Annotated in this window: 52 protein-coding genes and 1 pseudogene (1 of these 53 running past the window's edge); 14 read left to right on the forward strand and 39 right to left on the reverse strand. The window is 26.5% G+C overall.

The window, feature by feature from the left end; all coding sequences use genetic code 11:
• Window positions 1-176: 176 nt before the first annotated feature.
• The 3 genes from ABCM86_RS09530 to proB all read right to left on the reverse strand — a co-directional run bounded on the left by ABCM86_RS09530 (window position 177) and on the right by proB (window position 3,358).
• Window positions 177-971 carry a formate/nitrite transporter family protein gene (locus tag ABCM86_RS09530; RefSeq protein WP_295733050.1) on the reverse strand — a complete coding sequence of 265 codons (795 nt, stop codon included), beginning with the start codon at window positions 969-971 and terminating at the stop codon, window positions 177-179.
• A gap of 317 nt (window positions 972-1,288) precedes the next feature.
• Complete coding sequence (locus tag ABCM86_RS09535) at window positions 1,289-2,533, reverse strand: glutamate-5-semialdehyde dehydrogenase (RefSeq protein WP_195929823.1); 1,245 nt, start codon at window positions 2,531-2,533, stop codon at window positions 1,289-1,291.
• Window positions 2,534-2,548: 15 nt separating this feature from the next.
• Window positions 2,549-3,358, reverse strand: a complete 810-nt coding sequence (gene proB / locus ABCM86_RS09540; RefSeq protein ID WP_195929824.1) for a glutamate 5-kinase — start codon at window positions 3,356-3,358, stop codon at window positions 2,549-2,551.
• 211 nt (window positions 3,359-3,569) lie between these two features.
• On the opposite strand from proB, the gene ABCM86_RS09545 reads away from it, so the two are divergent.
• Window positions 3,570-3,932, forward strand: a complete 363-nt coding sequence (locus ABCM86_RS09545) for a DUF6483 family protein (protein WP_195929825.1) — start codon at window positions 3,570-3,572, stop codon at window positions 3,930-3,932.
• A 78-nt stretch (window positions 3,933-4,010) separates the two neighbouring features.
• Here ABCM86_RS09545 and ABCM86_RS09550 read toward each other — a convergent pair whose 3' ends face one another.
• On the reverse strand, window positions 4,011-6,233 hold the full coding sequence (locus ABCM86_RS09550; RefSeq protein ID WP_195929826.1) for a Piwi domain-containing protein: 2,223 nt from the start codon (window positions 6,231-6,233) through the stop codon (window positions 4,011-4,013).
• A gap of 324 nt (window positions 6,234-6,557) precedes the next feature.
• On the opposite strand from ABCM86_RS09550, the gene ABCM86_RS09555 reads away from it, so the two are divergent.
• Window positions 6,558-6,956, forward strand: coding sequence for a DUF3592 domain-containing protein (locus ABCM86_RS09555; protein WP_195929827.1), 399 nt, complete (start codon window positions 6,558-6,560; stop codon window positions 6,954-6,956).
• Between the two features lie 193 nt (window positions 6,957-7,149).
• Here the strand turns inward: ABCM86_RS09555 and ABCM86_RS09560 are convergent, their stop codons facing one another.
• The 7 genes from ABCM86_RS09560 to ABCM86_RS09590 all read right to left on the reverse strand — a co-directional run bounded on the left by ABCM86_RS09560 (window position 7,150) and on the right by ABCM86_RS09590 (window position 15,346).
• Window positions 7,150-9,285: a sensor histidine kinase gene (locus ABCM86_RS09560; RefSeq protein ID WP_195929828.1), complete on the reverse strand. Its 2,136-nt coding sequence runs from the start codon at window positions 9,283-9,285 to the stop codon at window positions 7,150-7,152.
• Window positions 9,286-9,295: 10 nt separating this feature from the next.
• Complete coding sequence (locus tag ABCM86_RS09565) at window positions 9,296-9,994, reverse strand: response regulator transcription factor (RefSeq protein WP_195929829.1); 699 nt, start codon at window positions 9,992-9,994, stop codon at window positions 9,296-9,298.
• A 219-nt stretch (window positions 9,995-10,213) separates the two neighbouring features.
• Window positions 10,214-10,831 carry a hypothetical protein gene (locus tag ABCM86_RS09570; protein WP_195929830.1) on the reverse strand — a complete coding sequence of 206 codons (618 nt, stop codon included), beginning with the start codon at window positions 10,829-10,831 and terminating at the stop codon, window positions 10,214-10,216.
• Between the two features lie 190 nt (window positions 10,832-11,021).
• Window positions 11,022-11,339 (reverse strand): thioredoxin domain-containing protein, encoded by a 318-nt coding sequence (locus tag ABCM86_RS09575; RefSeq protein ID WP_195929831.1) that lies wholly within the window; start codon window positions 11,337-11,339, stop codon window positions 11,022-11,024.
• Window positions 11,340-11,360: 21 nt separating this feature from the next.
• Entirely contained in the window at window positions 11,361-12,293 is a 933-nt protein-coding gene (trxB, locus tag ABCM86_RS09580) for a thioredoxin-disulfide reductase (protein ID WP_195929832.1), read from the reverse strand.
• Between the two features lie 18 nt (window positions 12,294-12,311).
• Entirely contained in the window at window positions 12,312-14,015 is a 1,704-nt protein-coding gene (locus ABCM86_RS09585; protein ID WP_195929833.1) for a M3 family oligoendopeptidase, read from the reverse strand.
• A 74-nt stretch (window positions 14,016-14,089) separates the two neighbouring features.
• Window positions 14,090-15,346: a pentapeptide repeat-containing protein gene (locus ABCM86_RS09590; RefSeq protein WP_343003914.1), complete on the reverse strand. Its 1,257-nt coding sequence runs from the start codon at window positions 15,344-15,346 to the stop codon at window positions 14,090-14,092.
• A gap of 268 nt (window positions 15,347-15,614) precedes the next feature.
• Between ABCM86_RS09590 and ABCM86_RS09595 the strand changes: the two genes are divergently transcribed.
• Together ABCM86_RS09595 and ABCM86_RS09600 are read left to right on the forward strand one after the other, a co-directional pair.
• Window positions 15,615-16,049 (forward strand): hypothetical protein, encoded by a 435-nt coding sequence (locus ABCM86_RS09595; RefSeq protein ID WP_195929835.1) that lies wholly within the window; start codon window positions 15,615-15,617, stop codon window positions 16,047-16,049.
• 51 nt (window positions 16,050-16,100) lie between these two features.
• Window positions 16,101-16,415, forward strand: coding sequence for a DUF1540 domain-containing protein (locus ABCM86_RS09600; protein ID WP_343003915.1), 315 nt, complete (start codon window positions 16,101-16,103; stop codon window positions 16,413-16,415).
• A gap of 87 nt (window positions 16,416-16,502) precedes the next feature.
• On the opposite strand, the gene ABCM86_RS09605 is transcribed toward ABCM86_RS09600, so the two are convergent.
• The 6 genes from ABCM86_RS09605 to ABCM86_RS09630 all read right to left on the reverse strand — a co-directional run bounded on the left by ABCM86_RS09605 (window position 16,503) and on the right by ABCM86_RS09630 (window position 25,276).
• Complete coding sequence (locus ABCM86_RS09605) at window positions 16,503-17,213, reverse strand: hypothetical protein (RefSeq protein ID WP_343003916.1); 711 nt, start codon at window positions 17,211-17,213, stop codon at window positions 16,503-16,505.
• 88 nt (window positions 17,214-17,301) lie between these two features.
• Window positions 17,302-17,715, reverse strand: a complete 414-nt coding sequence (locus tag ABCM86_RS09610) for a DUF3785 domain-containing protein (RefSeq protein ID WP_295676511.1) — start codon at window positions 17,713-17,715, stop codon at window positions 17,302-17,304.
• A 15-nt stretch (window positions 17,716-17,730) separates the two neighbouring features.
• The gene (locus ABCM86_RS09615; protein WP_295676509.1) at window positions 17,731-18,678 is read right to left on the reverse strand and encodes a biosynthetic peptidoglycan transglycosylase; all 948 of its coding nucleotides are present in this window, start codon (window positions 18,676-18,678) and stop codon (window positions 17,731-17,733) included.
• 166 nt (window positions 18,679-18,844) lie between these two features.
• The gene (locus ABCM86_RS09620; protein ID WP_195929839.1) at window positions 18,845-19,318 is read right to left on the reverse strand and encodes a hypothetical protein; all 474 of its coding nucleotides are present in this window, start codon (window positions 19,316-19,318) and stop codon (window positions 18,845-18,847) included.
• 404 nt (window positions 19,319-19,722) lie between these two features.
• Window positions 19,723-24,279: a hypothetical protein gene (locus tag ABCM86_RS09625; RefSeq protein ID WP_343003917.1), complete on the reverse strand. Its 4,557-nt coding sequence runs from the start codon at window positions 24,277-24,279 to the stop codon at window positions 19,723-19,725.
• A 10-nt stretch (window positions 24,280-24,289) separates the two neighbouring features.
• Complete coding sequence (locus tag ABCM86_RS09630) at window positions 24,290-25,276, reverse strand: hypothetical protein (protein ID WP_295676506.1); 987 nt, start codon at window positions 25,274-25,276, stop codon at window positions 24,290-24,292.
• 256 nt (window positions 25,277-25,532) lie between these two features.
• On the opposite strand from ABCM86_RS09630, the gene ABCM86_RS09635 reads away from it, so the two are divergent.
• Entirely contained in the window at window positions 25,533-25,970 is a 438-nt protein-coding gene (locus tag ABCM86_RS09635; RefSeq protein WP_295761371.1) for an HD domain-containing protein, read from the forward strand.
• A 133-nt stretch (window positions 25,971-26,103) separates the two neighbouring features.
• Entirely contained in the window at window positions 26,104-26,427 is a 324-nt protein-coding gene (locus ABCM86_RS09640; RefSeq protein WP_295761374.1) for a hypothetical protein, read from the forward strand.
• A 96-nt stretch (window positions 26,428-26,523) separates the two neighbouring features.
• Here ABCM86_RS09640 and ABCM86_RS09645 read toward each other — a convergent pair whose 3' ends face one another.
• Window positions 26,524-27,492 carry an alpha/beta hydrolase gene (locus tag ABCM86_RS09645; RefSeq protein WP_343003919.1) on the reverse strand — a complete coding sequence of 323 codons (969 nt, stop codon included), beginning with the start codon at window positions 27,490-27,492 and terminating at the stop codon, window positions 26,524-26,526.
• A gap of 232 nt (window positions 27,493-27,724) precedes the next feature.
• Between ABCM86_RS09645 and ABCM86_RS09650 the strand changes: the two genes are divergently transcribed.
• Entirely contained in the window at window positions 27,725-28,387 is a 663-nt protein-coding gene (locus ABCM86_RS09650; RefSeq protein WP_295761381.1) for a hypothetical protein, read from the forward strand.
• Window positions 28,388-28,535: 148 nt separating this feature from the next.
• Here ABCM86_RS09650 and ABCM86_RS09655 read toward each other — a convergent pair whose 3' ends face one another.
• The 3 genes from ABCM86_RS09655 to ABCM86_RS09665 all read right to left on the reverse strand — a co-directional run bounded on the left by ABCM86_RS09655 (window position 28,536) and on the right by ABCM86_RS09665 (window position 30,208).
• Complete coding sequence (locus ABCM86_RS09655; RefSeq protein ID WP_295574003.1) at window positions 28,536-29,066, reverse strand: glutathione peroxidase; 531 nt, start codon at window positions 29,064-29,066, stop codon at window positions 28,536-28,538.
• A gap of 136 nt (window positions 29,067-29,202) precedes the next feature.
• A complete protein-coding gene (locus tag ABCM86_RS09660; RefSeq protein WP_343003920.1) occupies window positions 29,203-29,679 on the reverse strand; it encodes a glutathione peroxidase in 477 nt (158 codons plus the stop codon).
• A 91-nt stretch (window positions 29,680-29,770) separates the two neighbouring features.
• Window positions 29,771-30,208: a MarR family transcriptional regulator gene (locus tag ABCM86_RS09665; protein ID WP_343003921.1), complete on the reverse strand. Its 438-nt coding sequence runs from the start codon at window positions 30,206-30,208 to the stop codon at window positions 29,771-29,773.
• A gap of 262 nt (window positions 30,209-30,470) precedes the next feature.
• Between ABCM86_RS09665 and ABCM86_RS09670 the strand changes: the two genes are divergently transcribed.
• Window positions 30,471-31,055 carry a methyltransferase domain-containing protein gene (locus ABCM86_RS09670; protein WP_343003922.1) on the forward strand — a complete coding sequence of 195 codons (585 nt, stop codon included), beginning with the start codon at window positions 30,471-30,473 and terminating at the stop codon, window positions 31,053-31,055.
• 278 nt (window positions 31,056-31,333) lie between these two features.
• Entirely contained in the window at window positions 31,334-33,238 is a 1,905-nt protein-coding gene (locus ABCM86_RS09675; protein WP_343003924.1) for an endonuclease MutS2, read from the forward strand.
• A 43-nt stretch (window positions 33,239-33,281) separates the two neighbouring features.
• Here ABCM86_RS09675 and ABCM86_RS09680 read toward each other — a convergent pair whose 3' ends face one another.
• The 7 genes from ABCM86_RS09680 to ABCM86_RS09710 all read right to left on the reverse strand — a co-directional run bounded on the left by ABCM86_RS09680 (window position 33,282) and on the right by ABCM86_RS09710 (window position 40,141).
• Window positions 33,282-34,283 (reverse strand): serine/threonine-protein kinase, encoded by a 1,002-nt coding sequence (locus tag ABCM86_RS09680; RefSeq protein ID WP_295733019.1) that lies wholly within the window; start codon window positions 34,281-34,283, stop codon window positions 33,282-33,284.
• Window positions 34,274-34,597, reverse strand: coding sequence for a hypothetical protein (locus ABCM86_RS09685; RefSeq protein ID WP_195931098.1), 324 nt, complete (start codon window positions 34,595-34,597; stop codon window positions 34,274-34,276). Before ABCM86_RS09685 ends, ABCM86_RS09680 begins: the two co-directional genes overlap by 10 nt.
• A gap of 116 nt (window positions 34,598-34,713) precedes the next feature.
• Complete coding sequence (locus ABCM86_RS09690) at window positions 34,714-35,685, reverse strand: S8 family peptidase (protein ID WP_195931097.1); 972 nt, start codon at window positions 35,683-35,685, stop codon at window positions 34,714-34,716.
• Window positions 35,686-35,915: 230 nt separating this feature from the next.
• Window positions 35,916-36,440, reverse strand: coding sequence for a 3'-5' exonuclease (locus tag ABCM86_RS09695; RefSeq protein WP_195931096.1), 525 nt, complete (start codon window positions 36,438-36,440; stop codon window positions 35,916-35,918).
• An 11-nt stretch (window positions 36,441-36,451) separates the two neighbouring features.
• On the reverse strand, window positions 36,452-37,822 hold the full coding sequence (locus ABCM86_RS09700; RefSeq protein WP_295733017.1) for an aldehyde dehydrogenase: 1,371 nt from the start codon (window positions 37,820-37,822) through the stop codon (window positions 36,452-36,454).
• Window positions 37,823-37,971: 149 nt separating this feature from the next.
• Window positions 37,972-39,003, reverse strand: coding sequence for a 3'-5' exonuclease (locus ABCM86_RS09705; RefSeq protein ID WP_195931094.1), 1,032 nt, complete (start codon window positions 39,001-39,003; stop codon window positions 37,972-37,974).
• A 274-nt stretch (window positions 39,004-39,277) separates the two neighbouring features.
• Window positions 39,278-40,141, reverse strand: a complete 864-nt coding sequence (locus tag ABCM86_RS09710; protein WP_295733015.1) for an ATP-binding protein — start codon at window positions 40,139-40,141, stop codon at window positions 39,278-39,280.
• A 238-nt stretch (window positions 40,142-40,379) separates the two neighbouring features.
• Between ABCM86_RS09710 and ABCM86_RS09715 the strand changes: the two genes are divergently transcribed.
• Genes ABCM86_RS09715 through ABCM86_RS09725 form a run of 3 tightly spaced genes read left to right on the forward strand, consistent with a single transcriptional unit; the run spans window position 40,380 to window position 41,448 of the window.
• Window positions 40,380-40,586: a spore coat associated protein CotJA gene (locus ABCM86_RS09715; RefSeq protein WP_195929322.1), complete on the forward strand. Its 207-nt coding sequence runs from the start codon at window positions 40,380-40,382 to the stop codon at window positions 40,584-40,586.
• A complete protein-coding gene (locus ABCM86_RS09720; RefSeq protein ID WP_195929323.1) occupies window positions 40,586-40,855 on the forward strand; it encodes a spore coat protein CotJB in 270 nt (89 codons plus the stop codon). The genes ABCM86_RS09715 and ABCM86_RS09720 overlap by 1 nt, the downstream gene beginning before the upstream one ends.
• Before the next feature lie 20 nt (window positions 40,856-40,875).
• Window positions 40,876-41,448: a manganese catalase family protein gene (locus ABCM86_RS09725; RefSeq protein ID WP_295573984.1), complete on the forward strand. Its 573-nt coding sequence runs from the start codon at window positions 40,876-40,878 to the stop codon at window positions 41,446-41,448.
• Window positions 41,449-41,645: 197 nt separating this feature from the next.
• Here the strand turns inward: ABCM86_RS09725 and ABCM86_RS09730 are convergent, their stop codons facing one another.
• Both ABCM86_RS09730 and ABCM86_RS09735 read right to left on the reverse strand, forming a co-directional pair.
• On the reverse strand, window positions 41,646-42,053 hold the full coding sequence (locus ABCM86_RS09730) for a hypothetical protein (protein ID WP_195930258.1): 408 nt from the start codon (window positions 42,051-42,053) through the stop codon (window positions 41,646-41,648).
• Between the two features lie 139 nt (window positions 42,054-42,192).
• Entirely contained in the window at window positions 42,193-43,107 is a 915-nt protein-coding gene (locus ABCM86_RS09735; protein WP_343003925.1) for an SH3 domain-containing protein, read from the reverse strand.
• A gap of 476 nt (window positions 43,108-43,583) precedes the next feature.
• Here ABCM86_RS09735 and ABCM86_RS09740 point away from each other — a divergent pair, with 476 nt between their 5' ends.
• On the forward strand, window positions 43,584-43,787 hold the full coding sequence (locus ABCM86_RS09740) for a DUF3955 domain-containing protein (RefSeq protein WP_195930256.1): 204 nt from the start codon (window positions 43,584-43,586) through the stop codon (window positions 43,785-43,787).
• 64 nt (window positions 43,788-43,851) lie between these two features.
• Here the strand turns inward: ABCM86_RS09740 and ABCM86_RS09745 are convergent, their stop codons facing one another.
• Window positions 43,852-44,286, reverse strand: a complete 435-nt coding sequence (locus ABCM86_RS09745) for a dUTP diphosphatase (RefSeq protein ID WP_295677123.1) — start codon at window positions 44,284-44,286, stop codon at window positions 43,852-43,854.
• 178 nt (window positions 44,287-44,464) lie between these two features.
• Between ABCM86_RS09745 and ABCM86_RS09750 the strand changes: the two genes are divergently transcribed.
• Window positions 44,465-46,651 (forward strand): DNA topoisomerase, encoded by a 2,187-nt coding sequence (locus ABCM86_RS09750; RefSeq protein WP_343003926.1) that lies wholly within the window; start codon window positions 44,465-44,467, stop codon window positions 46,649-46,651.
• A gap of 42 nt (window positions 46,652-46,693) precedes the next feature.
• On the opposite strand, the gene ABCM86_RS09755 is transcribed toward ABCM86_RS09750, so the two are convergent.
• From ABCM86_RS09755 to glyS, 8 genes and pseudogenes are all read right to left on the reverse strand, one after another.
• A complete protein-coding gene (locus ABCM86_RS09755; protein ID WP_288712139.1) occupies window positions 46,694-47,077 on the reverse strand; it encodes a MerR family transcriptional regulator in 384 nt (127 codons plus the stop codon).
• A 65-nt stretch (window positions 47,078-47,142) separates the two neighbouring features.
• Window positions 47,143-48,179, reverse strand: a pseudogene (locus ABCM86_RS09760) (LarC family nickel insertion protein).
• Window positions 48,180-48,447: 268 nt separating this feature from the next.
• On the reverse strand, window positions 48,448-49,623 hold the full coding sequence (locus ABCM86_RS09765; RefSeq protein ID WP_295761402.1) for an aminotransferase class V-fold PLP-dependent enzyme: 1,176 nt from the start codon (window positions 49,621-49,623) through the stop codon (window positions 48,448-48,450).
• 199 nt (window positions 49,624-49,822) lie between these two features.
• Window positions 49,823-50,674 (reverse strand): DUF4085 family protein, encoded by an 852-nt coding sequence (locus tag ABCM86_RS09770; RefSeq protein WP_195930251.1) that lies wholly within the window; start codon window positions 50,672-50,674, stop codon window positions 49,823-49,825.
• A 251-nt stretch (window positions 50,675-50,925) separates the two neighbouring features.
• On the reverse strand, window positions 50,926-53,556 hold the full coding sequence (gene ppdK, locus ABCM86_RS09775) for a pyruvate, phosphate dikinase (RefSeq protein WP_195930250.1): 2,631 nt from the start codon (window positions 53,554-53,556) through the stop codon (window positions 50,926-50,928).
• 108 nt (window positions 53,557-53,664) lie between these two features.
• Window positions 53,665-54,507, reverse strand: a complete 843-nt coding sequence (locus ABCM86_RS09780) for a pyruvate, water dikinase regulatory protein (protein ID WP_195930249.1) — start codon at window positions 54,505-54,507, stop codon at window positions 53,665-53,667.
• A 13-nt stretch (window positions 54,508-54,520) separates the two neighbouring features.
• Window positions 54,521-55,156 carry a helix-turn-helix transcriptional regulator gene (locus tag ABCM86_RS09785; protein ID WP_195930248.1) on the reverse strand — a complete coding sequence of 212 codons (636 nt, stop codon included), beginning with the start codon at window positions 55,154-55,156 and terminating at the stop codon, window positions 54,521-54,523.
• 510 nt (window positions 55,157-55,666) lie between these two features.
• Window positions 55,667-57,671, reverse strand: the 3' portion of a protein-coding gene (gene glyS, locus ABCM86_RS09790) for a glycine--tRNA ligase subunit beta (RefSeq protein WP_195930247.1). The gene runs 62 nt beyond the window's last position; the window shows 2,005 of its 2,067 coding nt (coding positions 63-2,067); its start codon lies beyond the right edge, outside the window; the stop codon is at window positions 55,667-55,669.

Below are 57,671 nucleotides of genomic sequence, written 5' to 3' on the forward strand. Positions count from 1 at the left end.
ACTGTAACATGAACATAAACTTATGAGCTATTTTTTTATCCATTTTTAAGTGTTGCACTTAATATGATAATTCATCTCATAAAAATATTTATTTTAAAAGCACAAAAAAAGACATCAAGATAAATATTTAAATTATTTATCTTGATGTCTTTATATATATTTTAAATGATAGAAAATTAAGCCGCTCTATCTACTTTTTCTGCTTTTTTATCTCCAGTAGATAAGAAATAAGTTCCTATTCCTAAGAATAATATTCCTCCTACCATATTTCCTAATGTTACAAAGAATAAATTGTATGCCATTCCTGAAATAGTTACTGAAGTAGCTCCTGATAATATGCATGTAGCGAAAGTTATCATATTTGCAATACAGTGTTCAAATCCACTTGTAACGAATGCAAATAAAGTTAAGAATAATATTATTAACTTAGCTGTATCATCTTTTAATTTATATGCAGCTAGAACACCTGAACAAACTAATATATTACATAAGATACCTTTAAAGAATAATTGATATGCTGCAGCATCAATTTTACCTAATGCAGTATATTCAAAATACTCAAGAGTAGTACCTTTGAATAATCCAGTTCCTATAAATAAAAGTGATATTAATATAGCTCCTATAAAGTTTCCTAAGTAACTATATCCTAAAACTTTACCACCATCTTTTATGCTAGTTTCTTTGCTCATAGCCCCAACAGCCATAACCATGTTGTTACTTGTAAATAATTCACTACCTAAAAGTATTATTAAACTAAGTGCTACTGAGAATGACATCCCAACAGCTATTTTAGTCATTGGTGAATGTACATCATGTAAATATCCACCTACTGTAAAGATTAGTATATCTCCTAATCCTATGAAGATACCTGCAAACATAGCTGATACTAGGTATCTTAGTTTACTTTGATTTAAAAAGTCGATTTTATGTTTAGCTTTATGAGCTAACATATTTACTGTATCTTGGTTCATCGTCCCGTCTCCTCTAAAATTGTTTTGTATAATTTCAAGCTTTTCTATTTTATCACAGTTCAATCTTATTTTTCAAATTTTTTTTAATTATAATTTTAATAGTTCGTAATCTCGACATATTAATTGTTTTTATATGTATAATTAAGATTATATGCCAATATTCGATATGATAACTAACATATAATTAGTATTTATAGTTTTAGTTTATATTTTCTTGTACCTTTTTGTAGTTTTTATAAAAAAAGATTGATTTAAAATTATTATTTTAAATCAATCTTTTAAAGTAAATTGCTATATTTTTCATTTATTTTTTATAACTATCTTATTTGTCCATCTCCAAAGATGATGTATTTAGTAGTTGTAAGTTCTTTAAGTCCCATTGGTCCTCTCGCGTGAAGTTTTTGAGTACTTATACCTATTTCTCCACCGAATCCAAATTCTCCACCATCTGTAAATCTTGTAGATGCATTTACATATACTGCTGCTGCGTCTACTCTTTGTAAGAATTTTTGGCTATTTTTATAACTTTCAGTTACTATTGATTCTGAGTGACCTGTATTGTATTTATTTATATGTTTTATAGCTTCATCAACATCTTTTACAACTTTAACTGCTATTATTAAGTCTAAGTATTCTTGATGCCATTCAGGCTCTTCTATAACTTTTATATCATTTACTATAGATTGAGCTTTTTCGCATCCTCTAACTTCAACGTCGTTTTCTCTAAGTGCTTTTACTATAGTTGGTAAAAATTCATTTGCTACTGCTTCATGAACTAATAATTTTTCTGCCGCATTACAAACTCCTGGTCTTTGAACTTTAGCATTTAATACTATAGCTTTTGCCATTTCTAAGTCAGCAGTTTCGTCTACAAATATATGACAGTTTCCTGTTCCTGTCTCAATTACTGGAACTGTTGCATTTTGAACAACTGATTTTATAAGACCTGCCCCACCCCTTGGGATTAAAACATCTATATAGTCATTAAGTCTCATCATCTCAGTTGCTGTTTCTCTTGAAGTATCTTCTAGTAATTGTACACAATCTTGTGGTAGACCACTTCTTTTTATACCTTCTACTAATGCTTTTGCTACTGCTTTATTTGAGTTTATTGCATCACTTGCACCTCTTAATATAACAGCGTTTCCTGATTTTAAACAAAGACCTGCAGCATCACTAGTTACATTTGGTCTTGATTCATATATTATTCCTAAAACCCCTATAGGAACTCTTTTTTGACCTATTTCAAGTCCATTAGGCATTTGCCACATATTTGTAACCTCACCTACTGGATCTTGTAATTTTACTATATCAAGTAAACCTTGTGCCATAGCTTCTATTCTAGAATCATCAAGAGATAATCTATCAAGTAAAGCTTCTGTTATTCCTTTTTTAATAGCATTTTGTCTATCTATTTCGTTTGCTTTTATTATTTCGTCTTTTGCTTTTACTAATTCTTCAGCCATAAAAGTTAAAGCTTGATTTTTTTGGCCGGCAGATGCTATCCCTAATTCATAAGATGCTTCTTTTGCCTTTTGGCCCATTGAAATTAAACTACTCATAATATTTTCCCCTTTCTATCTTTTTGCAGTGAATAAAGTTCCCACTTCTTGTCCTTCTAATATATCAGAAATTATAGATGGTTCTTCTCCATTTGCAAGTACCATATTTACTCCTGCTTTTGTCGCTTTATGAGCTGCAGCAATTTTTGTTGCCATTCCACCAGTTCCTAAACTTGAACCAGCACCACCTGCACATGCTTCTATTTCTTCTGTAATCTCATCAATTTGTTTTATTAATTTTGCATTTGGATTTTCTTTTGGATTACTGTCATAGAAACCATCTATATCAGATAATATAATTAATAAATCTGCATCTATAAGAACAGAAACTATTGCTGATAAGTTATCGTTATCTCCAAATCTAGCTATATTTTCTAATTCGTCTATTGAAACTGTATCATTCTCATTTACGATTGGAATAATCCCCTTTTGAAGTAATAACTCAAAAGTATTACATACATTTTGTTTTATATGTTCATCTTCTATTACATCTCTAGTTAAAAGTACTTGACCTACTGTATGTGAATATTCTCCAAAAAATTTACTATATATATGCATTAATTCACACTGTCCTATTGCTGCCAGTGCTTGTTTCTCTCTTATATTTGTGGGCTTTTCTTTTAATTTTAATTTTCCAACTCCAACACCTACTGCTCCAGATGTTACTAAAGTTACTTCTTTTCCTGAGTTAACTATATCAGATAAAACTCTTGTTAATTTTTCAATTCGTCCTAAATTAATTTGTCCATTTGCATAAGTTAGAGTCGATGTCCCTACCTTTACTACAATTCTTTTTGCGTCTTTTATTTCTTTACGAAAGCCCATTTACATTCTCCTTACTGTGTTACAAATTTATGTTAAAATATTATTTTCTATTATAACATATATTTTATTATTATTATTTAAATAATTGATGTTTTCCAGTTTTTTTAACTAATCCTTAACTTTTGGTGTATAATATTTATATCTAGAAACGTTATTATTTATTAAAAGATTTATATAATAATTTATAAAATTGTATATGGGAGGATGAAATATGCTTAAACAAGATTTTCTACTTAGACAAATAGAAAGTTTAGCTATGTCTTTATCTAAACTTTTCTTTAATAAGGACATGGTACAATACGAAGTTTCAGATCAAGAAAATATTAGCGAAACAGATATTTTATATACTAAGCTTGGTAAATTAGTTTCAGAAGGAAAAATAAATGAAGCTGAAAACTTATTATTTGATGAAGTTGATAAAAGCAATATAGAGTATTTAAGAGTCGGTATTGATTTTTATACTAATTTAAATAGACTTGAAGATAGAGTTTTAGAAGCGCATAACTACAGTAGAGAAGAAATTGAACAAGGACTTCATGATTTATCTGCTGAATATGGTATTAACTTATCTTAATCGTTAAAAAAAGGCTATCGCAGGAATAATTAAATATTTATGCGATTGCCTTTTTAAATTTTACGATTTATTATATTTTTAGATAAAATGAAGTATATTAGTATCTATTTTCTTAGGCATAAAGTCTCTATGTGAATAGATTGAGCTTAAATCAGCATAGTGAGTTGTTATTGGAAGTCGTGATTTCATTATGCTACCTATATGCATAAAACTTAGTTTGTATACATCTTCTATTATATTTTGCATGGATTGATGACCATATACTTTTTTAATTCTGAGAGGCCTTGCCATTCCCATAGCACCACTTGGGTTTGTAGTTATTAAATAAGCTTCATTTTCTTTTTCAAAGCACATTCCTATTTCTGTTATCCATTTTTTATTTTCTTTATCTTTAGAATTATAGTTTTCTTGGCTTTTTTCTAACATAGCCATCCTACGATTTATATTTTTCGTAACTTCAATATATTCAAAGTCTATTTCTAAAGACTGTGTTATTTCTTTGAGTTTTTCTAAATCTTCTCTACTTATTCCGTCTCTGTGAAATACTATATGTTTTAAGTCTTTATTATATGTACTTTTATAAAGTTCTTTAGCTTGCGAAACTATACTTTTAAGAAGGTCTGTATCTATTTTCTCTCCATTTTGATTCACTGATATTGTTTTACATTTTAATACTCGTCCATCTTTTCCAACAACTTGTATAAGTCCTGCTGTACTCATATTATTCTCTCTGCATACATCTATACCAATATAACACTCTGAACTCAAATTTTTTGCTAAAATCCATGGTTGAATACCGCTTTTGCAGTATATTCCAAGCAATATATTTAAAAAAGTAGCCTCTTTGGCATTTTTATTGTATGATGTGTATTTATCTAGATTTACAAATTTTTTTATTGTTTCTAAATCTATAAATTGAGTTGGTATATTATTGCTTCCGCCAAATACTTTTTTTAATGTGGCATAATATTTTTCCATGTTTTCTTTTTCTAATATAACTAAAACTGGATTTTTATAATTATTTATTATTTCTAAAATATTAAATTCAAATATATTTTCATTTTCAATATCTATTTTATTTAAATTTATATAATTTTTATCAGTATTAATTTTAACACCTAACTCATTTGATTTAATTATTATCTCAGTTAAAAAAGATGTCACTATGTCGTGCTTTTTTTTATTATTTAAAATGCTCGGATCTATAAAGTAATCTAAGTTTATTTGTTTTGTTTCATAGCTTCCTCCTGCATTTAGGCCAAACATTACACTATTATTTATTAAGTTAGAATTTTTCCCATCTTTTCCGAACTTTAATACAGGTCTTTTAATTATATATTTTTTATATCCTGTTCTTTCAATAAGCATATTGTGTCGTTTAAATTTTACATATGTAGATTTTTCTAATATATCTTCTGCTAAACCCATGCTTTCTCTCATATTATGGCTAGCATCCATTTTAATATATTTATTTCCTTCAACTATGCACTTATTGCCTAGGTTTTCAAATATACATATTTTCTTTAGTCGATTTGGCAAATATGGAAAAATACTTCCATCTCTACTTTTTACAAGAACAGCTTTTATTTTTTCGTTTAATCCCTCTACAATATAATTTTGGTTTTTACTCTTATAATATTCGATTATAGAAGTTTTTATATAATCATTTTTTTCACTTATGGTAAATGGTGCCTCTTCGATAAATTCATATACTATATTATTATAAAAGTCTTTTACCTTGTCACCTTTTTTTATATTACCTGATTTTATTTCTTCATCTAGTGTTTTTTGATATTCAAATTCATGGCTTAGGAAAAATCCTATAATTATATCTCCTTTATGAATATTTACATCAAAGTTCATCTTTCTTCGTATAATGAGATTATCACTAAAATATATTGGCCTTTTTAAATATACAGATGAATTTGAATTCCCCCTTATTTCAAACTTATTCATCTTTAAATTTTGTATATTTTCTTTAATATCACATAAAATAAGCCTCTCTAATATCCTTTTTTCAGTAGAATTTTCTAAATTAATTGTTCTATTTTCTAACTTTTGGGGTATATTCTCATATTCTCCCCAATTTTGTATTACATCAAAGGATGCTATTATATACTCATTAAACACTATACGCTGATTTGGATTTATTTTTTTTAATTCTCGTATAATACTATAATTTTCACTATGCCTTTCACTTATATCTTTTACTGGCATAGTATATAAAAATATTTTTATATTTTCTGGCTTTAATTCATTCTTAAATTCAGTTATTACATTATATTCTCTATCTAAGCACAAAACAAACCCTACTCCTTTATCTTTATATTTAAATCCAAATATACTAAAACTCTTATTTTAATTCCCTATATATTTATTTTAGGGAAAATTTAACAAAACCATACATTGTGTAAGATTTTTTTAATATAAATCTCTTAGTCACCTGAAAAATTTCTATCTAAAAGCTCATTTCGATTGTTATTTATATTGTTATATCTGACTTTTATATAAAGTTATCAAATTGATTTCTAGAAATCTTTTTGCTACAATATAGATGGGATAAATTTAAAATTAGACGGCTAGGATATTGACCCTAATGTAATATAATGGGGAGGTAAAGTTTATATGCAAAATATGTTTATTGCTATTTTTTTATTAATCATCGCTAGCTTTATTGTAACATTTCTTATGACATATCGAAAAAATCAAAAAAAGATGCATCATGTATGTACTGCATCAATTCTTGGAAGGATAGAGGACTTCGAAATATCACACCATCAAGGTGAAAAATTATATACTGAAGTATGTATTTACGAAATAAATAAAAAAACATACACTAAAAAATCATCTACTTCTTCCAAAAACAAAGTCCATGAAATAGGGGATGAAATCTTAATACGTTATGAACCTCAAAATCCAAACAATTCTTTTATAGCTCACGATATAAAAATGAATAAAACTACTGATATAATCTTATGGACTACATTTTTTATATGCACAATTGGAGGGATTATGATGTTCTAATATATTATCACGGTATTAATTTACTGAATTTTACAAAAATATATTTTCTCAAAAATTCACTTCGTTCATATCGCCAACGACTTCGTCCGTTGCTTAAGTTAAGAGGTTGGAAATTAGAATAAAAAAATAAGGGCTTTATTCAATCAACTTAATTTTATTGAATAATCCCTTATTTTTTAATTATTTTTATTTCTTATTTTTCAATTGATATAGATGGATTATATTCATTCATAACTACTTTTACCTTAAATAAATCTCCATCTATTTCTATGCTCATCTTTCCACCTTGAAGGCTTACTAAATCTCTAGCTATAGCAAGTCCAAGTCCACTTCCTTCAGTATTTCTAGATTCATCTGCTCTTTTAAATCTCTCCATTATTTCATCTGGATCAAAATTAAGTTCATAGGAAGATATATTTTTCATAGTTGTAATTATTTTGCCATCTTCTTTTGTGACATCTATATATACACGTGTATTTTTAAGTGAATACTTACTTATATTGCAAAGTAAATTTTCAAATACTCTATATAACCTTCTTCCATCTGCTAAAACATAAGTATCTTCTTCTGTTAAGTTAACTCTCAGACTTAAGTTTGCTTCTTCTAATTTATCTTCTAACTCACCTATACTTTGTTGCAATAATTGTTTTAAATCTAGTCTTACTAATTCAAGTTCTATATTTCCTGTACTAGCCTTACTAGCCTCAAATAAATCTTCTATTAATATTTTTAATCTTTTTGATTTTTTATCAAGTACTTGTACATAGTCTTTTAAATATTCTGGTTGTATATTTTCTTCTTTTTTAATTAATTCAACATAATTTATTATAGATGTTAGTGGCGTTTTTAAATCATGAGATACATTTGTTATAAGCTCACTTTTCATTCTCTCACTTTTGATTCTCTGTTCAATTGAATTTTCAAGTCCTTGACTTATATTGTTTATATCATTTGCAAGCGAAGAAAAATAAATATCATTTTTTTCTTCGATTTTATAATTTATTTCGCCTTCTTTTATCCTGTGAACGCCTTTCATTATCTCATTTAGATATCCTAGCTTGTTGACAAAATATATTAAAAACCATAATTGAATTCCAAATAACATTATTAACACAAAAAACTCTATCCATGACCCTGACATAGTTAAAACTATAAATTCTGCTACTACACATAAAATTGCAACAGTAACTATTTTCTTTGTCAAATCAAAATCTTTATTTTGTTTAATTGCATTTCTCATTTCTTTTATACCAGATTTCATTTTTTTTAATAACCAAATTATAACTTTGACACACCAACTCGTTTTAAAGAAATCTCTTTTCCTTTCAAAGTTAGATAATTGCTTTATAATAAGGATAAAGTAAAATAAAAGTATAAATATAGGTATTATACAAAATTGATTTACAAATGCATTTGGTTCTTCTGCTATTGTAACAATTAGCGCTATATCAATAGATAAAAGTGTAACTATAACTTCTAATGGTATTTTATTATAATAATTCCAAAATTCTCGTTTTGTTTTAGGTAATTTAAAATTCATAATCATATATACTACAAAGAATATAAGAGACAATAGCCCCATTGGTATGCCCAACTCTAAACATTTTTCATATTTATTTACAATCTGCTGATAATAAGAGTATCCATATTCAAATGGATTGCTATCTATTAATTTTTTTGAAATAGAAATATAAGCATCAATATCATCATTTACATCTATTGCTTGATTTTCAGCATAATAAAAATATCTACTTATTGGTTTATATTCTGTATTTCCTATTTTTCTATTTACTAAATTATTATTTTCAAACTTTGCTTGATAATATCCACTTGCATTTTCTTTAAAATCATTTAGTGTTTTATAATCAGTATTAGTTGTGATTTCACCTGTAGTGTTATTTTTTATAAAATATTCAATACCTCGCATTTCGTTTAATATTATTTTAGATTCAGACTTCAGATTTTCTGCAAGCTCTTTTTCAGTCATATTTATATTGTCTTCACTGTCATAATAATAAATACCTTCATTATAGTCATAATAATATGAACCCATTGCTCCAGCATTTGAACTATATTTATCTTCATTTTCCGAATCTATAACAGAATATTTTAAATTTGTTAAAATGCTATTCATAACCTTATGATTAAAATATTTACTTTTAAAATAATTTGTTTCTATATGCATACCATTCTCTTGCACATCTGAAGTCATTAAATTATAAGTAAAATCAGCATTATAGCTATATGCCAAAAATGAAATATTAATTCCTAAAAAAATTGATAAACATATTAAAAATCCTAATAAAAAAATATTTTTTAATTTTTTCATTAATTCACCTCTATATTTTTTCTATTTTATATCCAATCCCCCACACAACTTTTAAATATCTAGGCTCCTTAGGATTTATCTCGATTTTTTCTCTAATTCTTCTAATATGAACAGCCACTGTATTTTCTACATTAAAACTCTCTTCTTTCCATACTTTTTCATAAATTTCGTCAATCGAGAAAACTCGTCCCTTATTTCTAAGCAGCAATTCTAATATTCTATATTCTATAGGAGTTACTTTTACATTAAGGCCATCTACTTTAACTTCCTTAGTAGAAGTATTTAATTCTAAGCCACCACTTTTCAAAATATCTTGTTGTAGTGATTCATTGCTAAAGTTTCCTAAGTTCATATATCTTCTTAAATTTGATTTTACTCTTGCGATAAGCTCTAATAAGTTAAATGGTTTTGTTATATAGTCGTCTGCTCCTATATTTAAACCTAAAATTTTATCCGTATCCTCTCCTTTTGCTGATACTAAAATTATAGGTATATTTTTGTCTTGTCTTATTTTTATAGTCGCCTTAATTCCATCTAATTTAGGCATCATTATATCCATTAAAATAAGATGTATATCTTCTCTCATCAATATATCTAATGCTTCTAATCCGTCATAAGCTTTAAATACTTTATACCCCTCATTGTTTAAGTAAATTTCTATCGATTCTACTATTTCTTTATCGTCATCGGCTACCAATATATTATACATAATCTAATATCCTTTCATTTCTCATGTGCTATTATATTTTATAATAACACATTCAAAACAATTATACACGCCTATCCTCCCTTATTAAATTATCAAATTTATACTTTGATAATAATAATTAATTTTTACATACTACTTTATATAAATCTTAACTTTTTCTTACAATAAAAAAACTGAACTCGAAAGTTCAGTTTTTTTATTTATATAAATTTTTAATTATTATTTTAATAATTCAAAGTATCCTGATGGATGGAAGAAATATATATGACCACTGTTTTTATCTACTAAGTATGCCATATCACCATCACATTGTGGTAAGAAAACATATCCTTGTATACCTTTTTCTTTTATGCATGTATATGTATTTTCATCGCCCATATAATCATATCCTGCAACCCCTGGTTCATAAGCTTTTACAAGTTGTAATGCTTGTGATTGAGTTAATGTAGTTTTTTGTTCTACAACTGTTTGACTTTCTTCAGCTTTAGGTTCTTCTTTATTTACTACATTAGTTGTAGGTTGAGTTGTAGCTTGTGGTTGTTTTTGTTCTGTTGCAGTTGTATTTACTGCTACATTTTCTTTTTTAGCTACAGCATCTTGAGTTTGATTATCAGTTTTTACTTCTGTTGTATCTTGTTTTTCAGTTGCTTCAGTAGCTTGTTCTTTAACTTTGTCAGTTTCATTTTTATCAGTTTTAATATTTGTATTAGTTGCTACAACCTCTGATGTTTTTTGTTCTTCTTTATTCGAATTATTTGCGTAAGCTTCTCTTACTGGACCTACTACCATTAAACCTACACATAATACTGAGATAACACTTATAATAGCTTTTTTCATAACACTTGCCTCCTATTCAGACCCTTTTGTTTTATTGAATGAATTTTATTATTTCTTTTATTTAATTTATACTATTATAATATCATCAAAATTTTTAATTTGTGGTTACACAAATGTTACTTTAGATTACAAATTCGTAACAAATATACGTAGAAATTTGTAACAATTTTTTACTATTTTGTAACAAGGATTAAACGAATTTTTTTATCATATTTTCAATCTTTTCTATAGTTACATCTCCATTAGAAGTTTCATCTAATATTTTACCATCTTCATAAATTCTTATTACTGGCAAACTCAATACTTTTTGTTTTATAGCTATTCTTGGAGCCCTTTTAGTGTCTATATCACAGAATTTCATACTTTTATTGTATTTTTTAGATAATGCCTCTACACCTGGAAGTAATTCTTTACATGGTTGACATGTTTCGCTCCAAAATTCTACAACAACTTTTCCTTTATATTTTAAAACTTCTTCTTCAAATGTTTCTTTATTTACACTAATCATTAATATCGCCCCCAAGTTAATCTAATTTATATATTTTTCAACATTTATAGCTGCTATCGCTCCATCATTACAAGCTGTTATTACTTGTCTTAAGTCCTTTGATCTGCAATCACCTATTGCATATACACCATCTATATTTGTCTTCATATTTTCATCAGTTTTTATGTAACCTTTCTCATCTAGATTTAACAATCCTTTAAATAAATCTGTTTGAGATTTTAATCCTACAAAAACAAACAATCCTATAATTTCGTCATCTTCATCTGCTATAAATACACTTTCTTCATTTGTCTTTAAATTTTTTACTTTTATTCCATTTAAAACATCTCGACCCAATAATTCAATAATTTTTACATTGTTTATTATTTCTATATTATCTTTTTCTCTACATTTTTCTTCTATATATCCACTACATTTAAGTTCATCATATTTACTTAAAATTGTAACTTTTTTAGCAAATTTAGATAGATATAAACTCTCTTTTACTGCACTTTCGCCCCCTCCAGCAACATATACATGTAAATCTTCAAAAAGGTGACCATCGCAAATCGCACAGTAAGATAGTCCTCTACCTAAAAATTCATCTTCTCTATCTACATTTAAATTCTTATGTTTGCATCCAGTAGCTATAATAACTGATTTTGTTTTGTAAGTATTATTTTTGCATTTTATAGTTTTTATTTCTTTGTTTAATTCTATATCTAAAACTTTATCTTTGATAAACTCTGCATCAAACTTTTCACATTGTTTTATCATTCTTTTTGCTAATGAAGCTCCTGTTTCATCTTCTATAGAACCTGGATAATTTTCTATCACTCCAGTATTTAGAATTTGGCCTCCAAATAAATTTTTCTCTATTATTAAAGTTTTTAATTTGGATCTTGCTGAGTATATTCCTGCGCTTAATCCCCCAGGGCCTGAGCCTATTATTATAACATCATAAATATTATTCATTACATCGCCTCAATACAATTATAAATCACTATCTTTTATATTTTCTAATAATGCACCAACTTTTTGTGAAATATTTTTCATAGTATTTTCTTCAAATGGTGATTCTAAATTTCCTATTTCTACAATTTCTAAAAACGACTTAGTTCCACCTATTTTACAGATATTTATATAATCATCCCAAGCCTTTTTAAAGTCTTCATTTGACTTGTTTAAAAATTGGAATGCACATACTTGAGCAAGTACATAATCAATATAGTAGAATGGATTTTTGAAAATATGCCCTTGTTTAAACCAATAACAACCTTTTTCTAAAATATCTATATCTCTATAATCTCTATGTGGTAAGTATTTTTTTTCTAAATCTCTAAATACTTGCTTTCTCTCATCTGGTGACATATCTGGATTTTCATAAATTCTGTGTTGGAATTCATCAACAATCACTCCATAAGGTATAAACTTAATTGCCGAACTCATATGATAGAATTTATATTTTAATGTATCTTCTTTAAAGAATAATTCCATCCAAGGATAAGTTATAAACTCCATACTCATTGAATGTATCTCACAGCTATCTAAAGTTGGGAAGTTTATTTCATACATTTCTATATCTCTAGACATGTATAATTGGAATGCATGACCTGCTTCATGAGTTAATACGTCTATATCTTCTGATGTATTGTTAAAGTTAGAGAATATAAATGGACTGTTATAATTAGGTATATGAGTACAATATCCACCTGCTGCTTTTGATTTTCTAGTCACTAAGTCCATAAGCTCATTTTCCGTCATGTAATTGAAAAATTCAGCTGTTTCAGGCGATAATTCACTATACATTCTTTTACCATTTTCAATTATGTATTTTTCGTATTCTTCTCCACCTTTAATAGTTGCATTTCCGCTTTTAAATTCTATAGATTCGTCTGCAAACCAAAAATCATCTATACCTATTCTTTTAGCTTGTCTTTCATAAAGCTTATTACATAGTAAAACTATATAATCTTGTACTTCTTTTCTCAGCTTCTTGATCATATCTTCATTATAGTCACTTCTATTCATTCTTATATAGCCTAACTCTGTAAACGAATTGTATCCAAGTTTTTTAGCCATTTTATCTCTTACAGCAACTAATTTATCAAATAGTTCGTCAAATTTAGCTTCATTTTCTTTAAAATAGCTGTAATACAACTTTGTCGATTCTATTCTTGTTTCTCTATCTTTATCCATCATATACTTCATAAGTGATGATAAATTATGAGTTTCACCTCTATACTCTATTTTTGCACTTGCTAAAAGCTTTGTGTACTGAGAGCATAACATATTTTCTTCTTGTAAATCTTCTATTATATCTTTTGAGAAAGATTTTATAGAATCCTCACAAATATTATAAAATTGTCTGCTAAAATCATTTATTATTTCTTCTTTAAATTTAGAATTTACTATAGCCTTATAAAAATCACAATTTAAATCTTCATAAAAAGGCATATATTCATCCCAGTATTTTTTCTCTTCTTCATAATATTCATCACTCGTATCTATACTATATCTTATAGATGCAATAGTAGAATTTGATTGAATATCATTTCTTATTTTATTTAATTCTAATATGTACTTTTTTTGTTCCTCATAAGTATTTGAATTATTTATTTTATCTACTAATTTTGTGAAGTCTTCTTTTATATTTTCATAAGAAGAACGTTCGTATTTATATTGTGAAAATTTCATATTGTCCTCCAAAATTATGTTTTATATCTAATTTAAATTTATCACATTTATATAAAATATTAAACAACTATAATCTATCTTGTAATTTTTCTAGCTAGTGTAGCTGTCCATATGCCCACCATAGTAACTCCCAATATCATCTCTATACTCGATAAAATAATACTTGTTCCAGTGGGAATTATATCTCCATAACCTACCGTAGTAAATGTAACTAAACTAAAATAAAGTGATTCTAAAAAATCTACTAAAATTATCTTTTTTTCTAATATTGAAAACCAAGATAGTCGATAGTTTATAAGCCTTCCACCTATACTTATCCCTGTAAATAAATAGATTATAGCAAATATCAAAATTATCTCAAGTGATGTAATCAGTGCGTAAGTCGGTCTTTCTCCATATCCACATACTATCCAAAATAACCTAGATTTAAATTTAGAAAATCCATCTAATGTTTTACATTCGCTACACTTATATAAATAGTGGTATTCTCCCGATATATTTAAAATTCTATTGCTCTCAAATTGGGACGCTATATTTTTATATGACTTATATACATTTTTATAATATGATTTATTTTTATCTTTAGATATGAATTTATCGAAGAAAGTATTTTCATTTAATTTTGTTATAAATTCATCGTCAAATTCCAACTTTGATATATCGCTTTTTATGATAGAAAATGATTTTAGATTACAATCCGAAAAATATATACTTTCAATCTTATTGCTATCGAATATACACTTTTTTAAATTTGATAATATAAATTGTATAGTTTTTATTGTATTTTTCTGAAATATAGATTTTCTCAAATTACTTTTTTCAAATATTGTATTTTCAAAACTACATTCAAAGAAATACGTTATATTTTTCTTTGTAAAATCAAAAAACTCTGTAGTTTTAAATTTTGTATTTAAAAACTCACATTCTAAAAATTCGCATCCCGAAAACGTACAATTTTCAAATTTTACATTTTTAAATATACAATTTTTAAATATGACAAATTCAAACTTAATATTAGAAAATGTTTTAAATATAGTTTGTGAAGTCATTTCAAACAATCCTATTCCAATATTATAAAATGTTTCAAACTTTAGATTTTCTATATCTTCAAAATCAACTATTTCCTTTTCAATCTGACCTTTTTGTCCGATAGAATCTTTTGTTATTATTTTTTTCTTTTTTATATCATTATTTATTGAACTGCCTTGCATATTTTTATTATTTTTAAATACTTCTAATTGATTATAATACCTATCTTTATTTTCAGCTAAGGAAATATCTAGAATTTGTTCGATATTTGCTCTCATTTCATTAAAATTATATTCATACATTACAAACTCCTTTATCCCTTCTAATTAGTTTATATAATAATTTAATTTTTAAATCTTAAAATCCCTTTATTTCAAATCCTAAATTTTAGAGTGAAGTAATATTTTTTAACAGCTAAAAATAAAATTATACAAAACATTAATTTTAAGCATTATTTGAATTTATTATTTTAAATTAGTTATTTTCTCACTTATACCTTAAGTGACTACCGTTTAAAAACGTATTTTTTTAACAAGATTTATGTATTGTTAATAATGGAGGTCTTATTATATGAATAAAAAAATAAAAGAAATTGAAGATAAATTACCAAAAGATTGTTGTAGTTTATGTAGCCATCTAACACTAGATGGTCCTGATGAATTTTTTAAATATGAAATAAAATGCGTCCTTAAAGACTGCACACCTAACCCGCAAGACTACTGCGAGTATTTCGAAGCCGATCACAACGACTTGACTACCTCTGATTTAGACAACTTGTATTTAAATTTTTTAGAATCTTGTTTAAGAGTTAAATATGAAGATTATTTAAACAGTATCTACTGGAGATTATTCAGAGAGCAAATATTGTATAAAAATCACTCTCGTTGCTCAATTTGCCACTCTAAAGAAAATGTCGAAGTATACCATTTAAACAAAAAATTTGGGCGTGAAACAGAAGATGATGTTATCTTGCTATGCTCAAATTGCTTAAAAAAGGATGAATAATTTTCCTAAATTCACGCAAACTAAAGAAAAAATTATGGAGGTATTTAACCTATGAAAAATTTAAAATGTAATGCAGAAAGATGTGTTTATAACGACAACTGTGAATGTTTTGCAGGAAAAATATGTGTAGATGGTACACAAGCTGTAACTACAGCTGATACTTATTGTGCTACTTTTAGAGAAAATGAAAATCCTTCTTTCTCTAGTGATGCTGGATGTTGCTGTCATCACGACCATGCAGTTGGAACTTCAGAAATAAAATGTGAAGCTGTAAACTGTGTATACAACCAACAAAAAGTCTGTAGCGCGCCTGCTGTGCAAATTAACGACTTAGATGCTAGCTGTAATACTTTTAAAGCTAGATAAATTTATTAGAAATTAATATATTTTAACTAAAAATAGATACTATCATAATGTGGTATTTATGATAGTATCTATTTAAAATGCTTATTTTTATTTATTATTGTTACAATCTTTAGTTATGTATTCTTTGTTTGCTTGTAGATTTTTTCTTTGCTCAATTATATTTTTAATATAATCGATATCATCTCTTATTATTCTATGTTTAATTTCTTTAGAATTAATTTTACATATCTTAAATCCAATTTGAATAGCATATCCAAGTCCAAAAGCACTTATAATAGTACCCAGCCCTACACTACCACCTAAAATCCATCCACAAACTAAAACAGTAAGTTCTATGCATATTCTAATAGCTCCAACTGGTTTAGAAAACTTTTTATTAAGCGCTAACATAAGACCATCTCTAGGTCCGCTACCAAGCCCTGCTCCCAAATATAATACTGTTGCAATTGCAGAAATAATTATTCCAATTATCATCATCACAATCCCCATAAATAAATTATCTGCAACTGGTACAATATTCATAGATTTTATAATATCTAAAAATACACCTATAAAAATCATATTTAAAACAGTGCCCCAGCCGACACCCTCACCTAATGCAGCATCTAAAATTACTATCACCAAACCTACCATTATTGATGCCTGCCCCATAGTGATTCCACTCTTAAAAGATAGTCCTTGATGAAGTACATCCCAAGGCGATACACCTATCTTTGCATTAAGCATTACAACAATTCCAAGACCATATAATATAAACCCTGCAAATAGTCTTATTAATAAATACAATATTCTTTTCATATAATACCCCCTTAATTTTATACAAAAAATAAAGAGAACTATAATACATTAATACTATAATTCTCTTCATATAATTTAATATTAAAATCTAAACTACACAGTTTTCTATTTGAACTAATGTATCTCCGCAATTCTTACAAATTATAAGACTTACTATATAGCTATTGTCTACTTTATTAGCTCTTAAAAGCTTATTGAAAGATTGACCTTCGTATTCTTTTTGAATATCACTTATTACAAATTTTTGATCTTTAGTGTATATATAGAAATGATACTCTAGGAATGCAAAGAATTTTTGTTTTTCTTTAACTCCATCTAAACATTCAACACATGCTTCTTTATAATATTGAGTATCAAAGTCGATTTCGTCTAAATCTCCAATCATATTAAGTATATCATCTAAACTTATACCTGTTACAGGTTTTTCTTCGTCATTTAGTAAACATACATTTTTGTTTTCTTCTAATACGTATTCTTTTTCATCATAAACAAATTTTAACATATCTAGGCTCCTTAATTAATCTATCTCTGATGCAAACAAAGTCGGGTCATCTACTGCATCTTGATACTCATCCTTTGTTATATATCCTTGTTCTAGCATATCATCAAGTACCTGTATTTGTCTAGCCTTTGCTTGGTCGTGCTCCCTAAATCTGTAAGGGTTATTTGTTATCCCAGCTAGCATTGCACATTGTGCCAAGTTTAGTTCCGATACATCTTTATTGAAGTAAACCTTTGCTCCCTTCGCAACGCCATATGCTGATTTTCCTAAGTATATATTGTTTAGATAAGTACATAAAATTTCGTCTTTTGTCATTACCTTATTCATCTGAATAGCATTATACATATCTAAAACTTTTCGCTTATATGTTTTGTCTTCACTTGTAAGTAAATTTTTCGATACTTGCATATCTATAGTACTTCCACCTTGTGTTGAAGAAGTCACCAAGTTGTTTAGTGCAGATCTTACAAGTGCCTTTATATCCACTCCATGATGCTTATAAAATCGCCTATCTTCCATAGCTACAACAGCATGTTTTAAGTCATCTGGTATTTGGTCATCACTTACGACTTGACTACTTATATAATTTTCTCTTATCAATTCCTTTGTAACCTGTGGTGCTCCCTGAACTGCATATAAAGCAAATCCAGAGAATACTATTCCTCCAATAACAGCTAAAATTAAAAATACTGAAGCTAATTTAGTAGCTATTTTTAATCTTTTCTTTCTGTTTATTTTTTTCTTTCTATAATAGATTTCTCTTTCTAACTCAAATTGTTCGCGTTCTTCGCGCTTTTTTCGAGCCTCTTGTATAGACTCTTTGTTTTTATTAGTCCTAGTATTTTTTATATTAGAATTTTGTTTCTTAGCATTATTATTGCTGTTTTTCCCTGTATTTCTATTATTGTTGGTAGTTGAGCTAACTTTGCGTCTTCGTATTCTGTTTTCATTATTCTCAGCCATTTTTACCTCCTTTTAATAAATAGATTATACAATGAAATAAGAACAAATAAAAATACAAATTTGTAAGATAAGGATTTTTAATTGTTTTGTAATATTTTTTTAATCTTTTTTTAAATTTATACTTCTTACTTATGTATAATTTTTATTTATATTAGGATGGCTGATTTTAAGATATATTTATAGTCTGTTTAATATGATATTTATAAATTCCGACATCATTATTTATCAAAAGTACAATAGGCTCTTTCATATTATCAAGAGAAACACATATTTTTATTATCTTACTTTCTCCACTGTTTAATTTGCCTAAAAACCCATAAATATTTTGATTTTTATTTATAAAAGTATCTTGTAATTTATTATCTTGGTAAAATTGATATTTTATTTGAGATAACTCCAGGGGTTCGAGACTAGTATTGATTACATTAAACGTCAATATTGCAAATTTGTCATAATCATCACTTATCTCGACATTCTTTTGCTCTAATTCAATATCTTTTAATGAGATGTTTATCTGCTCAGTTGAATTTTTTAAATAATTTGTATCATTATAATCTTTTTCATCTAGTGCATAAATACTATTGTTTAAAGAAACTAATAATATTATCAATAAAAATAATCCTAGTCTTTTTATATTCATAAAATGCTCCTTTTTTAAATTAATATTTTAATTTAAATTTTATTTTGATTTGTTTATATTCTAAAAACCTTGCAAATACGACATATTAAAATGTTTTTATATTAAAATTTTATACAAAGTATATGATTTTATGCACTATTTTATTTTACCATTTTTTACCTAGAATATTTTTTTGTTTTTTTGTTGCACTTTTTGTCGATATTTGTTATTATAAATATACAGTTATTCCCCGATAACTGAAATTACTCCCCAAAATAAAAAAGTCTAAATAGACTTTGCGTATTAAGATAATTCTTATACGTTATAAAATATATTCCCTAATACCCCTTTTTATAATATATTTTAATTAAGAGAGCCCTAGAGATCGGACATTTGCTAGGGCTCTCATTTTTTATTCAATTTTTTTATATAAATGACAAAACTCCACTATCATGTTTTATTTCATCTTTTATAAACATTAACTTACAATAAAACTTATCTAATGTATCAATATCACCATTTTCTAAATTGCTTTTTATCAAAGATATGTAAATATCCTTCTTTTCTAATTTAGATTGGCTTATTATCTTGGTAATAATCTCAGTTATTGTCTGGATATTTTGGTGCATATTATTTTTTAAATTTCGCTTATTAATCACATTCAATACTTCACCTTGATGTATATTACCTACAAACAACTTATTATGTATAAAAACTGCATTTTGTAAATTTAAATTAGGTATTATAAAATCTTCTTTTAATAAATCTGATTCAAATTTTACAAATTCAATAAATAAGTCTAGTATAAAATAAATATTATTAAATCTCTCATCTTCTAAATCAAATGTATCCATAATTTTAATTACAATTACATCATTTTCAAATCCATTATCGCTATCTTTAAAATATATATCATCTAAATCTTGATTATTTAGATATTTTTTTATGACTTTATATAAATTTTTATTTTCGACTTTTAATATAAGAAGTTTTTCGTCCATATTGTTTAGTTCAAATCCTATATATCTTTGTATAATGTCGTTGTTCAAGCTAGATGCTTTTGATACAACTAAGTCATTTATCAACGATTTAAAATCCATCTCAGTTAATTTTCTATAATATGTATCGCTTATTTTTTCACTTTTTAAATTTCCAACTATAATTTTATAATTATCAACTATACTCTGTCTCAAACTATCTTGTTTGCAGTTGTATTTATTTGATGAAGCTTTTTCTAATTCTATTTTTATTCCTTTATCAAATAATTCTCTGGCCTTTTTAATTATTATCTTTTCTTCATTTATAGTAAATTTATATCCTATTGCAGCATCAGTTATAAATTTGCATAATTCTCTTAGCTCGTTTAAATTATCATTTACTTTACTTATTAAAAATATATTTATCTCTTCTTTTTTAGAATAAAAACTACTTATATATAAATATATTCCTTTTATTTTGTTGTATATTTCGTCATTTTTATAATCATAGATTTGATTTATATAAATCAAGATATGGATAGATGCTAGTACAGAGTATTTATATTTATTTATGTTGATATCTAAATCTTTATAAAAATCTTTTTCTAGTATTGTATCAACTATGCAAGTTAATATATCTTGTTTTAAAGTGGTTTTTTCTAAAGTAGAAATATACTGAAGTATATTTGTTATATTTTTATATACCTTTTCGCTTATATATTGAAGTGATTTGAAGTAATATACAAAAGCTTTATTTATTGGGTCTTCTTTTAATCTAGTTTTATTCAAATTAAAATACTCTATAAAATAATCTTCTTTATCTATCAAGCTGTATTTTGTAACAACATAATATATGTATTCTGGCAAAAATTCAAATTGCTTATGTTTTTTGTCTATATGTTTAAATAAATCTAATTCATAGGATTTTTCAGATTCACCTAATTTCTTTAATATATTTTCTATAAATTTATTATCATCAGTATATATCTCACATTCATCTATAAAATATTCAAAGCTTCTCAAATATTCTAAAAGAGAACACTCATCCAGATTTCTCTCTTCATATAAATAAGTCATATAGAGCTTTTTATATTGATCTTTATCTTTTAAAATCCTTTCGTTTTGAAGTGCAAACTCAACTATTTCCTTATTGTATATAGATTTTTCAATCATTACTTCAAATGCCTTTTTCTTAAATAAATCATCTCCAAACTTAAACTCATCTATGAATATATCTTTATTTTTTATTATATATTCCCTTATAATATCTATATTATTTATCTTGTAAACTTCGTTATACCCTAGCTTTATCAATATATTTTCATTTTTTACATCTTCAAATTTATAGATTATATTATTGTTTTTATTTTTAATTAAGATACAATTATCTTTTATCAAGTCTTTGTAGTCAGTATAACTCAACATTTCGTATTTTAATAATTCTAAGAAGTATTCTTTAAATAGTTTTATTTTTTCATAATTAAGAGTTTCATAGTAATTATATTTATAGATAGTTTTAACTATAATCATGCAGCAGTCTGTTATTATTTTTTCTTCTGTATAATAAGAAACTATATCTTCTATATATGGTTTAATTTTTTCTATAGCGTTATTTTTAATATATCTATAAATAAATGCTTCTAAGCATTTATTATATCCTTTTGTGTATTTATAAACTTCTTCCATAATTATAGCTATATCTAAATCATAAATATATTTATTATAATTGTTGAGATTAGTCATAAAATCTATACTTCTTTTAATTATATTATTATGAACTAAGTCATTATGTTTTATAATTTTGCATAGATTTTTAAATTTAGATATAAATTCTTCATCATATTTATTTATCTTTATAAAATAATTTAAATCCATCTCTAAATTATCTTTTGTGTTATCGTTACTATCATAATACATACTTATTATATTTAATATTTGTTTTGTATCGTCTGTAAGGATGTAATCCCTTTTATAACACTCTCTCATATATTGATAGATAATATTGTCTACTATTTTGTATTTATATATAAATTTTTCACATATATTAATAAATACTAAATTATTATAATAGTTATTTTCATAAGCTATTTTTACTAGCTCTATAAACATATCTTGATTTGGAAAAATCCCTAAAACATCTAACTCCACTATATTATCTACTATATTTTTAAATATTTTTTCTTTTCTAAAATCTACTTCTCTAATATTTTGATTCTTTGTAGGTTTAGTAATTTTAATTGATTTTATCATTTCATAGACACTATCTTGTTTTTTTATTGTATCGTTAAGTTCTATACTTATAGCTTTAATTATTTCTTTATTTTGATCTGAATATAAATCTAATTTTATACTATTTCTTATTTTGTCTAAAATTTTCTCATAATCACTTTTATTTTTGAAAATATATTTATTTTGGATTAATATATCAACCATCATTTTATTGAGCTTTAGATTGTTTTTATATATATTTCTGATAAAATCATCTGTATTTTCATATAGTTTATATAGTGAAAATCTATAACTTAAATTATCATTATATAGCTCATCTCTTACTTCAAAAGGATTTTTACAAAAATAATTAGCTAAACTATTTTTAAATTCTTTATAATACTCTGGTAATGTTTCTTTGCTCAATCTTTTAAATTTAAAGTCTGTATTTACTGTGGCTTTTGTCATTGTAAAAGACTTTCTGTATAAAACATCGTCATTTAAAACCAATATTTCCTTTGGCTCTTCAGGAAGATAATAAAATGCATTTTTATCATAATACTCAAGATCACATCCTGCATAATTTTCAAACTTAAATATTATTCTATATTTTCCTGAAGTTATATCGCAAATTTCTATATGGTGTATATTTTGAATAATTGTATTTAAATACTCATCATCTAATTCTTTTATAAAGATCAATTCTTTTTCAGTAAAAGATGTCTTTTCTCTCAATGATTGTCTTAATTTATTTTTTAAATTATCTATTTGTTCTAATTTTTTTTGCTCAATATTTTGATTTTTTAATTCTACACTTTTAATGTATTCTAGATATTTTATATAATTATTGTTGTATATTGATAATAAAGCTAAGTTTTCATTATATATTGATAGATGAGATATCAAATCTATTTTCATCTTGTCGCCAATTGTATTAAATCGTCTATATTCACAATATTTTTGTATAATATAATCAAACATCTCTTTATAGTCGTTATATAAGTCTTTATTTATAAATTGTAATAAATACTCGTAAATTTCTACATTATCTTGGTTTATCTCATGCTTTAGAAATAATATATTTTCTTTTTTATAGAATTTTTCACAAAATTGTTTTATAAATATATTGTTAAATGTTATATTATTTATTCCATCTAAATACTTTATATCACTTAGTATCATCTCAAATTCATCTTTTATAGACTCATTATCTAATACTGAATAGTATGCTAACCTTGTCTTTAGGGTCTTTCTGCCATCTTTTATATTCTCGTATTTATTTTCATAACTATCTATTAAGTATTTATTTTCTTTTTTTAAAATATCTAAATTATACTTTTTATATAAAACATATAGGATTCTATAATCAATATAATTTAAAGACTTATATAAATTTTCGAGTTTTTCTATCTTATTGTTATCTAGAGGCTTGTCTTTTTTTAAAAAACTTTCTATTAAAAAATCAATAACTTTTTCATCATTAAAGCTGCCTTCTTTATAAATAGATTTATCTTTTTTTAAAATATCATCTAATTTTTCTGTATTATTTTCTATAAATAAAGATAATACATAATTTCTATATATGTATTTGTCCTCTTGGAGATTATTTGCTTTGTAAAGTAATTCTGATATTTTGACTTGTGACTTTGTAGTTTTATTATTTGCTAAATCTAAGATGTATTTATCTAATAAATCAAGTGCTTCATAGTAGTAGTATGTATAGTAATTTAAGCCGACTTGTCTTTTATACTTTTCTAACTTATCCTCTATATTTTTTTGTAATATATTATAACTCATATAATAATCACTACCTTTGCATATGTATTTTTAACTGATATAAATTTATTTCATGTTCAGATTTTTTTGTATAAATTAAAATTTTGCAATCTGTATTTATATCTTTGTTTTTATTTTTAGATTTAAACTTATTTTTACCTTGTATAAATATAGATGAGTTAAATCTCATCATCTTGTTTTTAAAAATTTTGCTTAGAGTTTTGTTTATTGAAGGGTTTAGTAAATCTCTGCATTTACCTATTTTTATAGTGGAATTTTTATTGTTATATATATCGTATTTATATATATAATCTAAATCTTCTATATAGTATATATTTAGTAATTTTTTTAAATAAACTTCATCTTTTATACTTTGATTTATACTTATTTGATTTTCTTTATGTTCTATATTATTTTTAATATTAGGTTTTGTTTTGATAAGATAATCTTCATATCCTAAAATATAAAAAAATAAGTTAATTTCATATATACTATAAATTTTTATATTCAACCTTTGATAAACACTTAAAGGAAATCCATCATCTAAAAATTTTAGATATGATTCAAATTTATCATCATTAAATATTTTTACTATATCAAGATTTTTATTTAAAATATTTTCTTTTTTATATTTTTCAGCATCTAACTTAAATATATCATATAATTCATCTATAGTTTTAAAATTATAAATATTGTGAGCTGTTTCTCTATCTTTTAAAGTATTAGTTGATTCAGGTATGTTTTCCTGTATATTGTCTTCTTTTATTTTAAAATCTCTGTTTGTAGTGTTATCTAAATTAATATCACTTCCAATGACTTCTTTAAATACTTCCTTAATTAAAGAATCTTTATAGTCGTATTTTTTTATTTGATTTATATTATTAATTAAATTTATCTCTCCTAATTGTTTTAAGTTTTTTTCTATATCTTTTATATCATGTTCATTTATTTCTTCTTTATTATTTAAGATATCTTCAATTTGCTTATATTTATCCCTTGAGTATTCTAAATTCAACATAATCCCCCCTGAATTTATTTTATAAACTTTATTTTATATATTTTCAGATATCACCACCTTAAAATACTAATTTTTAACTTAATATTTCTTATATTATACTATATTATTTCTTATTTTTTATTTGACGCTGTCATTTAATATATTATTTATACAAAAAACTATATTCTCCATAAAATCAATAATCCCTATATTTTTCACAAAAATAAAAAAACATAGGATATAATATACATAAATTTATATTACAGGAGGTAAACAAATGTTATCTTATAATGAACAGTTTCAATTAGCACTAGAACTAGCAGTAAAAAAACACAAAGGTCAAACTGATAAATCCGGCAATCCATATATACTACATCCTCTGCATGTAATGGAAAATGTAAAAAGTAAAGATGCTAAAATCGTAGCTATACTCCACGATGTAATTGAAGATACTGATGTAGATTCTGAGTACTTGCTTGAAATTGGACTATCACAACATATCGTCGATGCTGTTGTTTTGCTTACAAGATATGATCCTAAACAAGATTATCAAGAATATATAAAAAATCTAAGCTCTAACAAATTAGCAAAAGAAGTCAAACTTGCTGATTTAATGCACAATATGGATTTAAAAAGACTTCCATCTTTAACTGAAAGAGACTTAGATAGAAATAGAAAGTATCAAATAGCATATCATTGTTTAATAAATTGTTAATCTGTATAAATATAATATTTCATATAAATTATAAATCTGAATTATATGTATTAAAATTCACACGAATTCCTATATATTCATATGATATAATGTAATATATAGGAATTTTATTTTTATAAAAGGGGGTAAATAAATGGACTATAATTATTCAAATAATCATGAAGATAATTTTCAAGATGAATCTGCTGAAGTTATAGGTTATTGTGAAATTTGTGACTGTGAAATAAAGGCGACGGATAAGTACTATCATTTTTATGACTACGATATGATATGTCCTAAATGTGCAAAACTGAGTTCTGTTGCCAAATGTGAAAAATGTAACACTTATTTTAAAATCGGCGATTTAACAAAATATGAATACAATTCCGAAATACACTACTTCTGCAACGTCGATAAACCAGAAGACAAAGCCACAGCAAATCATTCTGATAAAACTATTTCATCTGAACAAATTTAAGTTACAAAATACATACCTTATAAATACCGCATAAAAATATTCCCACCTGAGATATAGTACTTTCTCTTGTGGGAATATTTATTTTATATTAAGCAATTAAATTTCGATATTTTCATTTATAAAGTTAAAAACTTTATCCCAATATGCATCTGGGTCGTAGTCCTTCGCTTCAGCATGTCCTGCTTGTTCAACTATATATAAGTCCTTTTTACAGTTTGCAACATTATAAACTTCGTATACCATATCAGTTGGAACAAAGTCGTCTTTTCCACCATGGATAAATAACATCGGCTTTTTACATTTTTTAACTTGTTCTAAACTAGATGCCTCTGTAAAATCATATCCAGCTTTTAAATTTGCTACTGTACTAGATATATTTAATATCGGGAATGCAGGAAGTGAAAATCTTTTATCTAATTCACTTTCAAATATATCCCATACACTAGTATATCCACAATCTTCTATGTATCCAACTACATTACCTAAATTATCTCCTGATGTCATCATAGTTGTAGCACCACCCATAGATACTCCATGAAGTATTATTTTAGATTTTGGGTCGTTTTTTACTATCCAATCTATCCAACATGATATATCTTCTTTATCTAACCAGCCCATACCTATATATTCACCTTCGCTATTTCCATGAGCTCTATTATTAGGAAGTAAAACATTATATCCCTCTTTGTAGTATTTTTCAGCATAAGACATCATATTATCGTTATTTGATTTGTATCCATGTATTAAAACTACCCATTTATCAGTTTGTTTTTTTTGAATTTTATATTTAGCTTTTAATTTTAATCCATCATTGCTTTTAATTTCTGCAGATGATGTAGTATTTTTGAATTTTTCTCCCTTTTTCATTTCTTTAGTTTGATTTGATTTTATAATATTTTGGGCATCTTCTTTTATATTAATCTTATCTTCTTCATTTATTTCTCTATTTACTGAGTCACTTACTGGTGATAGCGCATAATTTACAAAATAATCTCCTATAGCATATCCTATCCCCGTCAATGCTAATAAAGTTACTATAATTCCTATTACTAATTTCTTTTTCACAATATTCCTCCTTAAGATCATAAAATATTTTTTATATAAAATATTTTGATTATCAAAACTTATGATTCACTTATTAAAATATACATGAATAAAGATTAAATTTCAATAAATTTCTTCAAAAATTATATATTATTTTTTATTGAAATTTATTCCATTTACTTTATAATACATAATATGTATATAAATTTTGGGAGATTTTTAAAATATTATATTATAGAAAGGACTTTTTATTATGCCAGCATGGAGTTTTCATATAAAATTAGCTACTGAAATTTCAAATACTTTAGCTTTAAATAAAGAAGAAGAAAATCTTTTTATACTTGCAAACTTAATTCCAGATATTAAATCAGGTTTCTTAATACCTATGGATAATCCAATATCATCAAAATTCTCACACTATTATATTTATAAAGATGAGCTTAGCTTGCCAGATTTACAAAAGTATAAAGATAGATATTGGGCGAAAAACGATATAATCTCTACAGGTATCTACTGCCATATACTTTTAGATTATTATCTAAATAATTTATTAAAAGAACATTATTTTATTTATAATAGTGAAAATATTATCATAGGAATGAAGACCTTAGATGGTGTTTTTTATGGAGATAGGGAGTCTTGCATTAAGTTCAAACATAAAAACTTCAATCTTATTGCAAAGTATTTAGATATAGAAAATAAATTTACATTTCCAAAGAAAAATATCGACATAAAAACTGATAATGGAGTATATACAATTACTCCAAGTGATATTGAGCTTACTGAAAAGTGGATTTATGAAAATTATAAAAGTCAAATACCGACTTTTCCTAAAAATGAATTGTTTACAGAAGAATCTCTAAATAAATTTTTCGATGATTCCAAAAAGTTTGTACTTCGACATATTAAAAGTTAAAATATTATTTTTGTATAAAATAATAGGAGATATTGTAGATAATATAAAAATTCTACAATATCTCCTAAATTTTTTATTGTATATATTTTTGATTTTTTCTATATTTACTATTCTTATTTTTACTAAACTACTTTTCTTAAAGTTTGTCTTACAATAATTTTTCTATTTCTGTTTCTATTTTTTCTGGATCATCAGTTGGTGCAAATCTTTTTATTACGTTTCCATCTTTATCGATTAAGAATTTAGTGAAATTCCATTTAATATCATCACCGCTCGTATTAAATCCTTTTGAGCTCAAAAATTCGTATAGCTCTTGAGATTTTTCGTCTTCTGTAGCACTTGGTGCTTGCCCTCTTAAGTATTTATATACTGGATCCGCACCTTCACCATTTACGTCTATTTTTGAGAAACGTTTGAAAGTTGTACCATAATTTGTTGTACAGAAATTTTTTATTTCTTCATCAGATCCCGGAGCTTGTTCAAAAAATTGATTGCATGGGAAATCTAATACTTCAAAGCCTTTGTCTTTATATTTATCATATAATTTTTGAAGCCCTTCATATTGTGGTGTAAATCCACAACCCGTAGCAGTATTAACTACTAAAAGTACTTTTCCTTTATAATTATCTAAGGAAGTTGTTTCGCCGTTTGTATCTTTAACTTTATAATCGTATATCATATTTTTCTCCTTTATATTTATTAATTATTTACTTATAATCCTTTTTTATTATTTGTAAATTTAACTAAAAAATACATCAATATCTGATTATAATTTTTATTTTTAAGAATTTCATTTGAAATATTTTAATGCTAAATTATTTTAATAAATTCTTTATATCACTTTCTATTTTGCTCGGTTTTACAATTGGAGCATATCTTTTTACTACATTTCCATCTCTATCTATCAAAAACTTTGTGAAGTTCCATTTTATATCACTTCCCATTATTCCACCTTGTTGATCTTTTAAAAATCTATAAAGTGGATGTGCATTTTTCCCGTTGACTTCTATTTTTTCAAACATATTAAATGATACTCCGTAATTTAACTGGCAAAATGAATGTATTTCTTCATTACTTCCAGAGTCTTGTTTTGCAAATTGGTTGCATGGAAAACCTAGTATTTCTAATCCTGAATCTTTATATTCTTTATATAAATTTTCTAATTCTGCAAATTGAGGTGTAAAACCACATTTACTAGCTGTATTAACTATTAAAACTACCTTTCCTTCGTAATCTTTCATTTCTACTTCTTGTCCATTTATTTTTTTTGCTTTAAAATCGTAAAATTTCATTTTTCTTCTCCTAAAATATATTTTTATTTATAATTAATTTATTTAAATTTAATTTAATTCAATCAATTTGTGTTATTTTTTAGTTAGACAATTACTTGCCTAACTGATTTAACATTTTGTCTAAACTTTTCTTTAAGCTAATAAGTTCATCTACTTCCAAACCATTTATTTTACAGTACATTTCATCTGGAACTTTTTTTATGTCATCTTTTAAATCGATTGCTTTTTGAGTTAATTCTACAATTACCATGCGGTCGTCGTTTTTATCTCTGTATTTATTTACAAGACCCATACTTTCTAGTTTTTTTAAAACTGGAGTAAGCGTTCCGGAATCTAAATAAAGCTTTTTAGCTACTTCTTTAAATGGTGCTTTTTCAAGCTCCCACATAGCTAACATAGTCACATATTGAGTATATGTTAAGTTGTATTTTGATAATACTGGTTGGTACATTTTTATCACTTCTCTTGAAAGTGCATATAGAGAAAAGCACAACTGATTATCTAATTTTAACTTATCGTATTCTGACATATTTACCATCCTTCCAACAGTTTAGTAAAATTTAATTGATATAAATTGATTATATTTTCAATTAAACTTTAAGTCAAGTATTTTTTTAATATTTTAATTTTTTATCTCAATTTGTCGAAAATAGACAAGCGCTAATTAGTTGCATTTTCTAACTTTCTATATTATTATTTAATTAAGATTTTGTCAAGCCAGGAAGGTTACTTGCTTTCGTGGCTACTTTTTTCAAAATGTTAATTATTGTGCAGTAAGGAGGGAAATTTTCATGGATTACACACAATTTTTAGATTCAAACTCAATTAACTGGGATTATACAAAAATAATGGACATCTGTAAAATAAGCTATATTTTAGATCGATTTTCTATAAAGGAAAATGATAAAATCTTAGATGTAGGAACTGGTACAGGAATGTTGATACCATTTGTTCATCAACACAATCCAAAAGGTAATATAAAAGGTGTAGATAAATCAATTAATATGATTGAAATTGCTAAAGAAAAATTTAAAAATGTACAAAATATAGAGTTCCAATTAGCTGATGTCGAATCAGATGATATAAAAGGTACTTTCGATAAAATAATACTCTTTTCAGTCTTTCCGCTATTAAAACACAAAATAAGTACTACAAAAAAACTTATCGAAAATAATTTATCAGATGATGGAAAACTATTAATAGCTCATCCAGAAAGCAGAAAATCACTAAACTCATATATAGGAACAAATGCTCCAATATATACTCCAAAACTTTTAGATATTTATCAACAAAGAAATATGTTTAGACAGGCAGGATTATATGTAGAAGAAGCTTTTGAAAATGATCGTATATATTATATAATACTACATAAATAATTTTATTCTAATTTATATAAATATATTACGATTTAAAGTATAATTTTTATGATTTAGGAAAACTTATTTATAATTGTTTTTTATTATATTAAAACAATTTCTATTATATTAAATAATATACAATTAAGAATTTCAAATAAATTTAATAAAATGAGAATGCTTTTTGAATAAAACTTATAATTTAGAAGTGGTGCTTCTTAGTAAATAAGGAGTACAACTTAAAAACTCCTTATTTACTAGGTTATATAAAATAACTTATATAAATAAAGGAGCCAAAAATGAATAATACTACATTAGAAAAACTACAACTAAATGATTTAAAGGAATTAATCAAAGTCTACTGTGTAAGTTCTCTTGGTAAAGAGCTTATAGACAAATTAACACCTAAGAAAAATATCAATTCTATAAATACTATACTAAATGAAAACAAAGACGCTAGAAATATATTAAACAATAGTACACATATTCCACTTGAAGGTGTATTTAATTTAAATCCATTAATAAATAAATTAGAAAAGGGAATAACCTTAAATACTGAAGATCTTATGAAAATAGAAGCATTCTTACGAGGATGCAATAAAATAAAAATTTTCATGAAAAATATGGGCTTTTATGGTAAAACACTCTCTTCTTATGCATTAAATATAACAGATTTAAGTTTTATTTCAGAAGAAATAAATCACTGCATAAAATCAAATAAAATAAATACAAATGCTTCAAGCCAGCTTAAAAAAATAAGAAAAAGCATTGAGGCATGTGAAGATAAAATAAAAGAAAAGCTTAATAAATTTTTAACTTCAAGTTCAAATAAAAAATATATACAAGAATTTTTAATAAGTAAAAGAGATGATAGATATGTTATCCCTATAAAATCAACTTATAAAAATTATGTAAACGGTACTATCTTAGATATTTCCGCAAAAGGAGGTACCGTATTTATAGAACCCGATAATATATCAAAATTCAGCACACAACTTATTTCACTTAAATCAGAAGAAGCTATTGAAGAATATAAAATATTATCATATTTAACAGAATTAATTTTTGAAAATATAAACGAAATAAAAATAAATCTAGAAGTAATTTCTACTTACGATATGATATTTGCAAAAGCTAAGTACAGCCTAAATAATAACTGTATAACACCAGATTTAAATAATCATGGCTATATTAAATTAGTAAAAGCTAAACATCCACTACTTAAAGGGGATATAGTTCCTCTTGATTTTGAAATTGGAGAAAAATACAGAAATTTAATAATAACAGGCCCTAATGCTGGAGGAAAAACAGTAACACTAAAAACAGTCGGCATTCTCGTCTTAATGACACAATGTGGAATTGATATTCCTGCTGAAAAAGGAACTTCAATATCAATTTTTGAAAATATATTTGTCGATATAGGAGACGATCAAAGTATCGAAAATGCACTTAGCACATTTTCTTCTCATATTAAAAATATAGCTTCCATAATCAACAAAAGCAACAAATCTACCTTAGTACTTCTAGACGAAATAGGCAGTGGTACTGAACCAAATGAAGGAGCTGCTCTTGCAATAGCTATATTAGAAGAGTTATATGAAATGGGATGTATAACAATTGCATCAACCCACTATGGTGAATTAAAAAAATACGCCACTATACACCCTGATTTTGAAAATGCAGGTATGATGTTTGATAAAGATACATTAGAACCTCTTTATAAATTGACCATAGGACATTCCCAAAATAGCAATGCTTTGTTTATCTCTAAAAAAATGGGAATCAAAGACAAAGTCCTAAAGAAAGCTGTTAATTATATAAACAATAAAGATTATGCAATAAAATTAATTGATAACAACAAAATAAGAACTGAAACTCCAATAAACAATAAACATACTACTACTTTTGATTATTCTGTAGGAGACAAAATAAAACTTTTAGACAAAGATGATTATGCAATAGTATATTCTCCTATCGATAAATTTAATAACGTTCAAGTTTTATATAATAACAAATTTATAACAGTAAATGTAAAGAGAACTGAACCTTACTTAAAAGCTAAAGATTTATATCCAGAAGGTTATGATTTAAATACTTTATTTACTTCTTTTAAAGAAATCAAATTAAACAAAGATATTGCAAGGGGTTCAAAAAAAGCTCTCAAAAAAATCCAAAAGGAAATTAAAGAGAAAAATAATAAATGATTAAAAAATGAGGTTGTTGGATAAATAATCAACAACCCCATTTTTAATTGTCTTCTTTTATAATCTTTCTAATATATCTAAATCCTTGCGAAAATTTCTCAAAACTTTGTTCAAATTCACCCTTTGTTTTATAATTTACTCTCCAAATTCCATCTTGTTTATACATTACAATTTTTTTATTTTCTTTTATCCATCTATAAATGTTATCTTCTCTTTCATATCTCCAATCTAAGTTAGTATTGACTCTTGCCATATCATTTAAAATTTCTAATACACTTTGATATCTATCATTTGGATCTAAGTTTATACATTTTTCAGTTATTTCAATTAGTTTCCTTGGTATATGTGGGTAGTATTTTTTTCTGGCTGGGAATTCACCATTTACTATAGCCATTTTTAATTCGGGTAGATTTTTTCGTTTTTTGACTTGGCGATTGTATTCTTCTTCACCATTACACATTCTATATAAAGTGTTTCCAAATTGATAAATATCAATACGCATATCTACTTTTGAACTATAACATTGCTCTGGCGCAATATGTTTATAGTACACATTTTTTAGTTTGCCTACTCCATCTGAATTTATATTTATAGAAGACCCAAAATCAGCTAAAACTGCACAATTATAATCATCAATTAAAATATTACTCGGCTTTATATCACAATGTAAAATTTGATTTTTATGAATATAATAAATTCCACTTAATATATCTAGAGAATACTTTACTATTTCTCTTACAGTTAAATTTCTATTTTGGAGTATATCTTGTAGAGAGCCATTTTTATAATATGGCATAGATATATATATATTATCGTCATCATAAGTAGCATAATTTACTTTTACTATATTTTTATTTTCTATATCTTTAATTTTTCTTACTTCATCAAAATACTTACTACTTTCTTTTATAGTGTTTTTATCTATTTGTTTTAACATAAAAACTTCTTTTAATTGTGTATCTTCTACTATATATAAAGATGAATTGGCTCCATGTGACTGCACTTTTTTTATAATCTTCATATTTAACTTTGATTTTATTTCCATTTTTCAACTCCCCTACTTATAAATAATTCTTCTAATACCCCTTCCATCTTTATTGCCTCTTCCATATCATCTAAAATTTTCTTAACATCCTCATTATTTTCTAAGTCTCCAATATGAATTTTGTAGTATTTGATGTTATCTTCTTCGATAAAAATAGACACTAAATTTCTAACATAATTCAACTTTTGGGCTGTATTATAACATCTAGGCAAGACTATTTCATCTCTTCTTATTACTTTTTTAGTATTAGAAAAATATCTAAAAATGCTGAATTGTATCTTATCCGTAAGTATATCCATATCAATATATATCATGATTTTCAACTCCCCACTTTATATTACTATATAATATGAGGCTCAAATTCAAAAGATGAACCATTTTATTATTCTAAAAAAATAGTTCATCTCTTATATATATTTTAATATCTTACTTATCTCGGCTTTAAATACACAAGTCCATTTCCCTGTATTGTTCTAGGATATTCAAGTGTTTTTGTAAATTTTATTAGTTGCGCATACAACTCATCTGCTGTAAGTTCTCTCTGAAATACATCATCTGACCAGTTTTTGAGAAGAGCTAATGTCCCTGTAACATGGGGGGCTGCCATACTAGTTCCACTAAGACTAGCATATGTGTTATTTGGAAAAGTTGAAATAATATCAACACCTGGAGCAACACAGTCTATAACTAAATTTGCATTTGAAAAATATGCTGGAACTGCTTTTTTATTTACTGCTCCTACTGATATTACATCTACATATGCAGCCGGATATGAATATTCAAAATCGTCATAATCACCATCACCTTCATTACCTGCTGCACATACTACAGATATTCCATTTTTAATTGCATTTTTTATAGCTTTTTCTAATTTATCATCACTAGTTGGCATTCCAAGAGACATAGATATTATATCTACATTTAAATCAGTAGCATAATTAATCGCATTTATCACCCAACTCGCCTTCCCAGAGCCAGTTCTATCTATTGCTTTTAATATATATAGCTGAGCTTCTGGCGCAACTCCAATCAAAAAATTCGAATAATTTTTTGCTGCTATAGTTCCTGCAACATGTGTCCCATGACCAATTCTATCTGTTACTATGTTGGGATTTTTCATATCTTCAGGGGTAAAGTTTCTTACACCTGCTATCTTATCTTTTAAACTTACATGGTTAACATCACAACCCGAATCTATAATTGCAATTTTTACTCCCCTACCTGTATAAGAAGATTTCCACATATTTGGTGCTGCAATCATCTTCACCCCATATGGAGATGCATTATTTCTAAGTCTAAAATTTTCTCCATTTTTAATATAAGGAATTAATCTTACTTGAGGATCATTTTGTTCTATAGAATCTTTTTTCAAATTATTGTTATTTAGTTTATTACTTTTCATATATATCCCCCATTTCAATATACTAATTCAAATATAATCAAGTAGTATTACTATTTTAATAATATTCTTTATTTAATATATTACTTACAAATTTGCTTTGTTCCTATAGTCTTTGAGGTATCTAAATCTTAACATAATGGGCGTTTATTTTTATAAATATAATTTCCTATCTGAAATTAGTTTTATTTTATGAATTTTATTTTATATAAAAAAATGGACCTAAGTCCATTTTATTCTACATCATCTTTTATTGTTAAAAATAATTTTGCTGTCGCTAGTGTGTCACTATTTGCTCTATGCGCATGTTCATTTACTATATTGTAGTATTTGCATGCAGTCTCTAACTTTTTGTTTTTACCTTTATAAGATTTACATTTTTTTAGCATTTCTAAAGTACATATATGATTATTTATAGGTTCTAATCCTAGTAAATCAAGATAGTAATTTAAAAATTTAAGGTCAAATTTTGCATTATGAGCTATTATTGTAGTATCACCTACATACTTTCTGAAGTTTGGTAAAACAGTTTCTAAACTTTGTTCATTTTCTACCATTTCATTAGTTATACTTGTTATCCCAGTTATATGTGAAGGTATTATACCTTTTGGCTTTATAAGTCTTGAGTAATTTCTGCCTATTTGGTTGTTTACTATTTCAGTAACACCTATTTCTATAATTTCACACCCACTAAAAGGGTCTAGTCCAGTTGTTTCTAAATCCACAACAATATATTTATCGTCTGTATATTTACTCATTTAAATCTCCTTTATTTTAAAAATAATTTTAATAATTTCATTTTTAAATCGTTATAAGGCATATACCTTATAGGTAGGTCAATCCAATTGTATTTCTTTACAATCGATTTTTCATGTGTAAAGGTATCAAAACTATATTTTCCATGGTATGAACCCATTCCACTATTTCCAACTCCACCAAACGGCATTCTTGATGTAGCTAGTTGTATTATTGTATCATTTATACATCCGCTTCCAAAAGATATATTTTTCAAAATATCAGCTTCTACTTTTTTATTTTTAGTAAATAAATAAAGTGCTAGAGGTTTTTCTCCCTGCAAAATAATATGTTTTACTTCTTCAATATTATCAAAAGTTATTATAGGAAGTATAGGTCCGAATATTTCCTCTTGCATTATAGGCGAGTCTAAAGTTATTTTATCCAATATAGTTGGCTCTATTTTTAATAATTCTCTATCTATATCGCCTCCATAAATTACTTTTTCGCCTTTTATTAAGTTTATTAATCTATTAAAATGTCTTTCATTTATTATATTTGTATAATCTTCATTTCGTAAAGCCTCTTTAGTATAAAATAATCCTATATATTCTTTTAAGTATTTTACAAATTCATCTTTTACACTATTTTGAAGTAATAGATAATCTGGGGCTACGCAAGTTTGCCCTGAGTTTAAGTATTTACCAAATACTATTCTCTTTGCTGCTACTTTTAAATCCGCACTTTCCTCCACTATACAAGGACTTTTGCCTCCTAGCTCTAATGTTACAGGAGTTAAATTTTGTGCTGCTTTTTTCATTATTATTTTGCCTACTGTTGGACTACCTGTAAAAAATATATAATCTAGTTTTTCTTCCAACAATTCTGTTGTAACTTCTTTATCTCCATTTACTACAGTTATATACTCTTCTGGAAAAGTTTCTGCTATCATCTCAGTTATAACTTTTGATGTATGTACTGAATCTTCAGATACCTTCAATATTGCACAATTTCCCGCTGCAATAGCTCCAATTAACGGTTCTATACATAATAAAAATGGATAGTTCCACGGAGATATTATCAGTGCAACTCCATAAGGTTCTTTTTTTATAAAACTTTTAGAGTGAAATTGACTTATCGGTGATAAAACCCTCTTGTCCCTTGCCCATTTCTTTACTCTTTTTTTTATAAATGTTAAATCACTAAGTGTAATTCCAATTTCAGTCATATAAGACTCAAATTTAGATTTATTTAAATCTTTTTTTAATGCTTCTTCTATTTTACCCTCATATTTATTTATAGCTTTATATAATTTATTTAGTGATTCTATTCTGAAATCTATATCTTTAGTTTTTCCTGTTTCAAAAAAGCATTTTTGTTTTTTGACTAATTCACTTATAACCATATAATCACCTATCAAATTTTTATTAGATTTTAATTATTTCTATAATTGAAATTATACCATAATATATATAGATATACTAATTTAGTAGTATTTAGATATATTTTTTACATTAAAAAAATCTTCTCGAGGAAGATTTTTTATCAATTAGCTTAGGTCAAACTTTCAGCCGGCTCAAATTCTACTTTTATATCTATAAAGATGTTTTCATATTCCATATCTTCAATAAATAAATCTAAAATATTATCCATCTCGTCTTCATATTCTTCTTGACTTAATTTATATAAAAGTGCATCTCCATATAAATCCATTAAATCAAGATAAAAATTATTTAAAACATAGAAATAACCATCTTTTATGCCTCTTAGCTTATCTACAGTATCCAATTTTTTCATTATATCTTTTACTAAGTCTATATTTCTAACTTTTATTTGTCTAGTTGAATATACATATCTCCCAACCATAGACAATATATCTATAGATAGTTCGTCAATAGTATAGTTGCCTTCATTATGATATAAATATCTTTCATAATCTTTTATTTTAGAATCTATACTAGTATCTATTTGATTGTAAGGATTTTTATTTATATCTTGAATTATTAAATAATTTCTTATATCTTGGTCTTTTTCTAAAACTTCATCTAAGATATGTAAATTGTACGCATCATATAAAGGGTCATGTGCATCTCCACTAAACTCTGTATTTGATAACTCTAATAAGTGAGTTAGAGATATATAGTTCATACACTTAATTCCATATCTTAAATATTTTTCTTTAATGTCTACAAAAAAACTTTGGATATTGTTTAAAAATCGAGGATGGTTATTTTTCTGTGAACTTATTCTATCCGTATTTTTAAAACAAGTTAAATCTAAATTTCCAAAAGTGTAAATCCCCTCTATTTCATCAAAATTTCCCAACCAATGTTTAAATGATCTCATAACACTCTCATAAGTAGGAGCGTTTTCCAAATCTTCAGTTGTAATATGTGTTAATTCTTCTATATGAGGATAAACTGTCTTTGTAAAAATAGGTTTTATTAACGACTTAAACTTTTCTATTTCTTTAGTTTTTGTATCATACTTTATAGCCCCGATTGCTATTAAATCAGCTTTAAATCCTTCCCTTTTATTTTTTGCATTGTTCATGTTCATTTCAAAATCCATATATATTTTCTTCATACAATTCCCCCAATCATAAGAAAATATTCTAATTAAATTTATGCTATACCTTTTATTAAAACACATTTTTTAAAATTATATCCGTACTTTTTAAAGATATATAATTTTCCATGTATTATAAACTTTTATTATATTTTACCACAAAATATTAAAGTAGTTTATATAATATTATAATGTAATACTTTCTTTTAAAATTATATGAATATAAAACCCAAAAGTACATTTCTATTATAAATAAAAATACTCCCGTAAAACGGGAGTTATTTTTTTATATCTAGTCTTCAAATTTTTCTAAGAAAGAATGTCTAACACCATCTTGTTCCCATCCTAAAACTGAATCAAGATATACATTGTTAGCAGCTTTGAATATTGATTTTTCAACTTCTTGATATTCTTCACCTAGATTTTTAATAAGTTCTTTTATTTCGTATCTCTTATTACCTGTTTTCTTAGCAGCAACCATACATGCACAGTTAAGTGGCATAATTCCACTACTTTGTATAAATCTTATTATACTTTCTTCTCTTATATAGTAAAGAGGTCTTATTATTTGCATTTTGTCGTAGTTGCTAGATTTTAATTTAGGTAACATAGTTTTAAAGTTACCTGCACATAATAAGTTAAGCATTGTAGTTTCAATTACATCATCAAAATGGTGTCCTAATGCTAATTTATTACATCCTAATTCTTCTGCTTTGTTGTATAATGCTCCCCTTCTCATACGAGCACACATATAACATGGATAATCTTCTGCTATTTCACCTGCAACATCAAATATATTTGTATCAAATATTGTAAGTGGTATATTTAAATATTCACAGTTTTCTTCTAATAACTGTCTTATATTTTTATGATATCCTGGGTCCATAGCTAAAAATACTAAGTCAAATTTAACTTGTCCGTGTTTTTGTAATTCTTGGAACATTTTAGCCATAAGAAGACTGTCTTTTCCACCAGAAATAGCTACTGCTATTTTGTCTCCTTCTTCAACTAATTGATAATCTTTTATAGCCTTTATAAATTTAGACCATGTATATTTTCTATATTTTTTTATTATACTTTTTTCTATTTCTCTTAAAGGCTTTTTTTCTTCCGTAGGCATAATTATTTTACAGCCTTCACCTGCTAATTTACTCATTAAATCACCTCATCAATTTAAAACATGAAATTAATTTTATCATATTTCATAATATACATTCAAGTCTATAAACCTTCTTTATTTCTTACTTTTAAGTTCTCAATAATTTATACATTAATTTTTATATATACAACTTGTATATTCCTATATCTAATGTAACATTTTAACCCGCTTTTAATATTATATATTAAGGTAGATATTACTTATTCTATCATATCATCAAGGAGGTTTAAACATAATGGAAAAAACTAGAGGTATAAAAACTAATTGTGGTGACCAATTGGCAAGACCATATGTAAATAATCAGACTCTAACTAAAATGTATAACTTATGTACTGCTTTAAAATACGGTAGCTTATTCCCAGAATTATACTTATTTAATTCTGAAAATTACAATGCTTACCTTTATGAATCACCAAAAAACAGATTGGGAGGTAGAAGATAATGAGACAATCAACTTGTAGATACGACCTTATAAAAGCCGTTATGGAATTAGGTTTTGCAGCTGTAGATATGAATTTATATTTAGATAATAATCCTGAAGACAAAACTGCCGTAAATACTTACAATTCTTTTGTCTCTCAATATGCAAAAGCTAGATGTGCCTATGAAAAACAATACGGCCCTTTAACAAATTTTGGACACGCTCCAAGTAACTGTCCATGGCAATGGGTTGACGAACCTTGGCCTTGGGAAAAAGAATTTTATATGTAAAAAATAGGAGGATTTAAATTATGTGGATTTATGAAAAAACACTAGAATATCCAGTAAATTTGAAGTGCCGCGATCTTAGAATGGCTAAAGTTATAATGGCTCAACTTGGAGGCCCAAATGGCGAATTAGGTGCAGCGCTTAGATATTTACAACAAAGATACACTATGCCTACAGGAAAATCAAAAGGATTATTGACAGATATCGGAACTGAAGAACTAGCTCACGTTGAAATGATATCAACTATGATTTATCAATTAACAGATGGAGCTACACCAGAAGAATTAAAAGCTGCTGGCTTAGATGCTAACTATACTCAATTTGGACACGGAATTCAACCAACTGATGCAAATGGAGTTCCATTTACAACTGCTTATATAAATGTATTTGGAGACCCTGTTACTGATTTACATGAGGATATGGCTGCTGAACAAAAGGCATTGGCAACATATTATCAATTGATAAATTTAACAGATGACCCTGATTTAAAAGATGTGCTAAGCTTTTTAGGTCAAAGAGAAATCACTCATTATCAAAGATTCGGGGAAGCTTTGATGGATGTTTATGATTATACTGATTGTAAAAAATTTTTCTAGAAAATATTAATTATCTTAGCTTTTATTTGAGCTAACTTTAAAACACTAGATATAGTATATCAAGTGTTTATTTTTTTATAAAATTTATATTAAAAATTTCATTAACATAAAAATGATAACAGAAATTATTTTATGTATAGGTTTAAAGTTCTATTATCATTTTTAAGTTAAAATTCTATATCATATGTGCTTTTATACTAGATATATGATAGTATACTTAGTTTTGTTTTTTCGCTAAGTGTTGTAAATTTTGATATACTTTCACTTTCTATATCACTTAAATACTGCATGTAAAATATTAATTCTTTTATGTCATCGCTTTCTGGTCTATTGTAATAAGAAAAGTATAAGTTTTTTAGATATTTTGTATAGCATTTATTTATTCTTATAGTGACATACCCCTTAGATTCTTTTTTTAGTGCATTTTCGAATAATAGGTGTAGTCTTTTATATGCGTATTCATATTCTTTATTTATAAATAAGTCTTCAAATCCATCTTCTATAGAATTTTTTATATTAATTATTTTATCTTTAGTTAAAGCTAAATTAAGATAATAATTACTTCGGCTATACTTATATTGATAAAAGTCAATTATTTCAGCCATCTAATCACTCCTTGCATATAATTTCTTATTTACTATTATTTTCAAAATTATATGAATTTAATACAAAAAATATATTTATTTTCAAAAAAAAGAGACTAAGTTTTTAGTCTCTAAAATAATTTACTATAATATGAAATTATTATAATACACGTTTTGCCCTTACAAATGCATTATTATAATAATTTGTAAAGTCAGAAATTACTACTTTACCTTTAGTTGAAGACGAATGTATAAATTGATTTGAACCTATATATATACCTACATGGGATACATTACCATCATTAGCACCATCTGTATCAAAAAATACTAAATCTCCTACTTTTAAGTTGCTTTTACTTACAGTAATTCCGTAAGTACTTTGATCTACTGATGTTCTAGGTAAAGTTATGTTTGCACAATTTTTGAATACATAATATGTAAATCCAGAGCAATCAAAACTACTTGGTCCTTGCGCTCCCCAAACATATGGTTTTCCTAAAAGTGATTTTGCATAACTAACTAATTTACTAGCTGATGTTGAAGTGCTCGTAGTATTAGAAGAAGTACTTGATGATGTCTGTGAGTCACTTAAATACTTAGCTGATACATATCCAGTGGTAGAGCCTTCTTTTATCTTTGACCAACCATTATTTGTAGATATTACCTCTACTTTTGTATTCGTACTAATTGATTTTATTATTGAATAACTTGTCCCAGGTCCACTTCTAACATTTAGTGATGTACAATTTACATATTTAACTTGTGTGTTTGAAGTAGTACTTGTTTGAGCTACATATTTAGAATATACATATCCTGTTTGCCCATTGTACTTAACTTTTGACCATGAATTTGTCTCACTTATATATTCTACCTTATAACCTTTATTTAACTTTCCTAATGATGCATAATCAGTAGACGGTCCTTTTCTAAAATTAACATCATCTCCAGTTATTACTCGATACTCTACACTGTCTGCATATGCTACTTGACTTTCTTGCATTAAAAAGCTAGATGTCGGTAAAAGTGACGCTGTTACTGCTGCTGTTGTTATAATATTTTTACTTGTAAAATCCATATTTCTTTAATGTAATATCAATATTTAAGATATTACAAATCCTCAACTCCTCCCATTTATCCAAAGATTTTTTAATCTTTGAAAAACACATTTTAATAAATTTCATATTATCTAAAGTCTATGAAATTGTATTCCTTTTTGTTTTTTATAATTTAATTTTATTTTTCATTTTAAATATTATTATACCCCTTCCCTTTTGTCCATAAAAATAAAACAATAACTTTAATTACCATGTATATTTTTTCTTTAGTTACCTATTTTTTATATTAAGTTCCCATCTTTGATAGATTATTTTACTTAATTATAATAAGCATCAAAGATAGATGCGCTCTATCACTTAATGATAATCAATATATTTTTATTGTTTTTCAATAATCAAATATTGTTTTTTGATGTTCATCCTGATATTATATAAAAAAATGCAATTAATTCAAAATATAAATTAAATATTTAATACTTATAAGGAGGATTAAATTATGAAAAAATGTGTAATATTATTACCTTTTTTAATTTCATTTGGGTGTGCAATTACTTATAACATAATTGGATCTAGAGTTTTATCTGATGGTACTTTAGACGAACCATTCTTTTTAGTTCCTATTGAGTGTTTTTTCTTTCTTGTAGGAATATTACTTTTATTAATACAACTGATTTTATTTGTTATAAAAAGATTATTTTAAGAAAAATATTAAAAGGGCTGCTATATGAAAATCCCATATAACAACCCTTTATTTATATATAAAATTATTTTGTACCTGTACTTCCGAATCCGCCTCTATTGTCAGCTTCCATTTCTTCAACTTCATTGAAAACTAAAGTTGGTTGATTTTTTTGTATTCTGAATTGGCATATTCTATCGTTAACTTCTATTTTAGTGTCTCTAAGTGCAAACACTGGCATACGCCACCAGTCATTTGGTCCACAATAAGTATTATCTACTATACCACAGTGGTTAGTTTGGATTATACCCCATTTTTTGAAAGTACTACTTCTTGGTACTATATGAGCTTCATATCCTTCTGGTAATTGCATTGCTACACCTAAGTGGATTAATTTAAATTCACCAGCTTTTAATTCAACTTCTTCTGCTGCTCTTAAATCTATCCAGTCAGATTTTCCATCTATGTATTCTAATCTAGTTATTTCATCATTAAGATATTTTATTTTAATTTCTTTCATTATTATCTCTCCTTTTATTTTGACTAAATAATATTATAAATAAATTCTTTTTTTACTTCAAGCTATAAATTAAGTGCCTATATAAAACTTAACTTGACAATATAAATTTAAACCCCTTATCTTGAAATTTAATTCTTTTTTGTGATAACATAAAGAGTATTTAAAAAGGAGGTTCCTTATGAAAGTAATACTTGCAGAAAAACCATCTGTCGCAAAAACTATCGCTTCTTTCTTAGGAGCTAAGACTAGAAGGGATGGCTATTTTGAAGGAAATGGATATATTGTAACATATGCATTTGGTCATCTAGTTTCTTTGTATGATATGAAAGATTATGACAAAGAAAAGTACTCTGGTTCTTGGAAAATGGCTAATTTCCCATTTATACCAGCAGATAAATTCAAATTCAAAGTAGATGATTCAAAACAAAAACAATTCAACATAATAAAAGAACTTTTAAATAGAGAGGATGTAGAATATGTAATAAATGCAACAGATAATGACCGCGAAGGAGAACTTATCGCATTTTTAATATTCTTACTTGCTAAAAATAAAAAACCTGTTAAGAGAATTCTAGTAAATGAATGGACACCACAAGATATAACTAGAGGACTTGAGAATTTAAAAGACGAAGAAGATATGAGAAATCTTCAAGCAGCTGGATATACTCGTCTTATTACAGACTGGCTTATAGGTATTAATTTTACATCAGTTGCAACATTAAAATATGGAAATGGAAAACTTTTAAATATCGGACGTGTTATTTTGCCTACTGTCAAACTTGTATATGATAGAGATATGGAGATTAAAAACTTCGTTCCTAAGACATATTTTGAAATTGAAGGTAATTTTAAATGCGCAAATGGTACATATAAAGGTAAATTAATAAAAGGTAAAGAAACAAAATTTGATACTGAAGAAGAAGCTATGGCTGTTATTGATAGCATTACTTCTAAAAATGGAGTTATATCATCTAAAAAAGTAACTAAATCTAAAGAATATGCTCCAAAATTATTCAGTTTGACTTCACTTCAAGGTCATATTACTTCTAAATACTCTCATTTCACATCAGATAAGGTTTTAAGCGTTTGTCAATCTCTTTATGAAGGGAAAGGTAAAGGTGGATATATCACATATCCTAGAACCGATTCTGTTTATTTAGAAGAGAGTTTAACTGATAAAGCTAGCCAAACATTAAATAGATTAAAAAGTGGTCTTCCTTATGAAGATAAAATCAAATTTGCAAAAACTAAGAGAGTTTTTGATTCATCAAAAGTGGATAGCCACAGTGCCATTATACCTACATATATAGTGCCTAACTCATTGACTCCTGATGAACAAATAGTTTATCAAGCTATCAAAGATAGATTTATTGCAAACTTTATGCCACCTGCTGAATATGAAAATACTGAAATAAAAACAGATGTCGACGATAGTGTTTTCTTAACTAAAGGTAAGGTATTAAAAGTTAAAGGTTATTTAGAAGTATATAATAAAGAACAGAAAAACGACCTTCTTCCTGCCATGGAAAAGGGCGAAAACGTAGAAGTTTTAGAAATTTTACCACTTAAGAAACAAACTACACCTCCTAAATCTTATACTGAAGATACTTTACTTAAAGCAATGAAAAATTGCGGTAAAAATGTCGATGATGAAGATTTAGTTTTAGCTGGATACTCTATAGGTACATCGGCAACTCGTGGTGATGTTCTTAAAAAAATAGCCCAAGTTGGATATGTTAATAAAAAAGGTAAATCATATTATATAACTGATTTAGGAATTAATTTAGTTGAAATCTTCCCTGTAAAAGACTTATTTGACGTCGATTATACAGGTAAGCTAGAAAAAAGTTTAAGTGATATTCAAAAGGGACAATTCTCTCGTAAAGAATATCTTCTTAATATAATGAATTTCATAGTTAAAAATGTAAATCTAATAAAATATGATGCTCCTAAAAAAATAAATACAGATGCTTATGTTTACGATCCTAAAACTAAAAAAGCTTTGTCAAAATCACAATTAGAAGCAAAAGCTACCAAAGCCGCCAAAGCTTCATCTAAAAAATCTAGTTCCAAAACTGATAACACATCACTTGGAAAATGTCCTGTATGTGGCTCAGATGTAGTTGAAACTGACAAAGGATTTTTATGTACAAATTATCAAACTTGTAAATACGGTATATTTAAAGACGATAAATACTTAGCTTTATATAAGAAAAAACCTAATAAAACAATGGTTAAATCAATTCTTAAAAAAGGTGAAGCAAAAGTAAAATCACTTACTGATAAAAACGGAAATAAATTTGATGCAATACTTACATATCAAAAAAATCAAAACGGATATTTCAGTTGGTTTATCAAAAGATAGAAAAATCTCCAAGCATTTTAAATGTTTGGAGATTTTTTTATATTAATATTCATTTCTTAATTCTTTTTCTTTTTTCATAATAACTTCATCATATTTATCAATTTTTCCATTTAAATATGATAACATTTGTTGTAATTCGTCAATTTTATCTTGAAGATGCTCTCTTTGTTCTAAAAGCAATTCTTTACGAACTCCAGCAGTATGTTCTCCTTCTTGTAAAAGAGTTACATATTCTATAAGTATTTCTATAGGCATCCCAGCATTTCTCATACATTTTATGAATTTTATCCATTTGCAGTTTAATTCTGTATAATCTCTGTTTCCACTTTTGTCACGATGTATTTTAGGTATTAATCCTATACGTTCGTAATATCTAAGTGTATCAGCTGAAATGTCTAGTAGTTTACTTACTTCGGCTATTTTCATGGTGATTTCTCCTTTCTTTGTATTATTCTATTTAACTATATTTTACAATATAATCAATACAATTTTTATACTTCTTGTCCCATTTTATATGCTTCATCCATTATAAACTGATAAATTTCTTGATACGATTTACCAGTTTTTTTGCATATTTCAACTATGCTATTATATTCTGGATAAATACGCTTTTCATCTTTTAAATCACATAGTTTTATTTGAACTTTGCCTAAAGGTGTATCTATATTTTTAATCTCTGTCTTTAGCATAGTCATTTCCATCTTTTGTTTGCGTATACCTATAGTTGTCGTCTCTTCAAATATAATTTGCTCAAATTTTTCAACATCTTCTTCTCTACAAATTACATTTAATTGGTAAGCTGACGGTTTTTCTTCATAAAAACAGGTATAAAATGAACGTCTTTTGCACCTTGGTTTAATAATTTTTCAACTATATAACCTAGAGCTTCCCCGCTACAATCATCTATATTGCTTTCTAATTTGTATATATTGTGATTTTTGTTTGAATTATCTTTTATTATCATAGCCCTTAAGATTCCTGCTTTTTCGTATTCTCTTTTTCCAGCACCTATACCTATTTTTTCTATTTTAAATTTATCCGGCAATTTTTTACTTGTCTTTATTGCTGCTACTTCGTGAAAATGCACATCTTCTATTGAAACACCATGAGCTTTAGCTTCAGCTTTTGCAAGTATTTCAAATATATTATTTGCTATTTTTTTAGCATTTTCTGTCATTTTTGCATGGTCTATTATATGCAAAATTTGTTTTAAATTTGTATGTTCATGGCTATGACTATGTTGATGTTCATCATGACTATCAGCTTTATTTTGTTCATCATTAGAATCAGTGTGGCCATGAAGATAATTCATATCATGATCATGGTTATCTTTGTCTAATATCACATCAAAGTCACATACATCTAAGCCACTTTTTAAAACCCTACTTATTTTTATTTTAAATCCATCTATAGATAAACTATTTAGTGCATATTCTAAAACCTTTTTATCTGCACCTAAATCTAATAATGCCCCTACTGTCATATCCCCACTGATTCCACTATAACATTCTAAATAAAGTTTATTCATATATTTCCTCCATTTAATACTCCATTTTACTTCCAAATCACATCTAAATTTTGAATTATTATTTTTACTTTTAAATTTTTTATCAATTATCTTTTCTCTAATAATAACTTATCACTTAAAGTTAACTCCAAGTCAAGTTATTATTTAAAAGTTTTTAATAAAATTTCACATAAGTAGAATTTATAAAAAATATGCTTGTCTTATAATACAATAAATAATGTATTTTAAAACAAGCATAACTTAAATTTTTATTTAATTTTAATATAATCTAAATAATATCTTCCCCTTGTCTTAAATCATCTAAAATAGTTTTTATAGCATCAATACATATATCTACTTCTTCTTTTGTATTAAAATGACTAAATGAGAATCTAACAGTTCCTTGAGGGAATGTATTTAATGTTTGATGTGCTCTTGGCGCACAATGCATTCCTACTCTAGTCATTATTTTATACTTACTACTTAAGTAGAATGAAACTATACTATTATCAAATCCTTCAAAATCGATTGATACAACTCCAAGTCTACCTTCTACAGTCTTTTTACCAGCAACTTTTGCACCTTCTATTTCTTTAACTTTATCTAAGAAGTATTTAGTTATTTCCATTTTTTCATTTCTCATATTATCTATTCCAGCTTCTTTTAAATAAACTAAAGCTTGGTGTAATCCTATTATTCCAGGTAAATTTAAAGTCCCACTTTCAAATCTATCTGGTAGGAAATCTGGCATTTCTTCTGAATCTGATAAACTTCCTGTCCCACCACTTATAATTGGATAGATTAATCCTTCTAATTTATCACTTGATATAAATCCACCAATACCTTGAGGTCCTAATAGACCTTTGTGTCCAGTAAATGCAAGAAAATCTATATTAGCTTTTTGCATGTCTATATTTAATATACCAGCAGTTTGGGCAGTATCGACAGCATAAACTAATCCTTTTTCTTTGCATAGAGCCCCTATTTCTTCTATTGGTATTATTGTTCCACATACGTTTGATGCATGTGTTGTTATGATAGCTTTTGTATTTTCTTTTATATATTTTCTAAAGTCATCAGCAGTTATACTTCCTTCTTCGTCACAAGGTACAACATCAAATTCTAATCCTAATTCCTTCATTTGAACAAGTGGTCTCATAACTGCATTATGTTCGACACTTGTTACAAGAACGTGATCATTTGGCTTTAAAAATCCTTTGATGAAGTAATTTAATGAGTAAGTTACACTAGGTGTAAAAACTACATTTTTTGAATCAGGAGCGTTAAATAAATCTTTTAACATTTCTCTTGTATCTAAAACAGCGCTACCTGCCTCATAAGCACCTTCATAACTTCCTCTATTTATATTAAAAGCACCATTTTCTATAAATTCTCCCATAGCTCGTCCTACATTTGGCGCCTTTGGGAAAGATGTACTTGAATTATCAAAATATATATCTTTCATTTTTTAACTCCTTTTTATTTACTGTTTCGTTTATATTTTTAAATATTTTTATATTAATATAAATCTTTTTAATATTTTATCTCCTAATACAATTATAAATTATAATCGACTAATTTCGCCACACTTACTAAAAATTAATAAAATGCCATTTTTTATAATATCTTAATTATTATAAAACTGACATTTTATTTTTAATCATCTATTCAAATGTTACATCGCTTGCTGTAAGCGTGATATAATTATATCCATTTTCACCATCAACAGCTATATGAAACTCATATCCTTTGTCGCATAAATACATTTCATCATAAACCCAATAACAACCTTCAACAAAGTTATTTTCTAATATCTCTGCATCTTTATATATTATTTTATTTATATTTGTAAATCCACCGCTATTATCTAATTCAAATACTATATCATTTCCTTCTTTTTTTATATCTAAAATTCTACAATCGTGGAAATTATAATTTTCTTTTATATTAGCTGGCACTTTATCACTTATACTATACCAGTGTTTATTATATTCATTGAATGCTTTTTCAAATCTTTTTTCACATTCTTGACTGTATTTTTCTACTAAATCCTTAACATTTTGCGTTGAAAGTCCAAGTGCTAGTACTCTTATATCCGCTACTTCATCTAGTATTTCTTTTGCTAAAGAAGTTTTTAAGTCTTCTATTTCACCTTGATGCATTTCTAAGAAATCTTTTGTAAGTTTCTCTTCATCATATTCTTCTACTTCATATTCTGCACTATCTTGTTCATTTTGTAAAAGCTCTTGTCTTAATTGTTCAAATTCTTCATCAGACATTATATCTCTAGCATTTACTATATTACCTTCATCGTCCATAAGTTGTATATCTTCCCAAGTTTCCGGTTCATATTCTATTTCTGATGCTTCCTTTTCAGCTTCTAAAAATTCATTTAATTTTTCATTATAAAGTTTTTTATAATAATCCTCTGATAATTGTTCTGCATTTGAATCAACATCTAAGTCTAAACAAATATCTTTATTTCCGTAATACCATTCTTTTGTAAGGTACTTCATATTTTTTCCTCCTAAAATCTTCGTATGTATTTAAAATTATAAATTATTTTACCTAAATTCATATAAAATCTCAACTCTTTTTAAAAATAAGCAACTCTTTCTTGTAAAATTTAAAATTTCATAAGAATTAAAAAATTCGCTTCGCTCATGTCGCCAACGCATCGAAGATTCCGTTGCTTAAGTTAAATAGGTTGAAAATTAAAAAAGCTACCTCATATTGAGATAGCTTTTTTTAAATTATTTACTAATAATTATTTTCTAGGATTTTTTATAGTCGCTCTTGCAGCAGCAAGTCTAGCTATTGGAACTCTATATGGTGAGCAAGATACATAGTTAAGTCCTGTATTGTAACAGAATTCTACTGAAGATGGTTCTCCACCATGTTCTCCACATATACCTAATTTGATATTGTCACCTTTTTCTCCTCTTGCTAATTTTGCAGCCATTTGAACTAATTTACCAACACCATCTTGGTCTAATACTTGGAATGGATCTTTTTCAAGTATTTCTCTATCAACATATTCACCTAAGAATTTACCTGCATCATCTCTTGAGTATCCAAATGTCATTTGAGTTAAGTCATTTGTACCGAAACTGAAGAAATCTGCTTCTTTTGCTATTTCATCAGCTATCAAGCAAGCTCTAGGTATTTCTATCATTGTACCAACAGTGTATTTAAGTTCTACACCAGCTTCTTTTATAATTTCTTCTGCTGTATCAACTATTATTTGTTTAACTGTTTTAAATTCGTTTATAGCACCAACAAGAGGTATCATTATTTCTGGTTCAACGTTTAAACCTTCTTTATTTACTGCTATAGCTGCATTTATTATTGCTTTAGTTTGCATTACAGCTATTTCTGGATATGTTACAGCAAGTCTACAACCTCTGTGACCTAACATTGGGTTGAACTCTGCTAATTCTTCACATCTTTTCTTAATTGCTATAGGTTGTATTCCCATATCTTTAGCTAGTTCTTCTATAGTTTCGTCGTCTTGTGGTAAGAATTCATGTAGTGGTGGATCTAATAGTCTTATATTAACTGGACGCTCACCCATAACTCTATAAATATCTTCAAAGTCTTTTTGTTGCATTGGAAGTAATGTTTCTAATGCTTTAACTCTTTCTTCTACAGTATTTGATAAAATCATTTTTCTAACTGCAGGTATTCTTTCTTCGTCGAAGAACATATGCTCAGTTCTACAAAGTCCTATACCTTCTGCTCCAAACTCAACAGCAGCTTTTGCATCTCTTGGATTGTCTGCATTAGTTCTAACTTGCATTTGTCTTATTTCATCGACCCAACTCATTAATTTTTCAAAGTTACCAGTCATATCTGCTGTAGCTTTGTTTACATTTCCTAAATAAACTACACCAGTAGATCCGTCTAAAGATATATAATCTCCTTCTTTAAGCACTAAATCGCCAACTTCTAAAGTTTTTGCAACTTCGCTTACTTTTATTTCTCCACAACCAGCTACACAGCATTTACCCATACCTCTGGCAACAACTGCAGCATGTGAAGTCATACCACCTCTTGCAGTAAGTATACCTTGAGCACTTACCATACCTTCGATATCTTCTGGAGAAGTTTCTTGTCTAACAAGTATTGTTTCTGTACCGTCTTTTGATGCTTCAACTACATCTTCAGCACTGAAGTATATTTTACCGCTAGCAGCTCCTGGAGATGCAGGAAGACCTTTTGCTAAAACTTCAGCTTCTTTTAAAGATTTATCTTCAAATTTTGGATGTAGTAATTGATCTAATTGGTTAGGTTCAATTCTCATTATTGCTTCTTCTTTTGTGATTAAACCTTCTTGTACTAAATCAACAGCTACATTTATAGCTGATTTTGCTGTTCTCTTACCATTTCTAGTTTGTAATAAGAACAGTTTTCCTCTTTCTATAGTAAACTCGATATCTTGCATATCTCTGTAATGTTTTTCTAATTTGTCTGCAGTTTCTACAAATTGTTTATATATATCTGGCATTATATTTTCTAGTGTTGCTATTTTTTGTGGTGTTCTTATACCCGCAACAACATCTTCACCTTGAGCATTTATTAAGTATTCACCTAATAATTTATTTTCTCCTGTAGCAGGGTCTCTTGTAAATGCAACACCTGTACCACTATTGTCACCCATATTACCAAATACCATTGATTGTACGTTTACTGCTGTTCCTAAATTATTAGGTATATCATTTAATTTTCTATATACTATTGCACGAGGGTTGTTCCAAGATCTAAATACTGCCTCAACAGCTAACATTAATTGTTTTTTAGGTTCTTGTGGGAAGTCTTCTTTTACCTCTTTTTTGTATATAGCTTTAAATTCTTCAACTATTGCTTTTAAATGGTCTGTAGTTAATTCTGTATCAAATTTAAATCCATTTGTTTCTTTATATCTGTCTAATACGCTTTCAAATTTATATTTAGGCACTTCCATAGCAACATCAGAAAACATTTGTATAAATCTTCTATAACTATCGTATGCAAATCTTTCATTTTCAGTAGCTTTAGCAAGACCTACAACAGTATTATCATTTAAACCTAAGTTTAATATTGTATCCATCATACCTGGCATTGATATAACTGCACCTGAACGAACAGATACTAATAAAGGATTTTCTGTTGAACCTAATTCTTTACCTAATTCTGATTCTAATTGCGCTAATTTTGATTCTATTTGTTCTATTATTTCTGGTTTTATAGTTTTATTGCTAACATAGTAGTCATTACATGCTTCTGTTGAAATTGTAAATCCTGGAGGCACAGGTAATCCTATCTTAGTCATTTCAGCTAAATTAGCTCCTTTTCCTCCTAATAAAGATTTCATGTCTTTATTTCCTTCGTTGAAACTGTAAACATATTTAGTTTCCATTTTCTTTTCCTCCAATAACTTCTATTATTTTCTTTAGAAAAATTTTTATATTAAAGTCAATTTTAAAAATGCTATTAAAATCGGCTATTTAAACAATACTAATGATCTCTATGCGTCTTTATGTGTTTTTTTATGTATCCCTTTTTCTTTCATTATATCTAAAATATCACTTGCTGTTTCTTCAATTGCCTTATCAGATACATTTATAACTGGACAACCTATTTTTTTCATTACTTTTTCTGCATAATCAAGTTCTTCTAGTATTCTGTCAAACTTAGCATAATTTGCACTACTAGATAGTCCAAGAGCTTTTAATCTTGTTGTTCTAACTTGATTAAGCACTTCTGGTGAATTAGTAAGACCTATTATTTTTCTTGGATCTATTTCGTATACTTCTTTTGGTATCGGTATTTCTGGAACTAAAGGCACATTAGCTACTTTTATGTTTCTATTTGCTAAGTACATACTCAGCGGTGTTTTTGAAGTTCTTGATATACCTATTAAAACTAATTCAGCTTCTAATATACCTTTGTTTGGTTCTTTACCATCATCATACTTAACAGCGAATTCTATAGCTGCAATTCTTCTGAAGTAACTCTCGTCCATTTTTCTGATAATGCCCGCTTCCCCTTTTGGTGCCTTACCAGTTTTTTCAGATAATATTCTCAAGATATCTGTTAATAAATCTATTTTTAAGATACCATTTGCCTCACAGTAGTCACTTGCCATTTTTGCTAACTTAGGATTAACTAATGTATAAACAAACATTGCATTGCATCTTTTTGCGCTTTCTAATAATTCCATTAAAACTTCTTCAGTATTCACAAATGGATGTCTTCTTATATCATATTCATCTTCCGATAATCCAAATTGTGATATTGCAGCTCTAGAAACTTGTTGTGCTGTTTCTCCTATTGAATCTGAAACTGCATAAATTAGTAAATTATCCATCGGGTAATCCTCCTTATTCTCCAGCAATCTCTAAGAATAGTTTTGTTATATTTGTCTTTGAGATTCTGCCTATTACCTTCATTGTGTGGTTATCTTTATCAGTATCTACAACTGGTATAGAATCTATTTCATGTTCAATAATTTTTCTAGCTGCTAATACTATACTGTCTTCTCTTTCAACTGTCACAACATTAGGCGTTCTAGTCATAACCATTCCTATTGGCATTTTATTGATATCAAGACCCCCAATTGTTGCTTTTAATAAATCTTTACGTGAAACTACTCCACATAAATTTTCTTGGTCATCTATAATAAATATACTTCCTACATCAGATAAAAACATCTCTACTATTACATCGTATAAACTTACATCTTTTTTTACTACTACAGGCATTCCCATCATATCTTCAACTTTTTTTTCTTTTATGTCATTTCCTAATAAATTAATTTGGCTGACACCTGTATAAAAATATCCAACTTTTGGTCTTGCATCTAATATTCCTGTCATTGTTAAAATAGCTAAGTCTGATCTTAGTGTCGCCCTAGTAACGTTTAACATTGATGCTATATTTTCACTCGTTATAGGTTGATTTTCTTTTACTATTTCTATTATTTTTTGTTGTCTTTGATTAAGTTGAATTATAATCACCTTCTTTCAATACGCTATACTTTTTGCCATCTTTTTCCTATATAGTATATTATAGAACTCTATTTGCTATTCTGTAAACACTTTTTTTATTTAGTGTGTCCTATTTTCCATATTTTATATAAATGCTATATGTTATTTATGATAATTATTAAACATAATTAATTTACTTTTTTATTTTTCTAATTATTTCTACATTTATGTTGTATACTTTTAGATAAAATTTACACACACTTATATATCTTATTATTTCATTATACTATATAATATATATTTTGGAATATATATATTAATTAAATACATACTAAATCAATTTTTTTTATATAAAAAGAGAATTTATTTTCATTTATAGTAGATAAATGTTTATTTTTGTTGATAATTATTATTACTAATTTCCGAAAAAAAACAAGCATATAGGTTTACTCATGTTTAATAAAAGTTTGCCTATATGCCTATTTTATTTTTAAGGTTATATTTAATAATTACATATACAGTGTTTTATAAGTATTATCTTTATTTATAAACTATTTTAGATAAATCACATATAGTTAACATTGTATCGTATATTTGTTTTAATAATCCTAATCTATTTTCTTTAACAGCTTCGTCTTTGTCCATTATCATTACATTGTCGAATAGATTATCTACAAGTGGTTTTATTGAAGCAAAAGCATCTAAAGCTTTGTTGTATTCTTTATTAGCTAAGAATCCTTCAACTTGTGCTTTTATTTCTTTAAATCCAGCATTTAATTTAATTTCTGCATCTTCTTTTAATAGAGATTCTTCAACTCTATCAGATTCAGCTTTTTGAGCTAAAGTAGAAACTCTGTTAAATGCAGTTAACATTTCAACTAATTCTTCTTTTTGAAGCCAGTTATTTAATTCAACTGCTCTTGTATGTATATCAGATATACTGTTTAAATTAGAGCTTAATACTGCATCTATTACATCATATCTTATACCTAAATCTTTAAATAAGTTTTTGATTCTTTCTATGAAGAAGTCCATTATTTGAGAAGTAACTTCAGCTTTATCGAAAGCTAAGTGACTGTAGTTATCAAGAGCATCACTTATTAATTGTTCTAAGTTTATGTCTAGTTTTTGGTCTAATAATATACTTAATATACCTAAAGCTTGACGTCTTAAAGCATAAGGGTCTTGAGAACCTGATGGTTTTATTCCTATTGCAAAGAATCCTGCTATAGAATCTAATTTATCAGCTATAGATAATGCTATACCAGCTTTAGTTTGTGGAAGTATATCTCCAGCAAATCTTGGTAAGTAGTGTTCAAATATAGCTTGTGCTACATCGTCATTTTCACCACTAACTTTAGCATATTCACGTCCCATTACACCTTGAAGTTCAGTAAACTCGAATACCATATTAGTTACTAAGTCTGCTTTACATAATTTAGCTGCTCTTAAAGTGTCATTTAATGCTTCTTTTTCATCAAGATTGTTTATTATATCTGATGCTAATTTTTCTATTCTTAAAGTTTTGTCATATACTGTTCCTAATTTAGCTTGGAATACAACAGTTTTTAAATTTTCTACAAATGATTCAAGAGGCTTTTTGATATCTTCATCATAGAAGAATAAAGCATCTGCAAGTCTAGCTTCTAAAACTTTTTCGTTACCTGCTTTAACTGTTTCTATTCCGTTTTTGTCACCATTTCTAACAGCTATAAAGTATGGTAATAATTTACCGTCTTTAGAAACAGGGAAATATCTTTGGTGCTCTTTCATAGGAGTTGTTACAACTTCTTTTGGAAGTTTTACATAATCTGCGTTGAACTCTCCATAAAATGCAGTTGGATATTCTACTAAATAAGTTATTTCTTCTAATAAATCGTCTTCTATCTCAACTTCTCCACCTAAAGATTTTGCTACTTCTTCAGCTTGTGCTTTTATAGCTTCTTTTCTTACATTTTGGTCTAAAACTACAGAGTTTTTACTTAATTGTTTGAAGTAGTCTTCTATTGAGAAAACTTCTATTTGGTTTCTTCCTAAGAATCTATGGCCTCTAGTTATATTAGATGCTACTATTCCCTCTAAGTTTATTGGTAATACTTCATCGTTTAATAAAGCAACCATCCATCTTATTGGTCTAGCAAATCTCATGTTTTTTCCACCCCAACGCATAGCTTTTGGGAATGTAACACCTTTTATAGCAGCTGGAACTATTTCTTTTAAAACTTCAGAAGTCGCTTGTCCTTCTTGTTTTAAAGTGCCGAATAAGTATTCATCTTTTCCAACTTGCTTGAAGTATACGTTAGCTTCGTCTAATCCTTTACTTTTCATAAATCCTAAAGCAGGTTTTGTAAAGTTTCCATCAGCATCTACTGATATCTTTTTAGATGGTCCTTTTAATTCTTCTTCAAGATCGCTTTGTTTGTCACATATATTGTTTATAACAAAAGTAAGTCTTCTTGGAGTTCCATATTTCTCTATATTTTCAAATTCAACTCTATTTTCTTTTAATGATTTTTCTAAGTTTTCTTTTATTTGTGTTAATGTA

It is taken from the genome of Clostridium sp. 2218st1_F5_2218SCRN_220325 (assembly GCF_039062665.1).
Lineage (GTDB): Bacteria > Bacillota > Clostridia > Peptostreptococcales > Peptostreptococcaceae > Intestinibacter.

Coding starts and splice junctions, on each gene's coding strand:
- ABCM86_RS09535 (WP_195929823.1), bottom strand. CDS start 2,533: ATGAGTAGTTTAATTTCAATGGGCCAAAAGGCAAAAGAAGCATCTTAT.
- ABCM86_RS09655 (WP_295574003.1), bottom strand. CDS start 29,066: ATGATATACGATTATAAAGTTAAAGATACAAACGGCGAAACAACTTCC.
- ABCM86_RS09590 (WP_343003914.1), bottom strand. CDS start 15,346: ATGTATGAATATAATTTTAATGAAATGAGAGCAAATATCGAACAAATT.
- ABCM86_RS09710 (WP_295733015.1), bottom strand. CDS start 40,141: ATGAGTAAATTAGCAGGTGAAGGCTGTAAAATAATTATGCCTACGGAA.
- ABCM86_RS09675 (WP_343003924.1), top strand. CDS start 31,334: ATGAATAATACTACATTAGAAAAACTACAACTAAATGATTTAAAGGAA.
- ABCM86_RS09620 (WP_195929839.1), bottom strand. CDS start 19,318: ATGAATATAAAAAGACTAGGATTATTTTTATTGATAATATTATTAGTT.
- ABCM86_RS09555 (WP_195929827.1), top strand. CDS start 6,558: ATGCAAAATATGTTTATTGCTATTTTTTTATTAATCATCGCTAGCTTT.
- ABCM86_RS09545 (WP_195929825.1), top strand. CDS start 3,570: ATGCTTAAACAAGATTTTCTACTTAGACAAATAGAAAGTTTAGCTATG.
- ABCM86_RS09755 (WP_288712139.1), bottom strand. CDS start 47,077: ATGAAAATAGCCGAAGTAAGTAAACTACTAGACATTTCAGCTGATACA.
- proB (WP_195929824.1), bottom strand. CDS start 3,358: ATGGGCTTTCGTAAAGAAATAAAAGACGCAAAAAGAATTGTAGTAAAG.
- ABCM86_RS09725 (WP_295573984.1), top strand. CDS start 40,876: ATGTGGATTTATGAAAAAACACTAGAATATCCAGTAAATTTGAAGTGC.
- ABCM86_RS09610 (WP_295676511.1), bottom strand. CDS start 17,715: ATGTTAAAATTTGTTTATGATGAAAAAGAATACGTATTAGAAGAAAAC.
- ABCM86_RS09770 (WP_195930251.1), bottom strand. CDS start 50,674: ATGAAGTACCTTACAAAAGAATGGTATTACGGAAATAAAGATATTTGT.
- ABCM86_RS09660 (WP_343003920.1), bottom strand. CDS start 29,679: ATGAAATTTTACGATTTTAAAGCAAAAAAAATAAATGGACAAGAAGTA.
- ABCM86_RS09600 (WP_343003915.1), top strand. CDS start 16,101: ATGAAAAATTTAAAATGTAATGCAGAAAGATGTGTTTATAACGACAAC.
- ABCM86_RS09605 (WP_343003916.1), bottom strand. CDS start 17,213: ATGAAAAGAATATTGTATTTATTAATAAGACTATTTGCAGGGTTTATA.
- ABCM86_RS09650 (WP_295761381.1), top strand. CDS start 27,725: ATGCCAGCATGGAGTTTTCATATAAAATTAGCTACTGAAATTTCAAAT.
- ABCM86_RS09670 (WP_343003922.1), top strand. CDS start 30,471: ATGGATTACACACAATTTTTAGATTCAAACTCAATTAACTGGGATTAT.
- ppdK (WP_195930250.1), bottom strand. CDS start 53,556: ATGGAAACTAAATATGTTTACAGTTTCAACGAAGGAAATAAAGACATG.
- ABCM86_RS09530 (WP_295733050.1), bottom strand. CDS start 971: ATGAACCAAGATACAGTAAATATGTTAGCTCATAAAGCTAAACATAAA.
- ABCM86_RS09765 (WP_295761402.1), bottom strand. CDS start 49,623: ATGAAAGATATATATTTTGATAATTCAAGTACATCTTTCCCAAAGGCG.
- ABCM86_RS09735 (WP_343003925.1), bottom strand. CDS start 43,107: ATGGATTTTACAAGTAAAAATATTATAACAACAGCAGCAGTAACAGCG.
- ABCM86_RS09750 (WP_343003926.1), top strand. CDS start 44,465: ATGAAAGTAATACTTGCAGAAAAACCATCTGTCGCAAAAACTATCGCT.
- ABCM86_RS09560 (WP_195929828.1), bottom strand. CDS start 9,285: ATGAAAAAATTAAAAAATATTTTTTTATTAGGATTTTTAATATGTTTA.
- ABCM86_RS09780 (WP_195930249.1), bottom strand. CDS start 54,507: ATGGATAATTTACTAATTTATGCAGTTTCAGATTCAATAGGAGAAACA.
- ABCM86_RS09695 (WP_195931096.1), bottom strand. CDS start 36,440: ATGAGTAAATATACAGACGATAAATATATTGTTGTGGATTTAGAAACA.
- ABCM86_RS09720 (WP_195929323.1), top strand. CDS start 40,586: ATGAGACAATCAACTTGTAGATACGACCTTATAAAAGCCGTTATGGAA.
- ABCM86_RS09715 (WP_195929322.1), top strand. CDS start 40,380: ATGGAAAAAACTAGAGGTATAAAAACTAATTGTGGTGACCAATTGGCA.
- ABCM86_RS09565 (WP_195929829.1), bottom strand. CDS start 9,994: ATGTATAATATATTGGTAGCCGATGACGATAAAGAAATAGTAGAATCG.
- ABCM86_RS09570 (WP_195929830.1), bottom strand. CDS start 10,831: ATGAAAAAAGCTATTATAAGTGTTATCTCAGTATTATGTGTAGGTTTA.
- ABCM86_RS09740 (WP_195930256.1), top strand. CDS start 43,584: ATGAAAAAATGTGTAATATTATTACCTTTTTTAATTTCATTTGGGTGT.
- ABCM86_RS09625 (WP_343003917.1), bottom strand. CDS start 24,279: ATGAGTTATAATATATTACAAAAAAATATAGAGGATAAGTTAGAAAAG.
- ABCM86_RS09665 (WP_343003921.1), bottom strand. CDS start 30,208: ATGTCAGAATACGATAAGTTAAAATTAGATAATCAGTTGTGCTTTTCT.
- ABCM86_RS09730 (WP_195930258.1), bottom strand. CDS start 42,053: ATGGCTGAAATAATTGACTTTTATCAATATAAGTATAGCCGAAGTAAT.
- ABCM86_RS09615 (WP_295676509.1), bottom strand. CDS start 18,678: ATGGCTGAGAATAATGAAAACAGAATACGAAGACGCAAAGTTAGCTCA.
- ABCM86_RS09685 (WP_195931098.1), bottom strand. CDS start 34,597: ATGATATATATTGATATGGATATACTTACGGATAAGATACAATTCAGC.
- ABCM86_RS09680 (WP_295733019.1), bottom strand. CDS start 34,283: ATGGAAATAAAATCAAAGTTAAATATGAAGATTATAAAAAAAGTGCAG.
- ABCM86_RS09705 (WP_195931094.1), bottom strand. CDS start 39,003: ATGAAGAAAATATATATGGATTTTGAAATGAACATGAACAATGCAAAA.
- ABCM86_RS09585 (WP_195929833.1), bottom strand. CDS start 14,015: ATGAAATTTTCACAATATAAATACGAACGTTCTTCTTATGAAAATATA.
- ABCM86_RS09745 (WP_295677123.1), bottom strand. CDS start 44,286: ATGAAAGAAATTAAAATAAAATATCTTAATGATGAAATAACTAGATTA.
- ABCM86_RS09690 (WP_195931097.1), bottom strand. CDS start 35,685: ATGAAAAGTAATAAACTAAATAACAATAATTTGAAAAAAGATTCTATA.
- ABCM86_RS09630 (WP_295676506.1), bottom strand. CDS start 25,276: ATGTTGAATTTAGAATACTCAAGGGATAAATATAAGCAAATTGAAGAT.
- ABCM86_RS09575 (WP_195929831.1), bottom strand. CDS start 11,339: ATGATTAGTGTAAATAAAGAAACATTTGAAGAAGAAGTTTTAAAATAT.
- ABCM86_RS09700 (WP_295733017.1), bottom strand. CDS start 37,822: ATGGTTATAAGTGAATTAGTCAAAAAACAAAAATGCTTTTTTGAAACA.
- ABCM86_RS09635 (WP_295761371.1), top strand. CDS start 25,533: ATGTTATCTTATAATGAACAGTTTCAATTAGCACTAGAACTAGCAGTA.
- ABCM86_RS09640 (WP_295761374.1), top strand. CDS start 26,104: ATGGACTATAATTATTCAAATAATCATGAAGATAATTTTCAAGATGAA.
- ABCM86_RS09595 (WP_195929835.1), top strand. CDS start 15,615: ATGAATAAAAAAATAAAAGAAATTGAAGATAAATTACCAAAAGATTGT.
- trxB (WP_195929832.1), bottom strand. CDS start 12,293: ATGAATAATATTTATGATGTTATAATAATAGGCTCAGGCCCTGGGGGA.